Annotated in this window: 51 protein-coding genes (1 of these 51 running past the window's edge); 25 read left to right on the forward strand and 26 right to left on the reverse strand. The window is 44.6% G+C overall.

The window, feature by feature from the left end:
* Positions 1-180 precede the first annotated feature (180 nt).
* The gene (locus WG943_RS16530) at positions 181-1,425 is read right to left on the reverse strand and encodes an NAD(P)-dependent oxidoreductase (RefSeq protein WP_340410695.1); all 1,245 of its coding nucleotides are present in this window, start codon (positions 1,423-1,425) and stop codon (positions 181-183) included.
* 264 nt (positions 1,426-1,689) lie between these two features.
* Here WG943_RS16530 and gcvP point away from each other — a divergent pair, with 264 nt between their 5' ends.
* The 3 genes from gcvP (at position 1,690) to WG943_RS16545 (ending at position 6,082) form a co-directional block, all read left to right on the forward strand.
* The gene (gene gcvP / locus WG943_RS16535; RefSeq protein ID WP_340410696.1) at positions 1,690-4,608 is read left to right on the forward strand and encodes an aminomethyl-transferring glycine dehydrogenase; all 2,919 of its coding nucleotides are present in this window, start codon (positions 1,690-1,692) and stop codon (positions 4,606-4,608) included.
* Between the two features lie 382 nt (positions 4,609-4,990).
* Positions 4,991-5,365 carry a hypothetical protein gene (locus WG943_RS16540; protein ID WP_340410697.1) on the forward strand — a complete coding sequence of 125 codons (375 nt, stop codon included), beginning with the start codon at positions 4,991-4,993 and terminating at the stop codon, positions 5,363-5,365.
* A 147-nt stretch (positions 5,366-5,512) separates the two neighbouring features.
* The gene (locus WG943_RS16545; RefSeq protein ID WP_340410699.1) at positions 5,513-6,082 is read left to right on the forward strand and encodes a DUF4136 domain-containing protein; all 570 of its coding nucleotides are present in this window, start codon (positions 5,513-5,515) and stop codon (positions 6,080-6,082) included.
* A 14-nt stretch (positions 6,083-6,096) separates the two neighbouring features.
* Here WG943_RS16545 and WG943_RS16550 read toward each other — a convergent pair whose 3' ends face one another.
* Positions 6,097-8,367, reverse strand: coding sequence for a TonB-dependent receptor domain-containing protein (locus tag WG943_RS16550; protein ID WP_340410701.1), 2,271 nt, complete (start codon positions 8,365-8,367; stop codon positions 6,097-6,099).
* A gap of 169 nt (positions 8,368-8,536) precedes the next feature.
* Here WG943_RS16550 and WG943_RS16555 point away from each other — a divergent pair, with 169 nt between their 5' ends.
* A complete protein-coding gene (locus tag WG943_RS16555; protein ID WP_340410702.1) occupies positions 8,537-9,727 on the forward strand; it encodes a PQQ-dependent sugar dehydrogenase in 1,191 nt (396 codons plus the stop codon).
* 135 nt (positions 9,728-9,862) lie between these two features.
* On the opposite strand, the gene WG943_RS16560 is transcribed toward WG943_RS16555, so the two are convergent.
* The 5 genes from WG943_RS16560 to WG943_RS16580 all read right to left on the reverse strand — a co-directional run bounded on the left by WG943_RS16560 (position 9,863) and on the right by WG943_RS16580 (position 18,231).
* Positions 9,863-11,839 carry an OmpA family protein gene (locus tag WG943_RS16560; RefSeq protein ID WP_340410704.1) on the reverse strand — a complete coding sequence of 659 codons (1,977 nt, stop codon included), beginning with the start codon at positions 11,837-11,839 and terminating at the stop codon, positions 9,863-9,865.
* A gap of 18 nt (positions 11,840-11,857) precedes the next feature.
* Positions 11,858-12,793: a PorP/SprF family type IX secretion system membrane protein gene (locus tag WG943_RS16565; protein WP_340410705.1), complete on the reverse strand. Its 936-nt coding sequence runs from the start codon at positions 12,791-12,793 to the stop codon at positions 11,858-11,860.
* A gap of 34 nt (positions 12,794-12,827) precedes the next feature.
* Positions 12,828-16,046 carry an ice-binding family protein gene (locus WG943_RS16570; protein WP_340410707.1) on the reverse strand — a complete coding sequence of 1,073 codons (3,219 nt, stop codon included), beginning with the start codon at positions 16,044-16,046 and terminating at the stop codon, positions 12,828-12,830.
* A 418-nt stretch (positions 16,047-16,464) separates the two neighbouring features.
* Positions 16,465-17,367, reverse strand: a complete 903-nt coding sequence (gene lipA / locus WG943_RS16575) for a lipoyl synthase (RefSeq protein ID WP_445323642.1) — start codon at positions 17,365-17,367, stop codon at positions 16,465-16,467.
* Between the two features lie 132 nt (positions 17,368-17,499).
* Positions 17,500-18,231: a hypothetical protein gene (locus WG943_RS16580; protein WP_340410711.1), complete on the reverse strand. Its 732-nt coding sequence runs from the start codon at positions 18,229-18,231 to the stop codon at positions 17,500-17,502.
* Between the two features lie 70 nt (positions 18,232-18,301).
* On the opposite strand from WG943_RS16580, the gene WG943_RS16585 reads away from it, so the two are divergent.
* The gene (locus tag WG943_RS16585) at positions 18,302-18,706 is read left to right on the forward strand and encodes an OsmC family protein (protein WP_340410712.1); all 405 of its coding nucleotides are present in this window, start codon (positions 18,302-18,304) and stop codon (positions 18,704-18,706) included.
* 29 nt (positions 18,707-18,735) lie between these two features.
* Here WG943_RS16585 and ytxJ read toward each other — a convergent pair whose 3' ends face one another.
* The 4 genes from ytxJ to WG943_RS16605 form a co-directional block, all read right to left on the reverse strand.
* A complete protein-coding gene (gene ytxJ, locus WG943_RS16590; protein ID WP_340410714.1) occupies positions 18,736-19,077 on the reverse strand; it encodes a bacillithiol system redox-active protein YtxJ in 342 nt (113 codons plus the stop codon).
* A gap of 25 nt (positions 19,078-19,102) precedes the next feature.
* Positions 19,103-19,330, reverse strand: coding sequence for a hypothetical protein (locus WG943_RS16595; RefSeq protein ID WP_340410716.1), 228 nt, complete (start codon positions 19,328-19,330; stop codon positions 19,103-19,105).
* 161 nt (positions 19,331-19,491) lie between these two features.
* Positions 19,492-19,719 (reverse strand): hypothetical protein, encoded by a 228-nt coding sequence (locus WG943_RS16600; protein ID WP_340410718.1) that lies wholly within the window; start codon positions 19,717-19,719, stop codon positions 19,492-19,494.
* Between the two features lie 17 nt (positions 19,720-19,736).
* The gene (locus tag WG943_RS16605; protein ID WP_340410719.1) at positions 19,737-21,716 is read right to left on the reverse strand and encodes an alpha-ketoacid dehydrogenase subunit alpha/beta; all 1,980 of its coding nucleotides are present in this window, start codon (positions 21,714-21,716) and stop codon (positions 19,737-19,739) included.
* Between the two features lie 212 nt (positions 21,717-21,928).
* Between WG943_RS16605 and WG943_RS16610 the strand changes: the two genes are divergently transcribed.
* The 4 genes from WG943_RS16610 to WG943_RS16625 all read left to right on the forward strand — a co-directional run bounded on the left by WG943_RS16610 (position 21,929) and on the right by WG943_RS16625 (position 26,025).
* Positions 21,929-23,188: a M16 family metallopeptidase gene (locus WG943_RS16610; protein WP_340410721.1), complete on the forward strand. Its 1,260-nt coding sequence runs from the start codon at positions 21,929-21,931 to the stop codon at positions 23,186-23,188.
* A gap of 282 nt (positions 23,189-23,470) precedes the next feature.
* The gene (locus WG943_RS16615; protein WP_340410722.1) at positions 23,471-23,920 is read left to right on the forward strand and encodes a MarR family winged helix-turn-helix transcriptional regulator; all 450 of its coding nucleotides are present in this window, start codon (positions 23,471-23,473) and stop codon (positions 23,918-23,920) included.
* Between the two features lie 53 nt (positions 23,921-23,973).
* On the forward strand, positions 23,974-24,792 hold the full coding sequence (locus WG943_RS16620) for an aldo/keto reductase (protein ID WP_340410724.1): 819 nt from the start codon (positions 23,974-23,976) through the stop codon (positions 24,790-24,792).
* Positions 24,793-24,918: 126 nt separating this feature from the next.
* A complete protein-coding gene (locus WG943_RS16625; protein WP_340410726.1) occupies positions 24,919-26,025 on the forward strand; it encodes an alkene reductase in 1,107 nt (368 codons plus the stop codon).
* 75 nt (positions 26,026-26,100) lie between these two features.
* Here WG943_RS16625 and WG943_RS16630 read toward each other — a convergent pair whose 3' ends face one another.
* Positions 26,101-27,486 carry a T9SS type A sorting domain-containing protein gene (locus WG943_RS16630; protein ID WP_340410728.1) on the reverse strand — a complete coding sequence of 462 codons (1,386 nt, stop codon included), beginning with the start codon at positions 27,484-27,486 and terminating at the stop codon, positions 26,101-26,103.
* 281 nt (positions 27,487-27,767) lie between these two features.
* Between WG943_RS16630 and ispF the strand changes: the two genes are divergently transcribed.
* The 3 genes from ispF (at position 27,768) to WG943_RS16645 (ending at position 31,420) form a co-directional block, all read left to right on the forward strand.
* Positions 27,768-28,253 (forward strand): 2-C-methyl-D-erythritol 2,4-cyclodiphosphate synthase, encoded by a 486-nt coding sequence (gene ispF / locus WG943_RS16635; protein WP_340410729.1) that lies wholly within the window; start codon positions 27,768-27,770, stop codon positions 28,251-28,253.
* 86 nt (positions 28,254-28,339) lie between these two features.
* Positions 28,340-29,890, forward strand: a complete 1,551-nt coding sequence (locus tag WG943_RS16640) for a M28 family peptidase (RefSeq protein WP_340410731.1) — start codon at positions 28,340-28,342, stop codon at positions 29,888-29,890.
* Between the two features lie 156 nt (positions 29,891-30,046).
* Positions 30,047-31,420 carry a LutB/LldF family L-lactate oxidation iron-sulfur protein gene (locus WG943_RS16645; protein ID WP_340410732.1) on the forward strand — a complete coding sequence of 458 codons (1,374 nt, stop codon included), beginning with the start codon at positions 30,047-30,049 and terminating at the stop codon, positions 31,418-31,420.
* A 114-nt stretch (positions 31,421-31,534) separates the two neighbouring features.
* On the opposite strand, the gene WG943_RS16650 is transcribed toward WG943_RS16645, so the two are convergent.
* Positions 31,535-32,488 (reverse strand): asparagine synthetase A, encoded by a 954-nt coding sequence (locus WG943_RS16650; protein ID WP_340410733.1) that lies wholly within the window; start codon positions 32,486-32,488, stop codon positions 31,535-31,537.
* 163 nt (positions 32,489-32,651) lie between these two features.
* Here WG943_RS16650 and WG943_RS16655 point away from each other — a divergent pair, with 163 nt between their 5' ends.
* A complete protein-coding gene (locus WG943_RS16655; protein WP_340410734.1) occupies positions 32,652-33,110 on the forward strand; it encodes an Lrp/AsnC ligand binding domain-containing protein in 459 nt (152 codons plus the stop codon).
* A gap of 283 nt (positions 33,111-33,393) precedes the next feature.
* Here the strand turns inward: WG943_RS16655 and WG943_RS16660 are convergent, their stop codons facing one another.
* Positions 33,394-34,650, reverse strand: a complete 1,257-nt coding sequence (locus WG943_RS16660; RefSeq protein WP_340410735.1) for a pyridoxal phosphate-dependent aminotransferase — start codon at positions 34,648-34,650, stop codon at positions 33,394-33,396.
* Between the two features lie 181 nt (positions 34,651-34,831).
* On the opposite strand from WG943_RS16660, the gene WG943_RS16665 reads away from it, so the two are divergent.
* Complete coding sequence (locus WG943_RS16665; protein WP_340410737.1) at positions 34,832-36,247, forward strand: thioredoxin-like domain-containing protein; 1,416 nt, start codon at positions 34,832-34,834, stop codon at positions 36,245-36,247.
* Between the two features lie 33 nt (positions 36,248-36,280).
* On the opposite strand, the gene WG943_RS16670 is transcribed toward WG943_RS16665, so the two are convergent.
* On the reverse strand, positions 36,281-36,844 hold the full coding sequence (locus tag WG943_RS16670; RefSeq protein ID WP_340410738.1) for a DinB family protein: 564 nt from the start codon (positions 36,842-36,844) through the stop codon (positions 36,281-36,283).
* A gap of 169 nt (positions 36,845-37,013) precedes the next feature.
* On the opposite strand from WG943_RS16670, the gene WG943_RS16675 reads away from it, so the two are divergent.
* The gene (locus WG943_RS16675; RefSeq protein ID WP_340410740.1) at positions 37,014-37,688 is read left to right on the forward strand and encodes a hypothetical protein; all 675 of its coding nucleotides are present in this window, start codon (positions 37,014-37,016) and stop codon (positions 37,686-37,688) included.
* A 9-nt stretch (positions 37,689-37,697) separates the two neighbouring features.
* On the opposite strand, the gene WG943_RS16680 is transcribed toward WG943_RS16675, so the two are convergent.
* The 3 genes from WG943_RS16680 to WG943_RS16690 all read right to left on the reverse strand — a co-directional run bounded on the left by WG943_RS16680 (position 37,698) and on the right by WG943_RS16690 (position 39,379).
* Positions 37,698-38,255 carry a Crp/Fnr family transcriptional regulator gene (locus WG943_RS16680; RefSeq protein WP_340410742.1) on the reverse strand — a complete coding sequence of 186 codons (558 nt, stop codon included), beginning with the start codon at positions 38,253-38,255 and terminating at the stop codon, positions 37,698-37,700.
* 6 nt (positions 38,256-38,261) lie between these two features.
* On the reverse strand, positions 38,262-39,032 hold the full coding sequence (locus WG943_RS16685; protein ID WP_340410743.1) for a hypothetical protein: 771 nt from the start codon (positions 39,030-39,032) through the stop codon (positions 38,262-38,264).
* Between the two features lie 62 nt (positions 39,033-39,094).
* Positions 39,095-39,379: an acylphosphatase gene (locus WG943_RS16690; RefSeq protein WP_340410745.1), complete on the reverse strand. Its 285-nt coding sequence runs from the start codon at positions 39,377-39,379 to the stop codon at positions 39,095-39,097.
* Between the two features lie 201 nt (positions 39,380-39,580).
* On the opposite strand from WG943_RS16690, the gene sdaAA reads away from it, so the two are divergent.
* The 6 genes from sdaAA to WG943_RS16720 all read left to right on the forward strand — a co-directional run bounded on the left by sdaAA (position 39,581) and on the right by WG943_RS16720 (position 44,616).
* Complete coding sequence (gene sdaAA, locus WG943_RS16695) at positions 39,581-40,486, forward strand: L-serine ammonia-lyase, iron-sulfur-dependent, subunit alpha (protein ID WP_340410747.1); 906 nt, start codon at positions 39,581-39,583, stop codon at positions 40,484-40,486.
* A gap of 164 nt (positions 40,487-40,650) precedes the next feature.
* Positions 40,651-41,376, forward strand: coding sequence for a hypothetical protein (locus WG943_RS16700; protein WP_340410748.1), 726 nt, complete (start codon positions 40,651-40,653; stop codon positions 41,374-41,376).
* Between the two features lie 167 nt (positions 41,377-41,543).
* A complete protein-coding gene (locus WG943_RS16705) occupies positions 41,544-42,719 on the forward strand; it encodes a DUF4407 domain-containing protein (RefSeq protein WP_340410750.1) in 1,176 nt (391 codons plus the stop codon).
* Between the two features lie 208 nt (positions 42,720-42,927).
* A complete protein-coding gene (locus WG943_RS16710; RefSeq protein ID WP_340410752.1) occupies positions 42,928-43,419 on the forward strand; it encodes an NADH-quinone oxidoreductase subunit A in 492 nt (163 codons plus the stop codon).
* A gap of 28 nt (positions 43,420-43,447) precedes the next feature.
* A complete protein-coding gene (gene nuoB, locus WG943_RS16715; protein WP_445323643.1) occupies positions 43,448-43,999 on the forward strand; it encodes an NADH-quinone oxidoreductase subunit NuoB in 552 nt (183 codons plus the stop codon).
* A gap of 17 nt (positions 44,000-44,016) precedes the next feature.
* Positions 44,017-44,616, forward strand: a complete 600-nt coding sequence (locus tag WG943_RS16720; RefSeq protein WP_340410753.1) for an NADH-quinone oxidoreductase subunit C — start codon at positions 44,017-44,019, stop codon at positions 44,614-44,616.
* A 293-nt stretch (positions 44,617-44,909) separates the two neighbouring features.
* On the opposite strand, the gene WG943_RS16725 is transcribed toward WG943_RS16720, so the two are convergent.
* From WG943_RS16725 to WG943_RS16750, 6 genes are all read right to left on the reverse strand, one after another.
* Complete coding sequence (locus tag WG943_RS16725) at positions 44,910-45,710, reverse strand: SPFH domain-containing protein (RefSeq protein ID WP_340410754.1); 801 nt, start codon at positions 45,708-45,710, stop codon at positions 44,910-44,912.
* 2 nt (positions 45,711-45,712) lie between these two features.
* A complete protein-coding gene (locus tag WG943_RS16730) occupies positions 45,713-45,901 on the reverse strand; it encodes a hypothetical protein (RefSeq protein ID WP_340410755.1) in 189 nt (62 codons plus the stop codon).
* A 143-nt stretch (positions 45,902-46,044) separates the two neighbouring features.
* On the reverse strand, positions 46,045-47,325 hold the full coding sequence (locus tag WG943_RS16735; protein ID WP_340410756.1) for a metallophosphoesterase: 1,281 nt from the start codon (positions 47,323-47,325) through the stop codon (positions 46,045-46,047).
* Positions 47,326-47,710: 385 nt separating this feature from the next.
* Positions 47,711-48,364, reverse strand: coding sequence for a class I SAM-dependent methyltransferase (locus WG943_RS16740; protein ID WP_340410757.1), 654 nt, complete (start codon positions 48,362-48,364; stop codon positions 47,711-47,713).
* Between the two features lie 132 nt (positions 48,365-48,496).
* Positions 48,497-49,030, reverse strand: coding sequence for a hypothetical protein (locus WG943_RS16745; protein ID WP_340410758.1), 534 nt, complete (start codon positions 49,028-49,030; stop codon positions 48,497-48,499).
* Positions 49,031-49,118: 88 nt separating this feature from the next.
* A complete protein-coding gene (locus tag WG943_RS16750) occupies positions 49,119-49,583 on the reverse strand; it encodes a hypothetical protein (protein ID WP_340410759.1) in 465 nt (154 codons plus the stop codon).
* A 382-nt stretch (positions 49,584-49,965) separates the two neighbouring features.
* On the opposite strand from WG943_RS16750, the gene WG943_RS16755 reads away from it, so the two are divergent.
* The 4 genes from WG943_RS16755 to WG943_RS16770 all read left to right on the forward strand — a co-directional run bounded on the left by WG943_RS16755 (position 49,966) and on the right by WG943_RS16770 (position 56,284).
* Entirely contained in the window at positions 49,966-51,093 is a 1,128-nt protein-coding gene (locus tag WG943_RS16755; protein ID WP_340410858.1) for an NADH-quinone oxidoreductase subunit D, read from the forward strand.
* Positions 51,094-51,290: 197 nt separating this feature from the next.
* The gene (locus WG943_RS16760) at positions 51,291-52,217 is read left to right on the forward strand and encodes a phosphatase PAP2 family protein (protein WP_340410760.1); all 927 of its coding nucleotides are present in this window, start codon (positions 51,291-51,293) and stop codon (positions 52,215-52,217) included.
* A 76-nt stretch (positions 52,218-52,293) separates the two neighbouring features.
* Positions 52,294-54,705: a DUF5686 and carboxypeptidase-like regulatory domain-containing protein gene (locus WG943_RS16765; RefSeq protein ID WP_340410762.1), complete on the forward strand. Its 2,412-nt coding sequence runs from the start codon at positions 52,294-52,296 to the stop codon at positions 54,703-54,705.
* Between the two features lie 64 nt (positions 54,706-54,769).
* Complete coding sequence (locus tag WG943_RS16770) at positions 54,770-56,284, forward strand: NAD(P)H-hydrate dehydratase (RefSeq protein WP_340410763.1); 1,515 nt, start codon at positions 54,770-54,772, stop codon at positions 56,282-56,284.
* On the opposite strand, the gene WG943_RS16775 is transcribed toward WG943_RS16770, so the two are convergent.
* Complete coding sequence (locus WG943_RS16775; protein ID WP_340410765.1) at positions 56,277-57,179, reverse strand: hypothetical protein; 903 nt, start codon at positions 57,177-57,179, stop codon at positions 56,277-56,279. The genes WG943_RS16770 and WG943_RS16775 overlap by 8 nt on opposite strands.
* Positions 57,180-57,286: 107 nt before the next feature.
* Positions 57,287-57,671, reverse strand: partial view of an inorganic diphosphatase gene (locus WG943_RS16780; RefSeq protein WP_340410859.1) — the 3' portion only. Its footprint extends 176 nt past the window's final position; 385 of the gene's 561 nt are visible here — the last part of the coding sequence; its start codon lies beyond the right edge, outside the window — the gene reads right to left on this strand; it ends in the stop codon at positions 57,287-57,289.

Consider the following 57,671-nt stretch of genomic DNA (forward strand, 5'->3'; position numbering starts at 1 on the left):
TCCCTCCGAAGCTCCTAATGCCCTGTGAGTGAGGGGGAAAATTTCTCAAGGTTTAATTACCCCTATCCTCTTCAATAATTTCCTATCGATAGATACAGTGTATTTGTTCTTCAGCACTGGTCTCAGCCCACTATACTATACTATACTATACTATACTATACTATACTATACTATACTATACTATATTGCCCTTTCCTTCTCTTTACCCGCTACTGCACTATCTGCATAATCTTTTAGGTAACTATACTTCTCAGTTAACTTCCCTGCCTTAGCTATAGTACCTCTTTCTAGAACACCTTCTTTATCTCTATTAAACAAGTGAGGGAATACATTATCTATAAGGTGCCTTCCAAAGTCACGTGAGGCGTTCCTTGGTAGTTCACATGGAAGATTATCTACAGCCATTATAGTTATGTTGCTTTTATTACTATAGGCTGGTTCTAACTCTCCTGTTTCAGGATTGTAGTCGTAGGCTGGTTCTGAAATAGTAGTGGCCCGCTTTGTAGTCGGAATAGATCCATCTACATCGCAGGTAATATCAGCAATGGTGTCTATCTTAAAATCAGGTTGGCGTGTATCTTCTTCTTTGAACAGCTTCGGTGCTTTTGGATCCCAGTAAGCGCAAGCCATCAGTAGATCGGTTACCTTCGTGAACTTCCCAAATGTGCTTTCATATAATTCAGGATGCGCATAAAAGTCAGGGGAGTCCCATACTTCTACATCTGGTCTTCGGTTATAGTCGCCTGAGTGCAGCTGGGCATATACTGGCTCCGTGAATTGCTTATAGAGATAATCGAATACGCTAACCCTCCTTATACCCATTTTATCAAGTACCTCCATGGCTCCGCCCGCTACTCGGCCTCCACCTGTTACGGCTATTTTTATTGGAGGCAGCTTCACTTTAAAGTATTCCTCCTGCATATCTTCCATCTCGTGGCACAGATAAGCTGGTTTCAAATCAAACAGCCTATGCTTTTTGCCATAGGTTAGCATGCCATTATAGGCTCCTACTATTCCGGCATATCTTCCAAAAGCGACTAAACGTTGTCCTTCAGATGTAGTTAACGTTTCATAATCTATAAGGGTGATGTTCTTGTCGAGTATAGCACGGAGCAGCTTTGCATTGTGTGGCTGCTTCTTTATAGTATGGGAGAAGAAGAAGTATGTCTTGTTTGGGATCAGCTGTTCTATAGGAACCTCTTTAACTCCCATTAAGATATCGCAGTCACTAAGATCGTCTTGAAGCGGGATGTTTAGCTCTTTATACTCTGCATCTTTAAAGCAGCGAATGTCGCTTGGCTGTACTACTATCTCCATGCCCGGAAACTCCTGCAATGCTTCTACACATTTTTTAGGGGTAAGGGGTACACGTTTATCTACAGGTACTTTTCCTTCTTTTATGATTCCTACTTTAAGCTTGCTCATGATTGGGATAATCTTGAATTGTTACGCAATAAGATTTGTTAAGCTGAAGTATAAATAAAGGCAGCATTTAAACTTAAAGTGTCTAAACAAAACCGACTACTTTATATTATATATAGTGTATAGCCGGTTAAGCTCTAACTATTTGGCCTTGATGCTTCAATATAATAAACATTTACTATTACTTTGCAGAAAATAAGAGACCAGCATAGATTGTTGTTCTGTTTGAGTGCTAAACCCATTATTCCCAGTCCATAAATCATTGTTATGATATTTAAAACCAAACCTGCAGACGTGTTTAAGGAACGCCACAATGGCCCTGACAAAGAGCAGATGCAGGATATGCTTAAAACCATCGGGGTAGACTCGTTGGATCAACTGATTGACGAAACAGTACCATCTGCCATTCGCCTTAAAAGACCATTGAATCTGCCAGCAGCCCTGACAGAAACTGAGTTCCTGAACCAGTTCTCGCAGATCGCGAAGCAGAACAAAGTATATAAGTCATACATTGGCCTTGGCTACAACGACACTATCATGCCTCCGGTTATACTTCGTAATATTATGGAGAACCCGGGTTGGTATACTGCTTACACTCCTTACCAGGCTGAAATTGCACAGGGCCGTTTAGAAGCGCTGATCAATTACCAGACAATGGTGATGGACCTGACAGGTATGGAGATTGCCAACGCATCGTTGCTAGACGAAGGTACTGCCGCTGCTGAGGCAATGGGCATGTTCTATGCAAACCGCAAAGGCGCTCGCAAAACTGCTAACCGCTTCTTTGTATCGGAGCTGGTGTTGCCACAAACGATAGATATACTTGCTTCGCGCGCCACACCTATCGGTATTGAGCTAGTAGTTGGTGATCACCGTGAGGTTGATTTCTCTGACGAAACCTTATTTGGTGCCCTGGTACAGTACCCTGCTGCCGACGGTGCCATTTTTGATTATACTGATTTCATTTCTAAAGCACACGGGCAGGAAATGTTTGTAGCTGTTGCTGCCGACATTCTTTCGCTTACCTTATTAACGCCTCCGGGCGAGATGGGCGCTGATGCTGTAGTAGGTACGACTCAGCGTTTTGGTGTACCTATGGGCTTTGGTGGCCCGCATGCAGGTTACTTTGCTACAAAGGATTCCTTTAAGCGTGTTATCCCAGGTCGTATTATTGGTATTTCTGTAGATGCAGCTGGTAACAAGGCGTACCGCATGGCCCTGCAGACACGCGAGCAGCATATCCGCCGCGAGAAAGCTACTTCTAACATCTGTACCGCACAGGTATTATTGGCTGTTATCGCTGGTATGTATACAGTTTATCATGGCCCACGCCGCCTGAAGTATATTGGTTTAAATACACATGCGCTGGCACAGCAACTGGAGAATGGCTTAAAAGCATTAGGCTTTGAGCAGCAGAACGAGCAGTATTTCGATACGCTGAAAATTGCTGTGGAGAGCGCTGAGTTAGTAAACGCTATCCGCACAGAAGCTGAGGCAGCTGGTATCAACTTCCGTTACTTTGGTGAGAACAACATCGGTATCTCACTTCATCAGAATACAAACCTGGCAGATGTAAAAGCTATACTTGCTGTGTTTGCTAAGGTGGCTGGTAAGTCTGTTGATGTGTTAGGTATAGATGCACTACCGGAAGAAACAGAAATCACTTGGTCAGATAAACTGATCCGTACAAGTGATTACCTGACTCATGAAGTGTTTAATAAACACCACTCTGAGCACGAGATCCTACGTTATATGAAGCACTTGGAGAACAAAGATATTTCTTTAGTTCACTCGATGATCTCTTTGGGTTCTTGCACCATGAAGCTAAACGCTACTGCAGAGATGATTCCGGTTACATGGCCTGAGATTGGGCAGCTGCACCCATTTGCTCCTGCTGATCAGACATTAGGTTACAAGCAGATATTCAAAGACCTGGAAGCATGGCTATGCGAGATTACTCGTTTTGATGCGGTTTCTTTACAGCCAAACTCTGGTGCACAGGGCGAGTATGCTGGTTTGATGGTTATCCGTGCTTACCACGAGTCACGTGGCGATCATCACCGTAACATTTCGCTTATCCCATCTTCTGCACATGGCACCAACCCGGCTTCGGCAGTAATGGCCGGCATGAAAGTGGTGATTGTGAAGTGCGACGAGAAAGGTAACATTGATGTTGCTGACCTGCGTGCGAAAGCTGAGCAGTATAAAAATGAGCTGTCCTGCTTAATGGTGACATATCCATCTACACACGGTGTATATGAGGAGTCTATCATCGAGATCTGCCAGATCATACACGATAACGGTGGCCGTGTTTACATGGACGGAGCCAACATGAACGCGCAGGTGGGCTTAACATCTCCGGCACACATTGGTGCTGACGTTTGCCACCTGAACCTGCACAAGACCTTCTGTATTCCTCACGGTGGTGGTGGTCCTGGCATGGGCCCTATCGGTGTGGTAAAAGATCTTGCTCCATTCCTGCCTGGTCATGCTATAGTTGACTTAGGTCGTAAAGATGCTATTAATGCAATATCTGCTGCGCCTTGGGGTTCTGCTTCTATCCTGCCTATCTCTTATGCTTATATTGCTATGATGGGCGGCGAAGGCTTAACTGAGGCTACGAAGGTGGCTATCCTTAACGCGAACTACATGAAGGCGCGTTTAGAGAAGCACTACCCTGTACTTTATGTAGGCGCTAATGGCCGTTGCGCACACGAGATGATCCTGGATTGTCGTGAGTTCAAGAAGTATGGCGTAGAGGTAGAGGATATCGCGAAGCGCTTAATGGATTACGGGTTTCATGCGCCAACGGTATCGTTCCCGGTAGCGGGTACGTTGATGGTAGAGCCAACTGAGTCTGAAGCACAGGAAGAACTGGACAGATTCTGCGAGGTGATGATCTCGATCCGTGAGGAGATACGCGAGATTGAAGCCGGCAAAGCTGACCAGAAGAACAACGTACTGAAGAATGCACCGCATACTTTAAAAGTAGTGATGGTAGAGAACTGGGAGAGACCTTACTCTCGTGAGAAGGCTGTATTCCCGATGCCGTTCTTGCGCGACAATAAAATGTGGCCAACAGTTAGCCGCATCGACAGCGCTTACGGCGACCGTAACCTGGTTTGCTCTTGCGCTCCTATCGAAGCCTATAACGAAAATGAAAATGAGATGGTAGCCGTTGGCTAATCCACTCCCAATCTATACTTTAAAAGCCTGCCCTTTATGGTCAGGCTTTTTTTATTATTAACTGATAATAAGCAGAGCATCATAACATCATCTTTGCTTTTTTACAACAATAATTATCTCCCGCTGCTTTATTTATTCTAGTTATGAATAAAAATATTTAAAAAATATTTCTGCTAAACTTTTAGACTATAACACAATTACAACTACGCCTAAATCACATATCAACAAATAGCAATAGATATAATACAATAATCGCAGTATACAATATAACTATGCTAAGTATACTTTTAATAAAATATATAAGGATGCCTATGTAATTACATTTGAGTTTTATACCTTTGCATCGTCAAAATAAGAAACCTGAACAAAACCAATATTAGTTATGAAGAAAATGCTAACTGCGACTCTTACCTTAGTAGCTTTACTTTTAGTCGGTTCGCAGGCATCAGCACAGGTTGCTACATTTAATAGCTTATCACTTCATTTCTCTAATACGATATTAACTACTGCCCAATACCAGCAAGTGCTGGAAGGACCTAAAGCAAACGTTCTTGAGCAGGATAGCGATTATGGCCAGAAGCAACATTTAAGTGCGCTGCCAACTACAGGTTATCTTTTTGGTGACAACAAAGAACCAAAGTCACTTGATATTTTGGCTGCACCAGCCGCAGAAGCAGAGCCAATGGCAGCTGCACTTGACAAGTGGATAAACAAAGAACTTGCCACGCAGCAGCCAAAACGACGCGGCAGACAATAACCCGAAGCTTTTCTGAGCTATACTAAACAAACACTTCCACTTGTTATTTAGCTGTTAGTTTCCTTATAGCGTATAGCTACCCAAGGAGCAACTACAGCTAAATTGATGGTATCACTTCTACGATTACTTAAAGCAACTACTATACTATTGTGCACACTTCTCTGTTCTGGCTGTGCACCACGGCTAAGTGTACAGTCAACTTACGACCCCGAGGCAAACTTCAGATTTTATCAAACATTTAGCTGGTATACAGCAGAGATACCGGCACCCAGACAAGGCAGTGGCAGCACACTCTACAGCACCCTCCTGGACCAGCGTATAAAAGAAGCTATTGCCAGCGAAATGGTTAAAAAGGGAATTAAACCGACCACTGATAATCCAGGTTTACTTGTGGCTTATGATATTGCCATTGAGGCGCCTCAGGAAGTTGCCTCGGCTATAACTGATTTGGCTCCAGGCTTTGGATACGGCTATGGCTATTGGTATGGCTACAGGTACCGGTACAATGGGGCGGGCATACAAAACTTCAATAGTATTAACGCTTATACTTCCGGATCGCTTTTGATTGACTTGATTGATCAGAACACAAACCAGGTAGTATGGCGAGGCACATTAAGTGCAGAAATAGATCCTGTTACCATAGACGTTGAAAAGATAAACAGAGCAGTTGCAACTATTATGGCTCAGTTTCCGCCGGTGCCGCGCAACGTTCGCTAAAGCCTTAGGGCAACCTATAATTTATAGCTTAGATTTATACCACCATAATAGTTGCGGTCAGGGGCTGGTTGGTAGAAGCGTCCTCCGAAGGCATTTAAATCATTTCCTAAGCTATACTTTTGGTCTGTTAGGTTATCTACTCCGCCAAAAATTTCTAACCCGAAGCTACGGCCTAAGTCGCGCTTTACTCCTGCTCTTGCACCAAGTATAAAATAACTTTCGGCAAAAACGGTATTTTCATCGTTTAGCGGCAGCTCATTTACATAATTAGAAGTCAGATTGAAATACAAACCTGCTTTTGTAGCAACATCTAAACCTGCCGCAGCTACATGAGGCGCTACGCCAGTTAACTTATTACCTGACAAGTCTTCTTCGTCTTTCTGATAATTTTTGAACCGGAAGTGGCTGTCTGTATAGCTACTCCATACTTTAACTGAGTTAAGTTGCTGCTCCGGTTGCTCCAGTAAAGTATAAGTAGCATTAAACTCAAGGCCTTTTTGGCTGGTAGAGCCTACATTTCTAAACACCGCCACACTCGACTCATCTTGCCTGCTTACAATCGTTTCGTTTAGCCTAAAGTAAAACCCAACCACATCAAAGCTAAGTTTACCGGCAAAGCCACGGATACCTGCTTCATAATTTGTGCCTTTCTCAGCCTCCAAATCTTCGTTTAAGGTTCCGTTTGATGTTAGAATCTCTTCCTCAGTCGGCGGTGAAAAACCGGAGCTTACACTGGCATGCGCTGATATTTTATCTGTTAACCGCTTTAGTAGCGCCACCCTCGGAGAAAGTACCGCTTCAAAGTCCCGGTTATACTTATAGGTGCCACTGCCAATCTGGTGCAGGCGAGTGATTTCATACTTGGTGTCGTTTAGGCTAAGGGCAGCTGTTGCAATTATACCGGCTGGTAATTCAAATTCTGTTTGTGCAAATAGAAAACCGGTTTTAGCAAGTACTTCATCATCGGTGCGCAATTCGCCAAAGGTGCCGCCATTATTATCATAAGTTCTGGCTACCTCAAACCCTCGCTGATACTCACCTCCTAGGGTTAAAGTAGTATTTATACTTCCGAGAGTTGTATTGTAGGCAAAGCTGCTGCGGGCACCAATTTCCTGGTTCGTATTACGTTCATAGTCGGTGTTAAATGGATTATCTTTAAACTTGTGCAGACCATAGATGGCAGTGATATTGTGTAAGTTCTCGTTAAACCGATACTCCTGCTTTAAGCCTACATTTATACCTTCCAGATCAATAGAAGCATTTTGCACTACACTCCCAAACTGACCACCGCGTGCTTGCCTTGGGTTATCTCTGTACTGCTCCTCTGTAAGCCCACCGGGTAACTCATAGTATAAATCTGAGTAAATAATGTTGGCGCTGATAGTTCTTTTATCAGACGGCCTAAATTCAGAGGAGATAAGCAGCACATCCCGATCTACAGCTGACTGTTCACGGTAGCCATCATACTTTTGCTTGGTGTACTGCACCAGTATACTGCTGTTTTCTGAGCCTATACTTGCTGCAGCCGTATACTTCCGGAAGCCATACGAGCCGGTGGTGGCACCAGTTTGTAAAGATGTTTCATGGGGAGCAGCTTTGCGAGGCTCCAGCAAAATAGTACCACCTGTACCTGCCCCGTAAATACTGGCCGTTGGTCCTTTCAGTATTTCTATACTTCCAATGTTGGCTGCATCTATTAAATTAAGCGCCGTGGTACCGTTAGCCTCTGTAAACGGAATACCATTGTAGTATACTTTCACGTTTCGGATGCCGTATGGCGATCGCAACGAACTGCCTCTGATGGATATTCTGTAACTGGCTGGTGCCCGCTCCTCCATGCGTATACCCGGCACGGTGTTCACTGCCCTTACCACCGAACTCTCGTCAAACCGCTCTATACTTGCTCTGTCTAGTATACTTATGGCACCGGCTGTTTCCAATAAAGGTCGGTTGCTTTCGTAGCCAGTTATCACTACTTCCTGCAATTTAGCCGCATCTGGCTGTAAAGAAATAAGTAACTCTGCTCCGGAGTATGGCAGATTTATGCGTTGGGTGTTGTATCCGATCAGGCTAAAAATTAGTTGTTGTGTGTTTTCTGACACGGATAAGGAAAACTGGCCATTTGCTGTGCTTGTAGTTTGCTCTCCTGTATTAGCTGTAACAGTTGCTCCCTCTAAAGCAATACCGGAGGTGGCATCCTGTACGGAGCCTTTGATAACCTGCTGCGCCATCAGCAGCTGCGGAAACAGCAAAAAGAAAGTATAAATAAGAAATCTTAATTTCATAATCAGGGTGATAATGCTCTGCAAACGCAGCTAGCCTGCTAAGGTTTGCACAAAAACTAAACCTGCTGAATTACATTGCATGTAAAAACAAAATACGCCATGCACTGGTAAAATAGTATCATGTAGTATACCTACACTTTACAAATAAACAGGAAATACATCTTATACTATGAAAACAAGTGCTACAATTGTGGGCGTCGGTTTGCTTTTTGCTTCATTTACCGCCTTCGCCCAAAACCAAAATAAGCCCATAGCTGCCAGCATGGAGGGTCATATTTTTAAACCAGCCAAAGTACCTGCCACCGATGAGCGTGTACGGCAGCTTAAAGTACCTAGTGACTTTACCATCACCAAATTTGCCGAAAACCTGAACAAGCCCCGTATGCTGGCTGTGCACACCGACGGCACCGTTTATGTTACAGATCGGGATAAAGGCACAGTTACCATGCTGCGCGATACCAACAAAGATGGCAAAGCCGACCAGCAAAAAGTAGTTGCCACCAAAGACAAGATGCATGGCATTGCCTTACGCGATAATAAAGCTTATCTAGTAACTGTAAACGAAATTTATACCGCCGACATCAACAAAGATGGTACACTAAGCCAGCTTAAAATGATTGCAGATAAATTACCGGATGGTGGCCAGCACCCAAATCGTACAATTGAGTTTGGGCCCGATGGCATGATGTATGTATCGGTGGGCAGCACCTGCAACGCCTGCGAAGAAACCAGTAAAGAAAGTGCCGCTATGCTACAGATGAAGCCCGATGGATCAGGTAGACGTGTTTATGCAAAAGGCCTGCGCAACACCATTGGCTTTGACTGGCATCCACAAACAAAAGAGTTTTGGGGCTTTGACCACGGCATAGATTGGTTGGGTGATAACGAACACGGAGAGGAACTTAATAAACTGGAAGATGGAGGCGACTACGGCTGGCCTTATGTTTATGAAGACGGTAAGCCTAACCTGGCTGATGAACCTCCGATGGGCATGACGTGGGAAGAGTATGCTAAAAAAACTAAATTCCCGGCCTTAACCTATACGCCGCACAGTGCCCCGCTTGATATGATATTCTACAAAGGAAATCAGCTCCCGAAAGAGTACCAGGGAGATGCCATTGTAACATTTCGGGGCTCTTGGAACCGTAAAGAACCTTCTGGCTATAAAGTAGTGCGCGTACGCTTCGAGAATGGCAAACCGACAAAAGTAGAAGATCTGGTTACTGGCTTTTTAGTAGATGGCAATCAACAGCAGTTTGCCCGTTTAGTAGGTCTTGCGCAGCATCAAGATGGCTCTATTCTTTTCTCAGACGATGACAACGGTGTGATTTACCGCCTGGCTTATACAGGTAAAAAGTAAATAGCACTTATAAACAAAAGTATAGCCGGCACTAACGCCGGCTATACTTTTATACCTGCATAAAAGTAAAAAAGCTCCGGCAGAAGCTGCGGAGCCTTTCCAAACTATGAAAGCTAATGAGAATCTTTATATCAATTATTTGATAATCTTAAATTCAGTGCGTCGGTTAAGCTGGTGATCTGCCTCAGAACACACCACGCCATCGGCGCAGCCGTTAACCAACCTCGATTTACCGTAGCCTTTGGCTCTTAGCCTGCTTCTGTCTATCCCCTGTGATACAAGATAGTCTACAGCTGCCTGTGCTCTGCGCTCCGAAAGCGTTAAGTTATACTTTACACTTTCGCGGCTATCGGTATGCGAGCTCATTTCTATTTTAACCTCAGGGTTATTCTTCAGCATAGCTACCAGCTTATCCAGCTCTTTTGTAGCATCTGCTCTAATCTCCCACATATCCAGGTCGTAGTAAATATTTTCAAGCACTACAGCCTTCTCAAGTTCGTTTTTATCAAACAGCATTGCTATTTGCACTGTATCGCCGGCAGTGGCAGGTATCTCAGCCTGCTTCTCCTGCGTCAGGTAGCCATCTTTGGTGCCCAGCAGCGAGTAAACATCGCCGATGCGGCCGTCCATAAAATGCTGCCCTCTCTTATCTGTGATAACCACCGCCGATTGGTTTAGGTTCTTCTGAGCTACTACAATTTTAGTGCTTGGCAGTGGCACCTCTATGTTACGTTTTTCATTATTTTGCTTGCGCTCTAAGGTAATTAGCTCAATAACCACAGGGCGTTGTAACATTACAAAGGAATAAATATCTTCGGTACCGTTTTGCGAATCGCGGTTAGAGGATAAAAGCCCTTCTTTTCCTGCGTTAGTGAACATAATACCGTAGTCGTTTTTAGAGGAATTGATAGGTGCCCCTAAATTTTTGACTTTGGTCCAGGCAGCATGTGCGCCTTCTGCTTTAAACACATCCAACCCACCTAAACCTGCGTGTCCGTTCGAAGCAAAGTATAATCTACCTTCGCCGTCTACGTATGGGAAACTTTCTCGTGCAGCAGTGTTAACAGTTGGGCCGGCGTTTACAGGTTTACCCCAATTGCCATCCGTCTGCTTTACACTATAAAAAATATCCGTGTCGCCTAAAGCACCTTCCATATCGGAGGCAAAGTATAGTATCTGTCCATCCGGAGAGATAGCTGGGTGGCCTACAGAATAGGATTCTATATTATTATAGGCAAAAGGCTTTATGTTACCCCAAGCGTTGCCTTGCTTTTCTGCAGTAAAAATCTCCAGGCGGTTAACGAATTCTTTCACTTCAGGCTCTTTTGCCCAGCTGGTAGGGTCGGTATTTACGCGGTTGCTCTTGGGCACCATATGCGTTCGGGTAAAGTATAATGTTTTACCATCTTCCGAAGCCGAAGCAGTAGCATTATGATATTCTGAGTTGATTACCTCTTCCAGTGCCTTTGGTGCCTCCCAGTTGCCAGTAGCATCCTGCTGCGCTGTAAACAACTGTAGGTAAGGTCGGCCAGTCCAGCCGTAAACTCCGCCTTTTTTATCACCGGTTAGTCCTCTGTCTGAAGTAAAAATGATCTGATTGCCATACTGCACCGGACTAAAGTCTGAAAAGCCCCGCATATTTATACTTTCTACGGGTGCTACCACTGCCGTTGCAGGTTTGCTTACCGAAATCATGGCCATATCGCAGGCCGCAATCAGTTGCTGTGCCTTGTTATCATTTCCGGGGGCCTCTTCAGACCACATCATGTAATATGTTTTGGCCTCTTCGTACTTTCCATTGCTACGCAGTGCCTCTGCATAATGGAACAGGTTTATTGGCTCATGGCCTCCTTTGTTTACCACTTTAGCATACCACTCTTCGGCTTTAAGGCTTTGGCGGGTCAGGCGGTAAGCATCAGCTATACGCTGCGTTGTAGCCAGGTCCGGCTCTTTTTTCTGCACGGCAACCTGGTAATTCTCTAGGGCCAGGGCAAACTCATAGTTCTCGTACTGCTTGTTTGCTTTTCTTAACTCTGTCTGCGCCTGGGCTGTGGTACCCAAACCCATCATGGCCGCTAATACAAAGTATAAAGGTGTAAATCTATAGTTCATCGTATATAGGGCTTATGATTAAAAATATTGCGGTGTGATAATTCTGGTGTCTTTCTTTTTAAAGAAATAGTAACCCACCGATACTTCATGTGTATTCAGGCCTTTCATGTCGTTCAGCATTTTATCGTAGGAGTATCCTACGCGTAAAGCCTTGCTTATTTGCAGTTCTGCAATTAAAGCTAGGGCCGTGCGATTCTGGGTGTACTTCAAGTCTGTATTATCGTTAAGGATATTCATACTTGTGCGGTAAGAGCCTCCCAGCCATAGCCTATCACCCAACAATACAAAGGCATTCATATCCACATTAGCCGGCGCTTTAAAGTCTTCTTTTATCAGCACGCTAGGTTTTACTTTTATAAAGCTGCCAAGATCAAACACATAACCAGCCGTGAAGTAGTAGTGGCGCTCCGGCTCTATGTACTGCATATCTTTAAACTGCAGCAGGTCTGAGGCCGACAAGCCTGCATAAAAACGCTGTGTGTGAAAGTATGCGCCAACTTTAACATCAGGCTTTATACTTGTCTCTTTACCGGATGGGATGGTCGGATCGTCTTCTATACCAAGCTCTGTGCCATCCAGTGTGTGCTGTACTAAGCCAGGGGCAAGTCCTAAGCTAAAAACACCGTTTTCGCTAACCTGCAGCTTAACCGCCAGGTTAGCATAAGCCGACAGCATAGACTGTGCACCAACTTTATCTCTGGTAATGCCCAAGCCTACTCCCAACCTGTTGTTAGCGGCAATGCCATCAACGGCAAGCGACTGTGTGGCCGGCGCCCCATCCACTCCTGTCCATTGGGAGCGGTGGAAGGCATTTATGTTTAGCACGCCCTTGCTTCCTGTATAAGCCGGGTTAATGTTCATGCTGTTAAAGATGTACTGCGAGTACTGAGGGTTTTGCTGGGCACTAGCTCCAAAAGCAAGCAGTAGGGCCAGCAGGGTATAAAATAATCTCATTGTCTTTTCTTTATCTATTTGATAAGAATGTTACTTAGCGAAAGATGGTCACGTACCCGGTAAACACTTTATCTGCTCCGTCGCACATGGTCACGCTTACTCTATAGAAGTAGGTGCCTGTCTCCAGATTGTTACCGTTCCAGTCGTTGTTGTAGTTATCCTTTCGGTATACTTCAGATCCCCAGCGGTTAAAGATTACTACCTGGTTTTTAGGATACTTCAGAAGGTTCTCTATCTCCCATGTATCGTTTTTACCGTCGCCGTTCGGGCTGAATGCTTTAGGCAGATTAAGATCACCGGCTATCAGCGCTTTATTAATCTGCAGGGTGGTTTCAGGGCCGGCACAGGTGCCATTATTTGCCACCACACTTACATTGCCAAAAGCACTTACGTTCTCGGCCTTCACTGAAATGGTGGTTGTACCCTGTCCACTCACAATGGTAAAGCCTGTCGGTACTGCCCAAGTATAGCTGGTAGCTCCTGGCACGGCATCTATTGTATACTTAAGGCCATCACAAAGTGTGCTGATATCTTTAATAGCTGCTGGTGCAGTTGGCGGTGCTGGTACAGTTACTTGTAGTGTGCTGGCTTGGCTTGTGCCGCAGCTGCCTGTTGCAGTTACACTTACTTCGCCACCTGTAGTACCAGCGTTTACAGTAATACTTAGCGTACCTTGTCCATCTACAATAGTCCAACCTGCCGGCACAGTCCAGTTATACTTTTCGGCGCCTGCCATCACGGCTATACTATAGGTAAGGATTTGGGTATTTATGCAGGTTGTAGTTGGCCCATCTATCGCACCTGGTGTGGCAGGAGCTGATGTTGGTGCTACATCAAGTGATGCCGTTGCTCCGGTTCCACATCCGTTTGTTCCGGCTACTGTTACCTGACCTGATGTATTTCCGACCTCAACCTCTATTCTTTTGCTGCCTTGACCGTTCTTAATTATCCAGCCTTGCGGCACTGTCCATACATAGCCTGTAGCATTGTTTACATCAGTTATACTATAGGTAAGTACAGACCCAGGGCAGGAGCCATGACCACCGTTAATGGTTAGTGGCGCAGGAGGTACGTTATTTACAGCTACTGCGTACACAGCAGCTGAACTGGAACCGCATTCTCCGTTTGCCGTCACAGTTATCTCGCCTGAGTTAGTGCCAGCTTTTACTTTTATGCTATTTGTGTTTTCGCCACTTTCAAAGGTCCAGCCGGCAGGCAAGTTCCATGTGTAACTTGTTGCACCATCAACAGGATTGACAGAGTAAGTTAAGTCGCCGGTATTGCCGCAAATAGCCGATGGACCTGAGATGGCGCCTGGTACAGCTGGCGGTGTTTTAGTAGAGATATTAATTGTTGTAGCCTCACTAGTGAAGCATTCGTTCCTAACTTTCACAGATAGTGTACCACCGTTGGCTCCCACCTTAACAGTTACTGTTTTGCTATCCTGTCCGGCTGTAATTTCTACATCACCATTGGCAACCCATTCATAAGCTGCATTGTCAGGGCCATCAGCAGTGTATGTCACGTTTTCGCTGTTCATACATACGGTAGCACTTCCTGCTATACCTGGTGCCGATGGAGCTGTAGTAATGGACACTTCTTTTTCTGCAGTATAAGTTTTACCGCACATATCAGTTACCTTCGCTATCACTTTGCCAGAGGCATTGCCAATATTTACAACGATAGTGTTTCCTGCGCTGGATACTTCTGTTAGGCCTCCTGATAGCTCAAAGCTGTAAGTAGCACCTAGCACCTCGGTTACGGTATAAGTTAAGTTGTTTGTACCGGCACACTGTATATCCTCTCCCGTTATAGCCAGCGTAGGTGTTGGGCAACCCACCTCAATAATTTCTGTATCAGAATTATCGCCCGGGTTCTTTTCTGGTGTGGCAGCTGTTGCACTTGCAGTATTTACAATCTGCCCTGCTCCAACAATTTTAGCAACTATTGTAAGGGTTGCAGTTTCTCCTTTTGCCAGTGTACCTATGTTGTAAATGCCTGTAGCAGAGTCAAAGCTCCCTTTTGAAACAGTAGCGCTTTGCAGCTCCAGGGTATTTGGCAGCACCTCGTTAACTACTACATTCTCTGCAGTATAAGGCCCTTTGTTTGTAGTCTCTATTTTGTAAGTTACAGTGCCTCCTACCATATATGGTGCGCCGCTTGCTGTTTTTACAACTACAAGGTCAGCAGATACCTCAGGTACAGTGATAGGATCTTTGTCGTCGTTATTACCTGGGTTAGGGTCCGGGTTGTTACTTCCAACAATCACTTTATTTTCAATTTTACCAGCGGCTAGAATCTTGAACACTAACTTTAGCTCTGCCGCCTGGTTAACATCAAGTTCGTTAATTACCCACTCTTGTCTTGCCGGATCGTAAGCACCCATACTTGCACTTTCTACTCGCACAAACTCCAGCTCAGACGGTATTACTTCACTAACTACCACACGGGTAGCAATACCAGGCCCGGCATTACGCACCGAAATAGTATAGGCAACTTCATCTCCTATCTTATACTCACCTTCTGCAGCCGTTTTGGTTACTGCCAAGTCGGCTATGATAATATTAGGGAGAAAGACATTGTTAGAATTTAGGCTAACACCTCCGTTTAACGAGATAGCTCTACCAATTAAATTTACGCTGGTTTCTAAGGTTATATCACCCTCAGAAATGATTGTGCCCTGGAAACTCGTGGAGCTACCAAGTTTAACGCTGCCTTTTACGATCCAGAAGATATTTTTTGGTTGAGCTCCGTTTTGCAGCAGAAGCCCGGTGCCAGGTGCCGGCGGATTGGGTGAGGGAGTGTTAAGGTCACCGTCTATAATAAATATAAACTTAGAGTTTACGTCTCCGTTACCGTCTAACACCACAATACCATCTAAGTTTACATTGCCATTGCTGCGGTAAACCCCCGGAAATGTACCGTTAGTTTTTAAGCCTGCATCAGTAAAAGGAGTGGTATTTGCGTTTCTCCAGTAGTCATAAACAGTTCTGGCGCTTTGTAAGGCTTCTGTAGCCAAAGGCTGGCCTAGAGCTCGTGTGCCCTTCACCATCAAGGCGCCATCATCTGTGAAAACCCCTGTTGGCGAAAGACCCACGTCTCCCGTCACACCGGTGATTCCCGTGTTGCTTAAGTAGCCTGAACCTAACACAGCAAAGGTGCTAGAGTTTCCGAGGCTAGGTGGTGATTGCGCTTGGCTAAGGGTGGTGCTGGCAATCAGAAAAAGAGTTAGTAGCAGTAAAATTCTATTCATATGGAATATGTAAAAAAATATAGCTATTATCTAATATACATAGATTTGACTATAGATATTGAACATTTCCATTTACTTAAATCATATCATTAAGTTATGCCAAATTCAAAAATTCATATTAATTGATATTAAAAACATAAAATATATACTAATTATTATATTTAGAGCATTTAGCTATGAAAAAGCTGATTTTTAGCTACAATTTTAAAACAGCACAATTTATTATATTTTAGTTTATACATATTACCTAAAAAAGGCTATGATAACAGCAAAATCAACACATTAGAGAGTATTTAAACGTTAGCTGTAGACGATAAAATTTTTAGCTGCTCATATAAAGTCTAGAAAATAGTACAATTACAAAAAAGAAGCCCCGCCACAACTACTGTGGCGGGGCTTCTTTTTTGTAATTGTACTATTAAACGTGCACGTGTCTTTCGGCGTGGTAAGATGAGCGAACCAAAGGCCCGGATTCTACATACTTAATACCTCGCTTCAGACCCTCTTCCCTATAATGATCAAACAGATCAGGGTGTATAAATTCTGCCACCTCAATATGTAGCTTGGTTGGCTGAAGGTACTGGCCTAGTGTTAAGATATCGCAACCATTAGCAGCCAAATCATCCATTGCCTGGTAAACCTGTTCGCGCGTTTCGCCTAAGCCAAGCATAATACCTGTCTTAGTACGCTTACCATACTCTTTCGTGCGCTTTATCTGCTCTAGGCTTCTGTCATACTTTGCCTGTGGGCGCACCTGGCGGTAAAGCTCTTTTACCGTTTCCATGTTATGCGATACCACTTCCTGCCCCGGCGAAATCATTGTGATCAGTGCATCCCAATTTGCCTTTACATCAGGTATAAGGGTTTCGATTGTGGTAGCCGGAGAAAGTTCTTTTACAAGCCTTACTGTTTCATGCCAGATAGCTGCGCCACGATCTTTTAATTCGTCGCGGTTAACAGAGGTGATAACGGCGTGCTTTACACCCATCAGCTGAATGGCTTCTGCTACTCTACGCGGCTCATCCTCGTCATACTCATTAGGGCGCCCAGTAGCCACTGCACAAAACGAACAGCTGCGCGTGCACACATTACCTAATATCATAAACGTGGCAGTACCAGCTCCCCAGCACTCACCCATGTTAGGGCAGTTACCGCTCTCACAGATAGTATGCAGTTTATATTCGTCTACTATGCTTCTTACTTTAGTGTACTCCTTCCCAACCGGCAGCTTTACACGCAGCCAATTAGGCTTTCGTGGCTTGCCTAAAGCGTTCAGCCCCTCGGGCTTCGCGTTGGGCTGTATAACCGGAAGTGTTATCAAATCGTCCATGGTTGCAAAGATAGGAAGTTATGCTTTAAGAGTTTAGCCAATAGCTAAGATTTATGCAGCCATATAACACAGCAGCATTCTTCCATAACAGGACTTATACTTTAAATGTTCGGGAGGAGATTTTTATTTACGGCGGCCGTAATACAAATTAAGATATACAGAGGTAAAAAGCTGCTCGTTACTCGCTTGCGGGATAATAACCATCTCTTTTGGAAAGACCTCAAGTAAAAAGCCAACCTCTATGCCAGCGATACTTTCGCGGTAACGGCCATACTCAAAGCTAAGGCCGCCTTTAATATGAGCCCCAATGTTCACGTTTGTTTCTCCCAAACCTTGAAACACTGTAGCATTACCTAAAATGTTTTCTAAGAAGCGGTGTCTTTGCGGATCATACTGCTCTGTGCGCACATCCTGGCCTCCTGGCCCGCCATAGTTATACTGAATATAATAAGGCACCAGCATCCCTAAAGAAGGACCTGCAGCAGCAATGGCATTTACCTGCACCCCAGACTCGGGTGCTTTTCTGAAAAGAACAAACTCACGCCCGTAATGCGGACGCACCGAGAAAAAGTAGTTTTGCTTACCGGCAATAAATTGATCACCTGTTTCGCTATAAAGGCGGTTTTCTTTAGGGTGCTTTATTTCTACTATCTCGAGTCCTCCAAACTGATACATGCGTTCGTTCATAAAGAAGACTGACCTGGCAAAAACGCCCCCGATTAAACCTCCGTTAGAGTTGAAGTTAACACCGTAGCTCAGCTCATTTGTAAAGCTTTCGTCTTCGCTAGATTGCGCAGTTGCCGGCAGGGCTAATCCGAGAGCAAATAGTAGAATAAGTGCAAGATATCTTACCACCTAATTATAGATTAATAGTTAGATAAAAGTAACTAAATTTACGCGGTATTCAAAACTATTGTAACAGCTCATGACAACCATTAAAAGCTCATATAAAGGCAACCTACGTACTTCTGCCACGCACGTTGCCTCTACTAACACCATCATAACCGATGCTCCCGTAGATAACAACGGTAAAGGCGAGGCCTTCTCTCCAACCGATCTGGTTTGCGCTGCACTAGGCAGTTGCATGATGACTATTATGGGCATTGTAGCCAACCGTTGCGAAATAAACGTTGAAGGTATGGAGATAGAGACCAAAAAGATAATGGCCGCAGAACCACGCCGTATTTCAGAGGTTGTACTAACTTTTAAAATGCCTGCAAATGGCTACTCTGATAAAGATAAAGCCATGCTGGAAAATGCAGCCCGCACATGCCCTGTTGCTTTAAGCTTACACCCGGACATTAAACAAACAATTACTTTCTTATATTAATATAACGGCATAGCAGCGAGCACAAGCTGCTATGCCGTTAATTTTTTCTTCAGCGCATCTACACTTATACTTAAGTGCGATACATCATATGTACACATTCCATCCTGCACCAACAGCAACTGCGGTGACTGATGCGTTACATTCAGCACGTCCGCTACCTCGTTAGAAACAGGTCTGTAGCTTAACAGATCCAGGTAGTAAGGTTTTACGTGGTCCAGTCCGGCGCCCTGCCACTGGCGCTCCAGGCGGCTTTTAGCCGTAGAACTGATAGAGCAGGCGGTACTGTGTTTAAAAATCACGATAGGGGTATCTTTAGATTCCTGTAATACCTCATCTAATTGTTCTGTACTTGTCAGCGGATGCCAATTCATAGTATATTCGGTACGCTTGTTCTGGTTAATTTTTCTTTTTCTTTTTTCGGCTAAAAAGGCGTTTTTTCTTTACAGGTTCACCGGCATCATTAAACTGATACCTTGCTCGTTCATCCTTCTTTGCGCGCTTTCGCCCAGCCTTACCTTCTTTAAAAGTATAAGTATCTACATTTAGATGAGTGTCTTTATAATCTGTTTCTGCTGCCTTCGCCTGCTTTAAAAACCGTTTGCGCTCTTGCTTATGCTCTCCCACTGACTGTGAAGTTATTTGTGCAAGAGCAGTTACTGTTGTTAGTATAAATAATGCAAGCAAGCTACAAAGCCGCTTACAGGCTCGGTTACAAACAGGGTTCACATCACACATCATCTTCAGGCTGTTTAAGGTGTTATACTGTTTTTCGGGTAGCTGGTTATTTACCTGTTAAATAAACCTCGTTTCTTCTTCACGCGGCCATCCTTACCCATAGGCACTTTTACACCTTGCAGGCTTTGGCTGTTAGGCCCTTTTACATTGATCTTACTACTTTTGCCAGGTGGCTTTGGGCATTTAAGAATGCCTTTATGTTGGCAGCTGCCAAGCACAAGCACCAGGCTTAGCAGTGGCAGCAATAAGTAACGTGTTAATCTCGAAGTATAGGGCATAGCAGCAAGTTTGGTTCTTAATAAGAAAGCATAGTTTCTACTTTTTCACGAAGTCGCTGTTTTGGCAAAAACTCCTGTTCCAGTGGCGGTGCAAACGGAACGGCAGTATCTAAGCTGGCAACACGCGCCACAGGTGCATCTAACAGTTCAAAGCAGTTCTCCCCGATCCAGGCAGCAATTTCTCCGCCTATGCCTCCTGTTAATGTATCTTCGTGCAGAATAAGTACTCTTCCGGTTTTGGCCACAGCCTCACGAACAGCTTCTTTATCCCAGGGCAACAGCGAGCGCAGGTCTAAAATATACAGGCTTGCATCTGTTAGCTCCTGCTGTAGCTGTTTGGCCCAGTGCACTCCCATTCCGTACGTAATTATGGTTAGGTCTGTTCCTTCGGCCACAGTTCTGGCCTTGCCAATCTCTATCGTATAATAATCGTCCGGTATCTCCTGGGAAATAGAACGGTACAGCATTTTGTGCTCGAAATACATGACAGGGTTCGGGTCTTCCAGAGCTGCGTTCAGCAAACCTTTGGCATCGTATGGCGAGGATGGGTATACTATTTTCAAACCTGGTGTATGAAAGAACCAGGCCTCGTTGCTTTGCGAGTGGAACGGACCAGCTGCTGAACCGGCACCTGTTGGCATGCGCACCACTACATCTGCATTTTGGCCCCATCGGTAGTGGCTCTTAGCCAGGTTATTTACGATCTGGCTGAAACCTGCACTCACAAAATCTGCGAACTGCATCTCTACCATACTTTTCTGCCCGCGCACCGACATACCCAAACCAATGCCAAGTATAGCCGACTCACACAAAGGAGTATTACGTACCCGGTCTTTACCGAACTTCTCTACAAAGCCTTCTGTGATCTTAAATACACCGCCATACTCTGCAATGTCCTGCCCCATCAGCACCAGTTCCGGGTAACGCTCCATACTTTGGCGAAGCGCATCCGAAATGGCATCTACAAAACGGCGCTCTGTTTTTGCATCCGATGCAGGCTGTATTATTTCCTGGTCGAATGGCTTGTACATGTCATCGATTTCTTCCTGCCGATCAGCCACAGGCATTGGTGTAGCAAAAGCAGTCTGTAAACCGTCTTCAATTTCGGCTTTCAACTCCTCTTTTATGCTTTCCATGGTCTTCTGCGTCAGAACAAGCCCCTCCAGCAGGTATTTTTCGAAGTTCTCTACAGGATCTTTCTTGGCCCATTTCTCAAACAACTCCTGCGGCACATACTTGGTACCGCTGGCTTCTTCGTGCCCACGCATTCTAAACGTCATAGCTTCTATCAGCATAGGCCGCGGGTTCTTACGGATGCTGGCTGCTGCCTGTCGTACGGTGTCGTATACTTCCAGCAAGTTATTGCCGTCTACCTGAAGGGCATCTATACCATAGGCAGGGCCTTTATCTATAAACTGGTTAAACTTAAACTGCTCGTTGCTTGGCGTGGACAAACCGTAGCCGTTGTTCTCGATCATGAAAATAACCGGCAGGCCCCACACAGCCGCCACGTTCAGCGCCTCATGAAAATCTCCTTCGCTTGCTCCGCCGTCGCCGCTGAACACCAGCGTAACTTTTTCTTTATTCTCCAACAAATCAGCTAGCGCGATACCATCTGCCACAGCCAACTGCGGACCCAGATGCGAGATCATGCCTACAATATGGTGCTCGTTTGTGCCGAAGTGGAAAGAGCGGTCGCGGCCTTTGGTAAAACCTGTTGTTTTGCCCTGGAACTGCGCAAACAATCTATCTAATGGGATATCGCGGCTTGTAAAAACACCCAGGTTACGGTGCAGCGGCAAAATATACTCGTCCTGCTCCAGCGCCAGCGCCGACCCTACCGAGATCGCTTCTTGCCCTATACCCGAAAACCACTTGCTTATTTTACCCTGGCGCAGTAGCACGAGCATACGCTCTTCTATCATGCGGGGCTTAAGTATAGCTTTATATAATGCTAACAGTTCGTCGTCGGTGTAATCTTTACGGTTGTAGTTCATCTTAAAAAAAAGGAAAACCTCGTTATGGTTGGGCAAGTTACTATATTAGGCCTAGCAACAAAAGTTGTTGCTAATTTATACTTTTGTCTTATACTTTGACAAAGGACCAGATGACAAAAGACAAAGGACTGCTATAACCCCTATTACCAGGCATTAGTATACCTTACAGTCTTTTTGTCCTTTGTCTATTAATCTTATGTCTCGAATAAAATATGATACAATTTAAAGAATTTACGCTAGATAACGGGTTGCGCGTAATTGTGCACGAGGACCATACTTCACCAATGGCAGTACTAAATGTACTGTACGATGTAGGCTCCCGCGACGAAGACGAAGCGCACACAGGCTTTGCCCATTTGTTTGAACACCTGATGTTCAGCGGCTCCATTAACATACACAGCTACGACGAGCCACTGCAGCGCGTAGGCGGCGAGAACAACGCTTTTACCAGCCCTGACATTACCAACTACTATTTATCGGTGCCTGCCCAAAACGTGGAAACTGGTTTCTGGCTGGAGTCGGACCGCATGATGGAACTGCTGTTTAGCGAGCATGGCTTGGAGGTGCAACGCAAAGTAGTAGTGGAGGAGTTTAAGCAGAACTACCTGAACCAGCCTTACGGTGATGTGTGGCTGAAATTGCGCCCGCTGGCTTACAAAGAGCACCCGTACAAATGGGCTACCATTGGCAAGGAGATATCGCACATAGAAGATGCTACTATGGAAATTGTGCGATCCTTCTTTAAAAAGCATTACTCACCAAGCAATGCCATACTAGTAGTGGCAGGCAACATTACTTTTGACAAAGCCAAGGAGCTTACCGAGAAATGGTTCGGACCGATACCCACCGGCGAAAAGTATGAACGCAACATTAAACCAGAACCGAAGCAAACAGAGCCGCGCGTGCTGGAAGTATCTGCCGATGTACCGTTGAGCGCCATCTACAAAGCTTACCACATGCCTAACCGCACGCACCAGGATTATTATGCCGTTGACCTCATTAGCGATATATTAGGCCGAGGCAAATCGAGCAGGCTGTACGATAAGCTTGTAAAGGAACAAAAGCTGTTTAATTCTATTTCGGCATCTGTTACTGGCTCTATTGAAGAAGGTTTGCTGATCATTCAAGGTAAGCTGAACGAAGGCGTAAGCCTGGAAGAAGCAAACGCCGCTATCGAAGCCATTAACCAGGAACTGATGGACCAGCTAGTGGATGAGCACGAACTGAACAAGGTGAAGAACCAGGCCGAGACCAGTTTAGTATTCTCAGAGATTGAACTGCTGCACCGAGCCATGAACCTAGCCTATGGCAAACTGCTAGGCGATGCGAACTTTGTAAATACTGAAGGCGAAAAAATACAAGCCGTAACGCCAGCAGACATACAACGCTGCGCTAAACAAGTATTAGACCCGAATAACTGCTCCACTTTGCTATATAAGGCAGAGAAGAAACAGGAGGCGGTGGAAGCGTAGGATTTGACTCTTTGACAAAGGACTGTATAACAAAAGACAAAGGACTTTAATAATAGCTGCCACTAAAATTTACTCCCATCCCAATCAAGTAAAACGTTTGCTTGACACTATAATATTCCCCTCCTCGGAGGGGCTAGGGGTGGTTTATACTAACTGAGATTAAACATCTTTTATCCTTTGTCAAATAGTCCTTTGTCATCTACTACTCCGAACCTTTCCCGCTCAACATTTGTATACACAACTAACAGTGATATATTTGCATCGCAACCGCGAAAAAGCATTATGCGCATAGAAGACGAAATTCACCAGAAAGACTTTAAGGACGACTACCGCCGTTTGCTGGTAAACCTGTTGTTTACCAACAACTGGGTTAACCAACAGGTAATGCCGTTTTTCAAGGAGTTGGGGCTTACATTGCAGCAACATAATGTATTGGGTATAATTCGGGGCCAGCACCCTGAGCCGGTTTGCTTTGGCGACATCCAAAACAGAATGGTAGACCGTAACTCCAATGTTACTCGCCTGATTGATAAATTGATTGAGAAAGGCTACGTTACCCGAGATATCTGCGCTGCCAATCGCCGTATGATCGAAGTGCGCCTCACTGAGAAGGGACTGAAGAAGCTGGAGCAGGTAGACGAGAGGTTTCCAGAGCTTTTTACCAAATTTCATAACCTTTCTAAGGATGAAGCTGTTGTGGTAAGCAACTTACTGGATAAGCTTAGAGGATAGGCTATTTTTTTGATTTAATACTTGTATAGACAAGTAATGTATAAACCTTTATTATGAAACAAATAAGTATAAAAGGAGCAACAATACCAGCCTTAGGGCTAGGCACTTTCCAACTAGAAGACACCAAAGCATTTGAAATAACACAGGCAGCCATTTCTGAAGGTTATCGCCACATCGATACGGCTCAAATTTATAGAAACGAAGAAGGTGTAGGCCGTGCCATAGCTGCATCAGGCGTAGCCAGAAAAGACATCTTCCTGACCACCAAAGTATGGCGTGAGAGTTTAGCAAAAAAAGACTTCCTGCCGTCGGTAGAGCAGAGCCTTAAGAAGCTTAGAACAGACTATGTAGACCTGCTGCTTATACACTGGCCAAACGCTAATGTGCCGATAGCAGAGTATATGGAAGAACTAATGAAAGCACAGGAAAAAGGCTACACCAAGTATATCGGCGTAAGTAATCATCCTACCAAATTACTGGACGAGGTGCTAGCAACCGGTGCCGATATCATTACTAACCAGGCGGAATATCACCCGCTCATCAACCAGGAAAAACTTTACACTTACCTGCAGCAGCACAACCTTACGCTAACCGCTTACAGCCCTATCGCACAAGGCAAAGTTATCGGTAACCCTGTGCTAAAAAGTATAGCTGAGAAGTATGGCAAAAGTGAAGTGCAGGTATCGCTGCGCTGGCTGATGCAGCAGGACAACGTTTTGGCTATTCCAAGAACATCAAAAACCAGTCACCTCAAATCTAACATAGATGTGTTCGACTTTGAGCTGACACAGGAGGAGGTAAGCCAGATAGACCAACTCAAGAAAGACAATACACGGGTAGTCAATCCATCTTTCGCCCCAGATTGGGACTAAATTAATTTTAAATGAGTGTGAGAGATGAGCGAATTGTTTCTCTCACTTACCTAGACAACATAATAATCAACAATAGACTACTATCAGTAGCAAGTTGATATTTATTTAATAATCAGTAACTGAAATATGAAAAAAGCACTTTTAGAACCTATAAAACTACACGACCTGGAACTAAGAAACCGGGTGATTATGGCGCCGATGACGCGTAGCCGTGCCGATAACGAAGGCAATGTACCCAACGACCTAATGGTTACTTACTACACGCAACGTGCCGGTGCCGGATTAATCATTACAGAAGGATCACAGATTTCGAAGCAAGCTGTTGGCTATATTAATACACCAGGTATTTACTCTGAGGAGCAGGTACAGGGCTGGAAGAAAATAACCGATGCAGTACACGAAGAAGGGGGCAAGATATTTATCCAGCTTTGGCACGTGGGCCGCATGTCGCACCCTGATTTCCACAACGGAGACTTGCCTGTTGCACCGTCGGCTATTAACCCAGAATCCAAGGCATTTACCCCGGAGGGTTTTAAGGATACGGTTGCACCGCGTGCTTTAACCATAGAAGAGATAAAGCAGATAGTGCAGGACTATAAGGCTGCCGCACAGAATGCGACGGAAGCCGGCTTCGACGGTGTGGAGATACATGCCTCAAATGGTTACCTGCTGCACCAGTTCTTTGCCTCTACTTCTAACATCCGTACCGATGAATATGGCGGCTCAAAAGAAAACCGTGCCCGTATACTTTTTGAGGTGATAGAAGCCATTAAAGAGGTAATGCCTGTGGAGCGTATTGGTGTAAGACTAAACCCAAGTCTGCACAACACTTTTGGCATGACGCTGAACGAGGACACTATTCCGACCTTCGATTACATTATCGAGAACCTGAACAAGTATAACCTGGCTTACCTGCACTTAACTGAGGCATCTCCGGCAAATAAAGATGTGCCGCACATAGAACCTGAAATTGCCAAACGTTATCGCCCACTTTACAAAGGCAACCTGATCATTAACGGCGGCTTTACCCAGAAAAGCGGCAACAAAGTGATTGAAGAGGGCAATGCCGACATGGTAGCCTATGGAGTACCGTTTATCTCCAATCCTGACTTGCCAGAGCGTTTTGCACAGGGTGCAGAGCTGCAGGAAGCCGACAACAAAACATTCTACGTTCCTGGTGCCAAAGGCTATATCGACTATCCTTCGCTTGCGGAGGTAGATGCCCAAGCTTAACATACTTTAGCTTAAACTGTAAAGGGGGCTGCCATACTTTGGCAGCCCCCTTTACAGTTTAAGCTAATTTCCACTTTACTTTATCAAAAGTTTTGTGGTTTGCACCTCAGTTTTGCTTTGCCATACTATTTGGTAGATACCTTTTGGTAAACTACTTACTCTTAAACCTGTTACTGCACTTCCTTGCTCTGGTTCGGTCTCAAGAAGTTTTCTGCCGTTTAAGCTGTATATAAAAATCTTTTCATTGCCGATTGCCATTGCATGTTGCAATTGCACTAGGGCACCTGTAGCGGGGTTAGGATACAGGGAAAGTATAGGTGCATAAGCAGTCGCGGCAACGTTTATCGTCTTGCTGCGCTCAAAGGTTCCGTCTATATCTACCTGTTTTAAACGTATATAGTATAAACTGTTTTTCTGAGGTATAAAGTTAAAGCTATAACGCTGTTCCACATTTGAATAGCCTGCTGCAGCTACTTCCCCTAACTTTTCAAAGGTCTTGCCATCCAAGCTTGCTTCAACTTCAAAGTGGCTGCTGTTTTCTTCCGACGCAGTTTCCCAGGTCACTGCAATTTCACCTTGCGTTTGTTTCGCATTTAAACTTTTAAGCGTAACAGGCATCGGGTTTATAGGGCTACGATTGAAAAAGGAATTTGCATTATAAGCAACAAATGCCACATCGCTACTGCCTTTTAAGGCAATTTTAAAGGTTCTTATTCTGGCGACATCGGTGCTTGTTAAACCAAAATCGCTAAAATCACCGGCCCATAGGCGAATGTGTCGATCAGTTTTAATATATCCCGTAGTTAGAGTCATTGGATTCGTGCTGGCTTCATAAAAGTCAGCCACCCACTGACCTACAGAGGGTATATCAGAAAATGTGATACGAACTAAGTTGCCTAAGCGCGCGCCATTTTGGTCTTGAAACTCATACTCATCTGTTGAGCCTGAAGGATCTGCAATCTGAGTGATAATAAAATCTGGAACTCCGTCGCCTACTGCACTTGGCAGTATGTTTGTCATATCGAACAACATAGAGCCAACAGGCAGGTTTGCCACACCAGTACCCAGATCAAGGCCTTTTATACCATCTTGCAAGTATTTGTTAATGTTACGCTCAGGCGATGGCGTGCTTTTACCATTGTCAACGCCGTCATACATTTGACCTAATCCTACTTTCGTATTACTTGAGATTGCACCTGTAACAATAAACTGGGGAAGTGATCTGAAATCGCCTGCTGTAAAAGTAATATTATTAGCTATTAGCTTGGCATCATCAACTCCGGTAGAATAGCGTTTACCCTGATATACAAAACCTAAAACATTGTGGCTATTATTAGGCTTTACAGCACTCGTGGCAATAGAGCCAAGAGCGCCATTGCCACTTCTCCAAAAACCTCCAAAATCTGTAATAACTTCTGTAACTGCTCTTTCAGAGGTTTGAGCTACAACGTTATTAGGCAAAACTGCTAGGAAAGTGATAACAAAAAATACTGCCAGTAAATTATATGCGTAATTGCAAAGTGTATTCAAAATATTATAATTGTTACATAATTAACACTATAAATTTCTTAAGAGCAGCAAAATTACATTAATAAATTTAAATATGAATGGTTAAACATAATTATCTCTTTAGCTTGTGTTAAAAAATTTCTAAGTAAAGTTTTAATAACCTTTTTATCCCAAAGCTTTATGCAGATAATTTGATACTTTATATTAGCTTTATATTTTATTTGCTAGGCAATATGAAACTTAAAATAAGAACCGGCTTTGGCTACGACGTGCACCAGCTGCAGGAGGGATTAGACTTCTGGCTAGGTGGCATTAAAATACCACACACGCATGGGGCGCTTGGCCACTCGGATGCGGATGTGCTGATACACGTGATCTGTGATGCCTTGCTGGGTGCCGCCAACATGCGCGATATCGGCTACCATTTCTCCGACAGAGACCCAAAATATAAAGGCATCGACAGTAAAATATTATTGAAAGAAGTGATGCACCTGCTCTCCCGCGAGGGCTACGAAATCGGCAATATAGATTCTACTATTTGCTTGCAGGAGCCGAAAGTCAACCCGCACATCCCAGCCATGAAAAAGTGCCTGGCAGAGGTAATGGGCATTCCGGAGCACGATATCTCTATTAAAGCTACTACCACAGAGCACCTAGGATTTGTGGGCAAAAAAGAGGGAGTTGCTGCCTTTGCAACGGTTTTAATTGTAAAGCAGTAAATGTACTGCCCCTGAAGCTAATTAAACCTATAGCACCTGAGCCAGTCTAAACTGAACTAAACTATATTAATTACCTAAACTAAACCATGAAGAGACACAATCTCTACGCCGCCCTTATGCTAGCCGCCATTGGTTATGGCTGCGCCAAGGGTCCGAGCGCTAGTAACCCAACAACCGATGTGGCTAAGCTTAGCGAAGCTGCCCCTAAATATGCTCAAACTATTACGGCGGCAGATCTGTCTAAGCACCTGTACATTATCGCTTCTGATGAGTATGAAGGCCGCAACACCGGTGAGAAAGGCCAGAAAATGGCTGCCGAGTACATTGCCCGCGAGTTTCGCGAAGATGGCCTGGCAGGACCAGTAAAAGGCGGTGCCAACCCATACTACCAGACGTTCGACCTACAGAAGAGCAGCTGGGGCGACGGACACATCACCATTGGTAAAGAAAAATACCTGATGATGCAGGATTTCTTCCCGTTCGGGGTCTCTCCATTCAGTACAGAGCAAACCTTAGGTGCCGTGTATGCTACAGATGCCTCTCAGATTGCTGATAATGCATCTGGTAAACTTGTAGTAACTATGCTGGCTAACCCAGCTGAGATGCAGACTAAAATGCGTTCGTTTGGTGCAGCTGCCGAGAAGGCAGGTGCAAAAGGCGTAGTATATGTATTAGGCGCAGAAGAATACCGCACTACAGCAGAGCGTTTCTCTCACCGTTTATCACAGCCATCGCTTTCACAGATGAGCAACGGCAACACGGCTTCTACTCGTCCGGCTACTATTATTACCTCACCAACGGTAGGTGCAGCCATACTTGGTACTACACCAGAGAAAATGCAGCAAGCAGTAGCTTCAGCATCTTTAAAGCCGTCGTCGGACATCAGAATCCTTATGAGCAGAAAGGCTGAGCCTTTGGCAACTGAAAACGTACTGGGTTTTGTAGAGGGTACTGACAAGAAAGATGAAGTAATTATTGTAACATCGCACTATGACCATGTAGGGGTTGATGAGTCGCTGGAAGGTGACAAAATCTACAATGGTGCAAATGACGATGGCTCTGGTACTGTAGCTGTAATTGAGTTGGCCGAGGCTTTTGCGCAGGCAAAGAAAGATGGTTACGGCCCACGCCGCAGCGTACTTTTTATGACTGTGACTGCTGAAGAGAAAGGCTTACTGGGCTCAGAGTACTATGCTAACAACCCAATATTCCCGTTAGCTAACACGGTGGCAAACGTGAACATTGACATGATTGGCCGCATGGATTATACTCATGAGAAGACCAACGACAGTAACTACATCTACGTGATTGGTGCCGACAAACTTTCTTCGGAACTGCACCAGATAAACGAAGAGATGAACCAAAAGCACGTGAACCTGAAGCTGGATTATACTTTCAACGACGAGAACGATCCTAACCGCTTCTACTATCGTTCAGACCACTACAACTTCGCTAAGAATGGTATTCCGATTGTGTTCTACTTTAACGGCGTGCACGATGATTACCACAAACCAGGTGACGAGGCCGATAAGATAATTTATGAAAGTGCTGAGAAAGTTTCCCGTTTGGCGTTCCACGTGACATGGGAGCTGGCCAACCGTGAAAACCGCATTGTAGTAGACAGCAATAAAAAATAGTATACTATAGCAGCTCATATCCCGTTAACAGTATATAAAACACGGGGCTTTATTAGCTTTCAGAAAAACACCCTAACTTTAAGGGTGTTTTTCTTTTTAAAGAAAGCCTGTAATTGGTGTAGCCTTTGCACCCAAAAACCGTAGGGTAGATACAGTATGAGTAAACTGAAACAGTTTCTGCTGGACGCAGAGACAAAAGCATTCGACCAAGGCCACCGCGCAACCATTAAGTTCAATATCGGCAAGTATAATGCCGCTGTGCAGCGTGGCCTCACCCAATACAGCGACCACGAACTAGCCCGCGAGCGCGGCTCTTTTATAAAAACAAACACCATCAATAACCTAGACAAGTACCTGATGGAGTTTGAGGCTAACTTTACTGCCCGTGGCGGCAAGGTAATCTGGGCCCGCGACGCCCAGGAGGCTCTGAAAGAGATAGGTGAAATAATGAAGCGCAAGCGTGCCCGCTCTGTCGTGAAGTCCAAATCCATGATCACCGAAGAGATTCACCTGAACGAATACTTGGAGAAAAATGGCATTGAGACGGTAGAGACAGACCTTGGTGAGTACATTGTGCAGTTGGCAGAGCAGCGCCCTTACCACATTGTAACACCAGCCATGCACATGTCTAAAAAAGACATTGCAGAGCTTTTTGTGCGCAAACTAGGTATACCACCAACCGATAACGCCGAGGAACTTGTAGGCGTAGCCCGTAAACTGCTGCGCGAAAAGTATACTTCTGCAGAGGTAGGTATAACAGGAGGTAACTTCTTGATTGCAGATATTGGAGGCATAGCCGTAACAGAGAACGAAGGAAATGCCCGTCTTTCCACCACCTTCCCGAAAACACATATTGCCATTGTAGGTATCGAGAAGATGATTCCGTCTGTAATGGACCTGGATCTTTTCTGGCCACTACTAAGCACCAGCGGCACCGGACAGAATGTGACCATCTACAATACCATTATGACAGGTCCGCGCCAGCCAAAAGAAATGGACGGACCAGAAGAGATGTATGTTGTACTGTTGGATAACGGCCGTACAGAACTGCTGGCTTTACCAGAGAAACGCGAGGCACTGAATTGCATCCGTTGCGGTGCCTGCCTTAACATTTGCCCGGTATACAAGAACATTGGCGGCCATACATACGAAACCACTTATAGTGGGCCAATAGGATCGGTTATTACCCCGCACCTGAGTGGCATGGCCGATAACAAGCATCTAAGCTTTGCCAGTTCGCTTTGCGGAGCTTGTACTTCCGTTTGCCCGGTTAAGATTAATATACACAACCTGCTACTGTTAAACCGCAAGCAAAGCGTGGACCAGGGCTTAGCCGAGAGCCAGGAGAAAACGGCTTTTAAGTTCTGGTTAAAAGCTATGAAAAACCGCAAGCTGATGAACTTGGCTCCAGCCGGCGTTAAGAATCTTATGTTACGCTACGTGCAGAAAGACACCTGGAGCAAGCGCCGCGAACCGCTGCAAGTTCCTAAAAAATCTTTTAACCAACTTTGGAAAGAAAGAAGAGGTTAGAAAAAAGTATATATAAACGGCCTGCATCTTAATTGGTGCAGGCCGTTTATGTTACCTTATTATTTGCAGGATTATCTGCATTATCGCTATTGTCATCCATACTTCTTTCTTCATTTAAAATACTGCTGGCGTAAATGGTTTACGTGAGAAAACAGTAGCTTCGTCTATGTCTTTCAGGCGGCAGATAAAGCGTGTCATGCGCTCTACGCCAAAGCCGCCACCGGCAGTTTTAGGTATGCCTGTTTCTTTTGCCACTTCCAGGTAAAACTTAAAAGCCTCTTTGTCGGTGCCTGTCTCGTCCATGCGTTTTAGTATTTGTTTATACTCATGCTCACGTTCTGCACCCGATAAACCCTCTCCAAAGCCCTCTGGCCAGATGATATCGTAATTAAGGTATGTTCCTAGTTTTGCTGGGTCCTCTTTGTCGTAGAACTCGCGCTTGTGGTTTAGCAGCCAGAATGGAGCGGTTGCTTCTTCAGATTTGATACGCTCGTAATCCGGGCCAAGTGCGGCTTCTAACTTCTCGGTGCGGTACACAGGCCACTTCTCGTAAAGTGGCAGCAGTTCGCCGCGCAGGTCCAGCAGAATCTCTGGTATTTCGGCGTTCAGCTTTGTAAAAATGTAATTTACCAGTTCCTCTACAAACTCCATCACAAAAAATCTGTCCTTGCCTTTAAACTCAAAGTCTACCTGGGTAAACTCAAACAGATGGCGACCGGTATCGGCACGGTCAGAGAACTCCAGGCGCACGTTCGGAGACACAATGTACAGACTGCTTAGTTCCGAGTTTAGCAAGGCCAATTGCTTATGGAAGATCATTGATTTGGTAAGACTCCAGCGGCGGTCTGCATAACTTATGCTAGCATCTACTACACCATGGTTCAGCGGGTCGGTAATCGGAGAGAGCATGAGTGGCATCAGTTGCGTCAGGCCTTTTTTAAACATAAACTCATGCGTAGCGCGGATAATCCCCTGCTGCACTTGTAGCACTTTCGAAAGGTTAGGACGGCTTAAGTGTTTTAGCGTTGCATCCAGCAAGCTAGGTTTGGCAAGTGTTTCTAATTCCATTTTTTAAGAATTTGTTAAATTTTTAAAGTTTTATACTTAACAAATCTAAAAAACGATTCATATAATTGTAAATTTTATAATAATTATTTTTTAAGTTTGCGAATTATTAAATATAATCACCCATATATTGTAACATTGTAAAAAAGACAAAGTATAGAGGCGTATGAATTATGAAATTGATAATCTGGATAGGCAGATTTTAAACCTGCTGATGCACAATGTCACCCGCGCTTATACCGATATAGCTAAAGAACTAAATGTTTCAGGTGGAACAATTCATGTGCGGATGAAGAAGTTAACCGAAATGGGTGTGGTAAAAGGATCTCAGCTGATTATTAACCCTGCTGCCATCGGTTTTGACATCTGTGCCTTTATAGGAGTGTTTCTTGAAAAAGGCTCTGAGTATAAAGATGCTGTACAACAAATGCGGCAGGTACCGGAAATAGTAGAACTGCACTATACTACAGGCTCTTATAGCATGTTTGTTAAAATAATCTGCCGCGACACTAACCACCTGCGCGAAGTGCTAAATGAGAAAATACAACCGATAGGCGGTGTGCAGCGCACCGAAACCTTCATCTCCCTCGAAGAAAGTATAAACCGCCAGATATCAATTATCTAGATCAGGATAGGTAGAATTTGAAAATATAAACAGGGTTATTAACCACAGATGAGATTATGACTTGTATCTACACATCAAAACTCACGCTTTATATTGTTTAAGATTGCTAGGTATCCAAAACTCAATGCTATGGTTGGAGTAGGATACCAAGCCAGAGGCGAAAGTATACAAGACTGAGGGAACAGCAGCTAGTAAATTTAGCAGAACTAAAAATCTACAATAAGTATAAAAGAACAGCAGCATACTCCGTTGTTAAAGTATGCTGCCGCATTTAAAGTATAAGTTACTTCAATTTTTCCAAGGCACTTCTCAATCTTCCCAAAGAAGCCGTAATATCTTCAATAGAAGCACCGCCTACTGATAGCCTAAACCAGTTAAGATCGCGGCTGGAGCCAAAGGCAGAGAACGGCACAACAGCTAGTTTTGCTTCTTGCAGCACATAAAATGTTATGTCTTGGCTTGTCTCCAGCACTTTACCATCAGGAGTAGTTTTACCAGCAAGATCTAACTTAGCCGATAAATAAATAGCACCCATTGGCGCAATAGCGTCTACCGGAAATCCATCTGCTTTTAACTCCTGAAATGCGTTATAAAGCACATCTAAGCTCTCCTGTATCTTTGGTTTAAACTCATCCATAAAGCCATCTACGGCCTGCGGCTGCTGCAGAAACTCAGCTGTTGCCATTTGCTCTGCCTTAGGTGCCCAGGCTCCCACATGCCCAAGTATGGATTTCATCTTGTCCATTACTTCTGCTGGCCCGAAAGCATAACCTACACGCACACCGGTTGCGGCAAAGCACTTGGAAGTACCATCAATATAAATTACATAATCCCTGATTTCGGGGCGCAGGCTTACCGGGTCGTAGTGCTCGGTGTTACCAAAGGTAAGCATCCAGTAAATTTGGTCGTAGAGGATGTATAGCGGCTTTTCTCCTTCTGCTCTGCTATGGTTCTCCTCCAGTACTAAATCACAGATTTCCTCCAAATCTTTTTTAGAGAACATGGTGCCAGTTGGATTAAGAGGAGAGCAAAGTGCCAGCATGGTAGCCCCTTTCAGGTGCGGCTTTACATCTTCGGCAGTAGGCATAAAGTTATTCTCTGGCCTTGTTTTTACCTCTACGGGTGTGGCACCGGATAAATGGCAATAGTGGTTGTTGTTCCACGAGGGTGTAGGGTATACTACGCTGTCTCCGGGATCAATAAGCGCTAAGTACGTAGCATAGATTAATGGCCTGGATCCACCTGCAACTAATATATCATTCTCCGGGTACTCAAGCCCCAGTTTTTCTTTCGTAAAAGCTACGACAGCTTTGCGCAGTACTGCCACGCCATTAGCCGGAGGATAATTTGTATGCCCTTGCTCGTAAGCTTTGGTTATGCCCTGTTGTAATGCTGCGGGTATCGGGTATATGCTTGGGTTAAAGTCGCCGATAGTAAGGTTGCAGATAGGCTCACCTTTTGCGATCATTGCGTTTACCTCGCCAGCCACCCGAATAATTTCGGAGCCGATCAGGTTTTGCGCCATTTTAGAAACTGTCATGAGGGGAAGTGGTTATGTGCTCTACAAGTTAAAATTTTAGACCAACTATAGGAACAACAATTCAGAAAAACTTATCCGTAGCCTTACTTTATACTTTCGTGACAGACTTTTAAAGAAAACATTTACTATGATTAAACTGTAGGATTAAAAGCGAAGCTACAACTAAAGACAAACTTATACTATGCTGACAGGCCGCGTAAATGCACCGGAAATCTCCACGAAATATGGCTGGCTTAACACCGACAGAGACTGGTCAATAAAAGACTTTAGGGGCAAAATTGTGCTGCTGGATTTCTGGACTTTTGGCTGTATTAATTGCCAGCACATTGTACCTGACCTGAAGCGCCTGGAAAAAGAGTATGCCGATATATTAGTTGTGATTGGCATACACTCCGCTAAGTTTGATGCAGAAAAACAAAACGAAACTATAGAGCAGGCCATCAAGAAGTTTGTTGTAGAGCACCCCGTTGTGAATGATGCCGACTACAAAGTATGGAACTACTACGGCGTGCGTGCCTGGCCTACCATTGTATTGATAGACCCAAATGGAAAAGTTATCGGCCAGCATGCCGGCGAAGGTGTTTATGATACGGTGCACCCTTACATCCAGAAGCTGAAAGAGGAGTTTAAAGACCAGCTAAATTATGAGCCATTTAGATTTAAGGCACCTGCAAAAGATGCGACAGGCTTATACTTTCCCTCAAAACTTATCAGCGACCACGAACATAACATCTACCTCTCCGACAGCGGAAATAACCGCATTTTAAAGTTAGACCAGGCAGGGCAAGTGCTGGAGGTAATTGGCAGCGGCGAACAAGGCTTTAACAACGGTGGCTATGCAGACTCAACTTTTTACGAGCCGCACGGCATGGCCTTGCACGGCGATACCTTATACATTGCCGACGCCAAGAACAACGCCATCCGGAAGGTAGACCTGAAACACAAAATGGTAAGCACAGCTGCCGGTACCGGAGACCTGGAGTATTACTTTTTGGATGATAGGCTGAACGAGCCTGTAAACCCCAACAGCCCCTGGGACCTGCTCATTTACGGCGACAGTATGTTTATAGCAAATGCCGGCAACCACCAGATTCTGCGCATGGATCTAAACACAGAAAAAGTATACCGTTTTGCCGGCACCGGCCGCGAAGCTTTAACCGATGGCCCCTTACGCGAAGCAGCTTTTAACCAACCAAGTGGCCTTGCTCACAACGAGCATGTACTGTATGTAGCCGATGCCGAGGCAAGCGCCATACGTACAGTGAACCTGAAAACTGGCATGGTGCTTACCCCGCTTGGAAGAGGATTGTTTGATTTTGGCGATACCGACGGTCACGTAGACGAAGCTTTGCTACAACACTGCGTTGGCCTGGAGATTATTGACAGCGACGTTTATATCGCAGACACCTACAATGGCAAGATCAAGAAGTTTGATGTATCCAGAAACAAAATCTATACCCTTGCCAGTGGCCTCAGCGAGCCCAACGACATCATCTTTCTGAATGGTAAACTCTGGGCAACCAGCACCAACAGCCATCAGCTTTACGAAATAGACCTTACCACCGGCGAGAAACAGGAAATAGCAGTACAGCTGTAGTTGCCTAGCAAGGCACCAGCACTAGCTGTATACTTAAGCTGCCATCTGCTTCGCCAGTAGCTGCTTTACCCGCAGTGCCTGTTGCACGTGTCGCTCCTGGTGTGTTACTACAAACTCTAGCGTTTCGCCGATTCGTAGCTTCAACAGTTTAAAGAACTCCACCGGAACAGCTTTTTTGTTTAGGTTAGTGCCTTTTGCATTTTGTAGTAGCTGCTGCAATTCCTGCTGGTGCTTCAGGAATTCATCTAGGGTAGCGCGGCCCAGCTGGCTGTTGTTTGGATTCATGTGCTTTACAGTTTTGTGCTTCTTCATGTTCTGCGGCCGCACCATCTCCAACGATTTTTTACCTAACCAGCTGTGGTTTATACTTTCTAGAAAAGTGCCATCTCCATTTTGGGCAATAGCTTTGGCCAAAGCAGGGTTATAGTAGCGGCTGTAGCGGTTTAGGTGCTCCAGGCATTCCAATATGCTCCAACTTTCCGGGCTTGGCTTATGATTCAAGGCTGCCATATCCAGTTTTGAAAACTCTGTAGCTACTGTTTCTGTAAGCCTTCTGTTTGATTGGGCAATTTGCTCTAACGTGTTCATGGTTTTCATAGTTTTATGTTGTACGCTACAAAAGTAGCACAGCCTTCACCCCTAAACCTTGATGCAAATCAAGATTTATACTTTACAATTTGTTGATCATATATAATTTTAAAACTCATACTTTGCCTATACATTTCATAGAAAATATTTAAATTAGATGAATATTAAGCTTTCAGCTATGAACAAAGTTATTTCCCGATTGACATTTTCAGTTGCCCTGGCTTTTGCTGCTATTACAAGTGCGTCTGCGCAGTTTGCTATCGTAGACCAAATGGGCCAGCCCTTTTTAGAAAAAGCCTACACCGATGTTAGGGGCTCTGCCTATCTTTACGAAACTTGGATGAAAGGTAGTGTTACTACCGACAAAGGGGTTACTTATGAAGGAGTAGAACTGATGTATGATCAGGTTGCCGACGAACTAATCTTTAAGAGCGGTAACGGCGAGCCTAACAAATTTGTGCAGCAAATCATGGAGTTTACTATCAACGGTGCAAATTCCAAAAAACATCTATTCCGAAAAGGGTTTATTCCTGTTGACGCAGCCAACCCGCATACTTATTACCAAGTGCTTGCTGATGGGCAGGTGCAGCTTTTAAAAAGAACCTCAAAAAACATATTTGAGGAGCTTCCTTATGGCTCTTCCACCAAGGTAAAGACTTTTCATTCGGATACACATTACTATATTGCCAAAAACGATAAGCTTACCAAAATAAAAAAAGACAAAAAATCTATACTTAAGGCTTTGAGTGACAACGAAAAAGAGATTGAGGCATATATTAAAACCAACCGCTTAGACCTAAAGAATGATGAAGCCCTGGCAGGTTTGGTAAATTATTACAATTCTCTGCTGTAAGGCTATTAATTAAATATACTTTAAGCGGCTGAGCGTTTCCGGAGACATACGCAGATAGGAAGCAATATACTTTTTGGGGATGTGTTGGAACAGGTGCGGACTGCGCTGCATCACGCGCTGCAAACGTTGTTCTGGTTCTGGCAGCAATAAATCTACCTCACGCTCTATCTTGCCCACAAGCGCCTGCTCCAGTTGTTCATACCAGAAGCGTTTGATATTTGGCCGTTGCTCCATGAGTTGCACAAAATCCTGTTTGGTAATACCTATCAATTCACTCTTTTTTAAGGCTTGGATGTAATAAGCAGAAGGCTTGCTATTTACAAAAGACGGAAACGAAACCAATAAGGTGCCGGGATAGCCAAAGCCAACACATATCTCTTCATCGGGGAGAGGATAATAAATGCGTAGCGCACCAGCTGTTACGAAGTATAACCCCTGCTCAACCTGCCCCTGTTGTATTAAAAAATCATACCTATTCAGTTGCACGTGTTTCTTCCAGAGCGGCAAAAAGGCATCTATGTCTTCTGGGGTGAAGTATGGGACTTGCTGTAGGAGGGTGCGGAGCATGGGGCGTTATAATGACATTAATATTTGCTCTTCTCTTTCAATGTCTTCTTGATCAAAAGGCAAGGCTGTGGTAATTCTATCTTCTGTAGCCAATTTGAGTAAGGTCTTCTTTTCAGAAATTACCTGCGTATAAATTTTTTTATGATGTTGCAGCTGCCTATTACTATACCAATTATGTAGCTCTTTTACTGACAAAAAATATTGATCAACTAGCTCTTCAACATTAATGTAATTAGGCTGAAGACTTAAAAACTCTTTTGCCTTAGATTTCCAATCATCGTTTTCTACTTCTAGTGATGACTTGACTATGCTGAAGGACGTACTAGTAGTCCCACTATCATGTTTTCTTACAGAAATTACAGCAGGTAATTTATCGTGACTTATGAAATTTCTAAGGCCAATTACAAAATGATGTAAAGAGTTATTCCTAAAACTTTTATCTAGTTTTTTTTCATATTCAACGTAAATTTGGTCAGTCTGCATGTATAGCCTATCCTTGTGGTTCCTTGTGTGAGGGACTAGTGCTGCTGCAGCGGAACAAAAATTGAACAGTAATCTGATTAACTTGTCTTGAAGATCCCAATGAACCTCTTTGATCTCCCATAAAGTATTATCAACACTTCTAATATTGTGCTCCCAAAGAGCAGCCTTTAAATCATTATAGTTCCCATTGAAAATTTTAAAGGAGCGTCTAATGCTTTCGATATCTTTGATAAGAAGGTAATTTTCTGACTTCTTGAATTCTTCAATTAGATGCAGTGACTGAGGGAACTTCATTATCATTAGCTAAAAATTATACTAAGATAATAACTTCTAATCTATTTCAGCATAATCCATAATCACCGCCTCTGCTCAAACCCATCAAACCCTTTCAGATCCTTAATACTTTTAATATCAACCCGGCTTACTTTTGCGTTCTTTGGCCCCTCGTGCACCCATTGCTGCAGTTTACAAAGTGCCTCTTCGTCTCCTTCGGCCTCTAAGTATACGGTACCATTGTCTTCGTTCTGCACGAAGCCGGTAAGGCCTAATGCTTCGGCTTTCTCTTGTGTGCTGGCTCTAAAAAATACTCCTTGTACTTTGCCATGCACACGCATGGCAATGTGTTTCTTATGTTCTCCCATTTGATCCAAAATTTAAACAAACTACTGCTTTTGAACGTGTTGCAGCTAAAGGGGTTAAGGCGAAGTATACTTTAACACTACCGAACATTTTATACTGCTGGTTTTGTTATTTAGAGTAGCGTTAGCTGCATTGCAAATTTGTGACTATATTGGCCGCCCCCGTAGCAGCGGGCGTTGGCTTATACTTAAGAAATAAACAGGATGTCGTTATTATTCAATGATTTTAAGAGCTGGGAAAAGCATTGCGCCGAAACCGGAGAGCCGCTTTACCAGCCTGTGCTGGAGTACGAAATTGAGCAGAAGGGCCGCACAGAAGAATTTATCTGGGAAAACATTGCCAAAGCGTATGAAGTGATGAAAGATGCCGTACAAACCGGCCTTACCGAAAACATGACTTCGCGCTCCGGCATGGTGAATAATAGTGCTAAAAAAGTAGCCAACTCACCGGTAACAGTGCTATCTCCGGAGTTTCAGATGCTGGTGTCGCGTGCGTTGGGCGCCAAAGAGGTAAACTCGTGTATGGGCCGCGTGGTAGCCGCCCCAACAGCTGGTGCCTCTGGTATACTTCCGGGTACGCTTACCACGCTTCAGGAGCTACACCACCTCGACGACCGAAAAATACACGAAGGCTTACTGGTTGCTGCCGGCATTGCCCTGATCATAGAGCAGAATGCATCACTGGCTGGTGCCGTAGGTGGTTGCCAGGCCGAAACGGGTAGCGCCGCCGCCATGGCAGCCGGTGCTATTGTGTACTGCCTGGGCGGAGATGTGCAGCAGGTGTTTAATGCCGTAGCCATTACCATTCAGTGCATGCTTGGCCTTGTGTGCGACCCTGTGGCTGGCCTGGTAGAGGTGCCCTGCATTGTGCGCAACGCCAGTGCAGCGGCCATTGCCTACTCCTCGTCGCAGTTGGCTATTGCCGGCGTAGATCCTGTTATACCTGTAGACCAGTGTGTGGCAGCCCTTGGCGAGGTTGGCGAAAGTATGGAACGAAAGTATAAAGAGACTGCTGAAGGCGGATTAGCCAACACACCAAGAGCCCGCGAGATAGAGAATTTTGTGCTGGTGCAGGATGTAGAGATCTTACCTGACGAAGACGCGGAATAGGTAAAAAAGTATAAAGTTAAAGAGTTAGAAAGGTGGAAGGCTGTAGTAGCTTTCCACCTTTTTTGTTTCAGCCTTTAGCTATAGCAGCTTCTGGCACTATATATGCTAAGGCTATACTTACATTAACTATATTACACAACTAATTCAGCTACATCTACAAAACTATGAAAAAGTACCTTTCAACGGCTGCAGTAGCAGCTGTGCTATTGTTGTCAGCGTGCTCTGTGCCGCAAATGGCCGTAGAGTCAAACTTCAAATCTCAGGCCCAGGAATTACCTATCGAGGGCCGCAAAGTTTTAAAGCCTAACGGCGATTTTCGTATTGGTGATTATACTGTAGCCAATGTGCACAGGGGCTGGAAGAGAGGCAGCGGCTTTAATATCCTGGGTTACGACAATGTAAAGTCTGCTCAAAAGTATGAGTTCAGCCTGCAGGACACACAGAATGGCGGAGAGTGGTACGTGTTCGGTGCTAGCAAACTGCACGAGAAAAACCTGAAATCAAATAACGGTCTCACCATTCAATTAGCTGCCAACAAAGAGTATTACGCCAGTTACTTTACCTCTCCGGAAAGTGGCCAGTGGCAGCTCGTAACAGTTGACCCCGGCCATTACCTGGCTCGCAATAAGTTTGAGGGCCAGGTTATAAATGGAGTTAAAATGTATAAAGTAGCACCAGTTTATAAATTCGAAGGCCAAAAGATTCCGACAGGCGACATTGTGGGTTACGAGTTTAAAGATGACGAAGAAGTGATCGCAGCCGTTCAGGTGGTGAATAACGGTAAAGTATGGATGAGGTCTGACCTCTCTAATGATACCCGCATGGTTTTGGCCAGTGCGGCAGCGTCGTTGTTGCTATACGACAAGTTAAAGGACTCTGGCATAGATTGAACTTAAGTATCTGCCGCTTCTGTTGCCGGATTAACCGCAAGTTCGTCACATTTTATAGCTCATTCGTCACATTTACAGAATCAAAAATACGCAAGTGGGTAAATTGTGCGTTATACTGTAACTAACTGCAGTTGAGCCAGTTTTAATCTGTACAGATAATTATTTACATGAAGAAATTCTTTTGGTGGTGCGCCGGCGCCGACGATACCATTCTTGAAAAATGCTCTAAGTCTGAGCATGTGAAGTATGCGGGCATAGGCGCCACCGTATTTTTCACGGGCTTGCTCGCGGGAATTTCTGGAGCTTATGCACTCTATACTGTTTTCGACACGGTTTACCTGGCCTTGATTTTTGGCTTGCTTTGGGGTGCTGTTATTTTCAACCTCGATCGTTTTATTGTTTCCACGCTTCGAAAAGAGGGTAAATTCTGGAAAGAACTGCTGCAGGTAACACCGCGTATCTTACTGGCGCTGGTGCTGGCTGTAGTAATCTCAAAGCCACTGGAGCTTAAGATATTCGACAAGGAGATACAGGCTATACTTAAGGAAAAGCAGGCAGAGCTGGCCATACAGCACAAGACATTGGTAGGCAAACAATTTGCTGAGGTAGATTCTGTAAAGTCTGAGATTGCCGGCATCAGGCAGGAAGTAGAGGCCAAAGTACAGGAACGTAACAAGCTTTATGAGCTGGTAGCAGCCGAAGCCGACGGAACAGGTGGTACCGGTAAAGTAGGCAAAGGCCCAATTTACGAAGAGAAAAAACGCCAGTACGACAAAGTAGACGAAGAACTGAAACTATTACAGGCCAGCGCCGCCGATAGGATACTGCTAAAAGAACAGCGCATTGCAAACCTGATGGCAAAGTATGACGAGACAGTTGCCGAGGGGCAGGAAAGCTTTTCGAACTACGATGGTTTGATGGCCCGAATCAATGCCCTAGACGAATTGCCCTGGTTGCCGGTCTTCTTTATCACCTTACTCTTTATTTGCTTGGAAACAGCACCGATCTTTACCAAACTGATCTCCAGCAAAGGCCCTTATGATGATATTCTGAAAGGAGTGGAGCATGAGCGAACCACCCAGGAAATGCAGCGAGTAGCAGAACGCCAGAAGCAGTACGACACCCGACATGCCGTTGCCGAGGCCAAGTTCTTTGCCCGTACAGAGTATGAAGTAGAGGCCAAACGCGAAGAAGAACGCATTAAGTCTGATGCGCACCTGGAGGTAGTACGAGAGTCTGCCGCTGTCTGGAAAGAGCGTAAACTAAACGACATTAGCCGTAGCCCGAATACCGCCGCCGAAATACTAAATGATGGCGAAGAGAACGGGTATTATAAATGGTAAACTGCCATTAGCATTAAAGTATAAAACCGCCTGGGTCATTTAATGGCCCAGGCGGTTTTGCTTTGTGCAGGTTATACTTTTTAGCTAATATGTTTACACAAGTGAGACAACAAGAAGAGGGATTAACAAAACTCCCTCCCCTGTTTTTAGGGTAGGGCTGGGGAGGGGTAATTAATTTATCGTAAATTTGTGTAAACAGCTGCAAGCAATGGCAGAAAACTATACTTCAGACTTCGGTACCATACTGCTCTACCTGATTGGTGGCGCTATCTTCGTGGTAATTGGTTTGCTTACAAGTAGGCTTATCCGCCCAAACCGCCCGAACCAGGAAAAACTAACGACATACGAGTCGGGTGAGGAGCCTGTTGGTAACGCCTGGATACAGTTTAACCCGCGCTTTTATGTGGTGGCACTTATTTTCATCATTTTTGATGTGGAGCTGGCGTTTCTGTTTCCGTGGGCAACGGTATTTGGCCGAAAAGATTTAATAGAAGCTACAGACGGTGCCTGGGGTTGGTTTTCGCTGATCGAGATGTTCATTTTTATCGGAGTACTGGTTTTAGGTCTTGCCTATGCCTGGGCAAAAGGCCACTTAGATTGGATAAAGCCCAAACCTATACTTCCGCAAAGCCGCTCTAAAATACCCATGGAAGTATATCAGCAGTTTAACGCCCGGCAGGACGCAAACCGTAAAGTATAAAATAGCATATCATAATTTATAACTCATAATCACCTTGGATAAAACCGGAGAAGGAGGCATTGTAATCACCAAGCTGGACGATCTGCTTAACTGGGCGCGGTTAACTTCGCTGTTCCCGATGGGTTTTGGCCTTGCTTGCTGCGCGATAGAGATGATGGGAGCTTATGCCTCAGGTTACGATTTGGATCGTTTTGGCATAATACCCAGGGCCTCACCAAGGCAATCTGATGTTATGATTGTAGCAGGTACGGTTACCTTTAAAATGGCTGACCGTGTGCGCCGCCTTTACGAGCAAATGCCGGAGCCGCGCTATGTGATCTCGATGGGTAGCTGCTCTAACTGCGGCGGCCCTTATTGGGAGCACGGCTACCATGTGGTAAAAGGCGTTGATAGAGTTATACCTGTGGATGTATATGTGCCGGGTTGCCCGCCAAGACCAGAGGCTTTGATCGGTGGCTTTCTAAAACTGCAGGAGATCATCCGCAAGGAAAGTATACGTGCTCCAAGAGCCGTGCAGCAAATAATGGCGAAACGAGCACAGCAAAGCCAGTCTGTATCTGATGCAGAACTGCACTCTTAATTCAGTTATTTAGAATTATGGTATTCGAGGAGTTAAAAGATTTTATAGTTGGTACGTTTGGCCCTGAGGTTATACTTGATGCTAAGAGTGACCACTTACAACCTTACCTGGTGCTGCAGACAGAGCGCCTGCCAGAGATTTGCCTGGAGCTGCACGATAACGAACTTACTTTTTTTGATTTCCTTTCCTGCATTACAGGTATAGATAATGGCCCCGAAGCCGGCACAATGGAGGTAGCCTATAACCTATACTCTATACCTTACAACCATCACCTGATGCTGAAAGTGCAGGTGCCGCGCAACAATACACCAGAGCAAAGTATACCTGCCGTACCAACTGTAAGCCACATCTGGCGCACCGCCGATTGGCACGAACGGGAGGTTTTTGACTTGCTGGGCATCTACTTTACAAACCACCCCGATATGCGCCGCATCCTCTGCGCCGCCGACTGGGAAGGACATCCGCTCCGCAAAGACTACAAGCTGCAGGATTACTACCACGGCATTAAAGTACCTTACGACCAGCACAACGAAAACAGCGGCTTCCGTGGCGAACCAATTAAACTCACCATTAAACCTGACAACCAATTCGGGGATGAACGCGAGAAGCCGGAGTAATACCGTTTCCAGCCACTCCTAACCCTTGCCTTGTCCAAGGCAGGGAAATCAAGAATTACTACAGTTAAAGTATAATTTCTGCATTGTCTGCTTAATCTACCTTCCCACAAATCTTTCAAAGATGATAATGAGGAATTGATTGAAATATAGCGATGGCAGTAGAAGCAGGAAGTATAAATTCCTCGCCTTGGACAAGGCAAGGTTAAGAATTGTTGGATACAGCCGCCGCGCAACAAAAAAGCCGCCGGTTATACTTCCGGCGGCCTCTTCGCTTACACAATTACAGCTATACTTTACTGCACATTCTTAAAGAAGGTAGGCGAGTTACCATACAGCGGTGTACGACCATCCCACTTCTCGATAAACTGCTGCTGGATAAGCAATGGCGTGAGGGTGCGTTGGCGCAGTTCGTTTGCACGGGCTTCGGCCTCGGCTTCTACAATTTTCTTGCGGGCCTGGGCCTCGGCTACTTTTAATTCGTTTTCTACCTGCATAGCCTGCTGCACCGCTTTGTTTTTTAAGTTTACCGCCTGCACAATTACCTCCGGGTACTGCAGGCCGCTGGTCATCTGCTCCAACTCAAAGCCCTCTTTGCGCAGCGCTTTGTCTAAAGCAATCTGTACTTTGTCCTCAAAGCTCTGGCGGTTAGAGATGATGCTGTCTGTAGAATATTGGTTAAACTGGATACGGAAGGCGTCGCGGGTATAGTTGTAGAGGGTAGTTTGTGTGATCTGGTCTATATCTTTGCGGTACTTTGCGAAAATGCGTGGGCTCTCACCTCCTATAACTCTAAAAGATATGGTAGGGTCTACTGTAAATACAGAACCATCTTTTGCGTTCACGGTAAAGGCGCTGTAGTCTACGGTCTGTACAAACGTTGGAAACTCAAATACCTCTTCCGTAAAAGGGTTGTACCATACGCGCCCTGTTACAAGGCTAACATCCTGAACACCTTTTTCGGAACCGTAAAGCTTAACCAGAACACCTTCGTGGCCTGCATCTATTCGGGTGCAGGATTTCATGGCGCTAATAGAGAAAACAAGTATAAATATAAAGCTGATGATCCAGGTAAATACCTGACGGGTGTTGTTCATGGTTATGATCTAAGTTTGTTAATGGAAAAACGAATCACAAAAAAGTTGGTTACTACGAGCACAATAAATAGCCCCAGACCAATGGCGACTTTCAGGTCGGATGGCTCCCGCACCAGCGAGGCTACTTCGGTAAAGGTTAAAATATCGACCAGGAGCAGCAGGCCGAGCAAAAGTATGTATGCGAATTTCATGGGCTAACGTTACACCGGTTGTACAAGCAATATATAGAAAATTATCAATTTTCTCTTACCTACAAATTGGTTGATCTGCAGAAGCAAGTTGATCGGCCTTGTAAGAGTGGCTTTTTTGGTTGAGCCTTTTGCTAGCCTAGAGACTATAACTTAGTTTTATTTCCTAAATCATCTACTTTGTATTCAATGCCATTTTCGATGAGCAGGCCCTTGGTTTTACCACTGTATTTTTCATGACTGTGCTTTACATCTATCTTGATGACTTTACCATCATAATCTGAGGTAATATCGCTAACAACATTGTGTCCTACAACCATCTTAGACGCATTATAGAATTTTAAAATTTCCTCAGTTTCATCCTGTGTAGTTTTGTGATAAGAAGCTCCAAAAGGATCATTAAAGGCAAAAACCCCTGCAATCAGCAAGTTCATGGCATAGCTTCTATCCCAGTAAGGGCTGTCATATGAATTCAATATGAGTTGTTCTTTCTCATTCAATACAAGTTTTTTAGTCCGAAGCCCATAATACTTCCTGGCTATACTATTTATTTCCGGAATGGTCAGATTCTCTTTTATAAGCTTTGATTTAATACCAGCATGCACAAAAATATAATCGCCGACCTTTTCAACTATATTTTTACTTCTCAGCCACTTGCCTAATTCCGAGTCCGCTGAGAACAAGTACCTGCCTGCCTCATCCCAATCTTGCTTTCCACTTATTTGTTTGGCAACTGCAATGTATTTAGTGTCTTTATCAGAGTGATCGCCATAAAGATTCATTACTTCGTGGTTACCAATGATGTAATGAACTTTCCCGCCTTCTTTTTCAGCTTTTTCTTCCAGCATATAGATCAGCCAAAGCACCTGCGTTACATCGCCTCCCCGATCTACAAAATCACCGTTAAGCACTAAGTGCCCTTTTCCGAATGTCCAGTTATACTCTTTATCTATAACCTCATTCTTTAGGAGGAAACTATAGAAGGCGTTAAAATTGCCTTCTATATCTGAGATGGCTATAAGTTTATTTGGCAACTCATAAATATGTGGCTCAACATAGTGCGCTTCCTTGGTGCTTACCTCAAATGAGTCACTTTCGTTATTCTTTACCTGTACCAGTATAGGTTGCTGTTTATCGAAGGGCTCCTTTAAAAGTGTATTTTGAATATCTACAGTGTATTTATAATTGCCATAGATGTAGGGACCATCTATACCTTCTAATTTTACTTCAACAGGTTTATTCAGGGCAAATTCGATTTCTTCATTATTAAAATAAGCATCTACTCCTGACCAGTAAATGGGGTACTCATATTTTGTTTCGTCTATATAAGCATGGCCAAATATTAAAGTAGTTAAAATCCAATAGCCGCATAGCCCTATAAGGCACCACTTAACAAGTGTTTTAATAGCTTTTTTAAAATTTTTCATGTTTTATGGGAGTAGTCAATCTGCTGGGCATTATCGACAGGTGGGGTTTAATAGCTACCAATAGCCTTATCAATTTACAATATTATTTTAATAATATATATAAAATACTGCGTACTTTTAATAAAATCCCATGGCAGCAAATCACTGCTTAATTCCCCCTATTTTTCATGCTTTGCTTAATGTTCTAACTCCCTTGTCTACTATCTACAAAGAATACCTGCTGCAGTCGGGCCACGCAAAAATATGAAAGCGAAATTCATACTTTGCAGAGAAGAGCCAGAACTGCATTTACTATACATCTGCCTGATGTGTAGCTTATGTCAAATACAGGTTACTGTAGATCTCTAATAATAGATGAGTTGTAAAGCCAGAGAAGTCTCTTATTTTACACTTGTGATAGTGTTGTGTAGGTAATCATCCAGTAATGCTTAAAGGTCGTGAGCTTTATATCGTTAGCCAGTCCCTTTAGCAGCTTATAAAGTTGCTCCTCTTCAGGGAAGTTTTTGAGTACCCGGTGCTCCGTGCTGTTGCGAAGGGTGCGGGTCTGGTAGGTGTTGCCCTGCTCGTCCTGATGTGTAATGGGTAAGCTGCTGCCTTCTACGTAGTTGTTGTCTATTAACACCACTGTACCACCAGGGTTTACACAGCTATTAATAATGCATAGGAATTTAGGCAGCTCCTGCAGCTTAACATGCGACCAGATAAACCCACCAAACAAGCTTTCATACTTTGCCAGCTGGCTAAGCTTAAACAGGTCTGCCTGCTTATAGCTTACGTTTTCGTTTGGGTATACTTTAGCTCGAGCAACCTCCAGTACGGCCTCGTTCACATCAGTGGCAAGTATATAATGGGCCGTTTCGGCGATCCGTTCAGTCCAATAGCCGGTGCCACAAGCTATCTCAAATACCGTTTTATCTTTAAATGTATTTTGTAGCAGTTTTGTGAGCTGCTGCAACTCCTCCTGCCGTTCAGGTTTCTGGTATACCTGCTCGTACTCTTGGGCTCTTTCTTTATAGTATAAAACGAGGTCGGTATTCATTGGTATGAGGTTTCATATAACGTTACTCGTGCAGCCGAAGCCCGAAGCGTAGCAAGGGTTAAAGCTGCACTTTGTTAGCCAGAGATTTATTTAAGTTACTCTTTTTTATTAGATGAATTCTATGTTCAAAACCTACTGGCACAATGGATAAACCATTTTGTGATATGTTGTTTTGGGGTTCTTTACAGGAATATTAAAATAGACTTCAGAATTATGCTTTACATGATAGTAATTCGTGTTTATCAAGCCCATTACAAACCTTGGTTGGCTGACGAATTCATAAATCTCTAACCCATCAACTTTAGTTTCTGACTCTCTCACTTCACATCCACCACGGTCAGGATAGTTGTAACGTCTAAAATCTTCCGTGCTCAAATCCCTATATAAATCCTGTCCCAAGATGAAGACATCAGGCGATAGAAAGAAGTCTGCTTCATTTCGGTACTCTTTGAGTTTATCACTTGAAAGAATAAACATTCCACCATGCTTTTGAGAAAAGACACGCACAGGATTCTTTATGCTTATAGTGTCAACTACATAAAATGATTTGAAATTTTCTTCTCCTTTATAATTAATGTCATAGAGTGCTTGTCTGCAAGATGATATTAACAGAACGGAAATCAGAATAAGCCCCAAGTTCTTCATTGTTCCTGTTCTTCTCTTCATTTCTATGATTCCAATTTTTGGCTAACGTGCTTGTGCAGCCGAAGCCCGAAGCGTAGCAAGGGTTAAGGCTGAACCTTGTTAGCAGCTTTTATTCTTTTGTTAATGTAGTTTCTTTGATGATGTTATACCCAAAGAGCCCTTCTTGAGTGATAAGAACCACGTAGTTTGCAGCTTCAACTTGTTGTTTTTCACGACTGTCAAAACTGATGTCCTTTGAATAGTTTCCCATGTTGATTTCAGCATATACGGACCCGCTTCTGCTTACATGACTTACACCCACGATTGGCTTTTTCAATGTCTCTGTTTGCTCCTTTCCAAAGACGCTGTTAATCAAAAAGAGAAGTCCAGTAATAAAACCGCCGAAGGTTAGGATTGACCAGAACAGATGTCCATAGTACCTAAACTTTTTGCCACTATACTCTTTCAAGTATTTGCTTGTAAGCAAGCTGAAAAGAACGCCAAATATAATTGCAACGAGTATGGGTAACTTGAAGTCGATAAGCGTCTTGTTGTATTGGCTACCTGCATATAAAGCTGAAATACCACCAATCAAATAGCCAAGCAGAACAGCCCAAGAAGTTCTTTTCTTGATGTTTTCCCTTTTTTGTTTTTTTAAGCTTATTCTGCAAGAGCTTATTCATTCATTAAAAATTGCTGCTAACTAAAGTATAAACATAATAAACATACGCTTTTTTGTCGAAATCAACAGATAACCGTAATCGGACTAACGAATATACTATATATTGTGAAAGATATATAAACGCTTGGCTGTAAACTACCTTTCATTTACCTGCTGCACAAGTCCTCCTTTTTTCCGAACTTTGCTTAACTCTTAACTTTTAACTTTTAACTCCTTGTCGTCTACGATCTATAAAAACTACCTGCTGCAATCAGAGCCGAACAAGTTTAGCCTTGATAACCTGAAGGCCGGGGAGATGATTGTGAACATGGGTCCGCAGCACCCGAGTACGCACGGCGTGTTGCGCCTGGAGGTAGTAACCGACGGGGAGATCATTCAGGATGTGGTGCCGCATGTTGGTTACCTGCACCGTTGTTTCGAGAAGCACGCCGAAAGTATGGCCTATAACCAAACCATACCCTACGTAGACCGCATGGACTACCTGGCAGCCATGAACTCAGAACATGTATGGTGTATGGGTGTAGAAAAGCTGCTGGGCATCACCGACCAGATTCCGAAGCGGGTAGAGTATATCAGAGTACTGGTGGCGGAGCTAAACCGCATTGCCTCGCACTTTGTAGCCATTGGCACTTATGCTATTGATATAGGTGCTTTTACGCCGTTCCTATGGATGCTCCGCGACCGGGAGCACATACAGCGCCTGCTGGAGTGGACCAGCGGAGCACGAATGCTCTACAACTATATCTGGGTAGGTGGTTTATACTACGACCTGCCAATTGGCTTTGAGGAGCGTTGCCGCGAGTTTATAGATTACCTGCTACCAAAGCTAGACGAATTGGATACGATTCTTCTGGAGAACAAGATATTCATAGACCGTACCGCCCATGTGGGTGTGCTGCCTTTGGATGTAGCGATTAACTACGGATGTTCCGGCCCTATGCTGCGTGGCTCCGGCTTAAAATATGACCTGCGCCGCATAGAGGGCTACAGCGTTTACCCGGAGTTAGAGTTTGACATACCTATCGGGCAAGGTTTAGCTGGCACCACCGGCGACTGCTGGGACCGCAACTACGTACGGGCCTTGGAGTGCCGCGAGTCTGTAAAAATTATCCGCCAATGCCTCGACAAACTTACCAGCGATTACAAACGCTCCCCAGATTTTGACCCACAAGCAGCATGTCCTAAGAAATTGCGCATGACAGGCAGCCAGGAATTATACTTTAGAGCCGAGACACCACGCGGCGAACTGGGTTATTTCTTCCGAACCACTGATAAAAGCGATGTGCCGTTCCGTTGCCATGGCCGCTCTCCATGCTTCTCTAACCTATCGGTGCTGCACGAAATATCTAAAGGCTGTATGGTTGCCGACTTAATTGCTATTGTAGGCTCCGTAGATATTGTTCTTGGCGAATTGGATAGGTAATTCTAATTAATGGCTGTTCTTTATCAGCTCTCAAATAAAGCGTGTTTCTATAAATGGTAGTTCATTCCTTTTAAACGCAGGCAGACTAGAATTTACAAGTAACGAACGTTTAGATACAAAATCGGCAGCAGCTGTGGCACGATTTTTACGATTAGTGGGTTTATATACAGATTATTAACTCAAAACTAACTTATACTTTGAGATTAGCTAAGAATCTAACAGCACACCTGCTTTGGGTATCGCTGCTTGCAAGCCCATTTGTAAGTCAGGCACAGTCGCAGCGCAACTTCACAGACACATTACCGGAAAGTATAAATCTTGCCGCAACGGCACCACCTGCTGCTGCATTAGCAGCAACAGATACCCTTCATACTTTATCGGATAGCCTGAAGAAGGAGCTAAGTATAATTCAGCTGCCTGCCGATACGGTTTATCCGGGCCAGAAAAAGCCGTTTACTAGGTCTCAGCTGCAAGAAGGTAGCAATAAGCGTTTTTTAACGAGGGCTGTAGTACCAGCGGCTGCACTAATAGGGCTGGGTATTTATACGATGCAGGATAATGGTTTTTACAGCAGCCACGATTTGCGGGATGTACGCCATAAGCATGCCCCTAACTTCAGAACGAAGGTAGATGATTACCTGCTTTTCATTCCGGCAGCCTATATGTATGGGTTTAATGCATTCTCATCGCAAAACCGCCACGACATCGGCCGCCAGACTGGTTTACTACTAGCTTCCGGAGCGCTTACCTCAGCCCTGGTTTGGCCAACTAAAAAGCTAACGAACATAGACCGGCCAAATGGAGAAAACCATGCATTCCCATCAGGGCACACGGCCTATGCATTCACCATAGCCACGGTTGTAGATAAAGAATTCCGCCACAAGAGCCCCTGGATTAGCGTAGGCAGTTATACCATTGCAGGAGCCACAGGCGCCTTTCGGGTACTAAACAACAAACATTGGATGGCTGATGTGTTGGCTGGTGCTGGTGTAGGCATCCTTTCAGTAAACACAGTATACTGGCTGCACGACAAGCTTTTCCAGAACAAAGGCCTTAATACGACAGTGTTACCAACTGTGCTTCCTAATGGATCGCCAGGTTTGGGCCTGTCTGTTACTTTCTAAATCAGGAAGCATTATAAAGCTAAATAGCGCTTATTCCGTAGCAGGAGTAAGCGCTATTTATTTTTATATTTACCAGATGCCTAAGTTCCTAACTGCTGTTTTATACTTTATACTGTATGCCGCTACTGGCGCAGCCCAAGTGCAAAGCGTACAGGGCGTAGTACGTGATGCTAAAACCAACGAAAAGCTGGCTTTTGTGAGTATTGCGGCCAACAACGGCGAAACGGGCACTACCACTAACCTGGAGGGGCAGTACCAGCTGCGCCACAACAGGCCTATTTATACGTTGCGCTTTAGTTATGTAGGCTATGAGCCACAGGTTATCTACCTCGATTCGCTAGAAACGGTTAATGTATACTTGCAACCGTCAGCAGCGCAGCTGCAGGAGGTAATTGTGCGAGGCACCGGAGAGAATCCTGCACATCGTATTATCCGACTTGCCAGGCAGAACCGTAACCAGAACAGCATCGAAAACATCCCCGCCTATACTTACCGTACTTACAACAAGTTTATACTTACCGCAGTAGACGATCGCCAGATAGATTTAAGTGATACGTTACGCCTTTCAGAACAAGACTCTGCTTACCTGAACATGCGCAGCCTACTAGCGAAACAGCACCTGTTCCTGATGGAAAGTATAACCGATTACGCTTACTTAAAGCCCGATAAGACAAAAGAAACGATATTGGCCACGCGAGTTTCAGGGTTGCAGCAGCCTAGCTTTGGCGTGGTAGCTGCCGAGAGCAGAGATTTCTCTGTGTATGAAGATATGCCTGTATTCTTCGGCAAGCGTTATCTTAGTCCTTTGAGCCCCGGCAGTACCCGCAAGTATAACTTTGTGCTTCAGGAAACAAATATTATTGGCAGCGACACTGTTTTTATCATTTCTTATAAGCCAGAGCAGGGCAGGAATTTTGAGGGATTAGAGGGTTTGCTCTACATCAACAGCAACGGCTGGGCAGTACAGAATGTGCTGGCTCAATCTGCGGCCAACGACGACAAGCGAGGAATAAAACTACAGCAGCGATTTGAGCCAATTGGACTACAAAACCGTTGGTTCCTGACAGAACTAGATGTGGAGATCACCATTCCGCAGCTTTCTTTCAAAGGCCATCAACCTTATGGCCGCCTGCGCACTTACATTACCAACATTAATCTAAACCCTAACCTACGCAAATCAGACTTTGGTGTGGTGGCACTACAACAGACACCTAATGCGCACAGGCAGCCGGAGAGCCTCTACCAACAGCACCGCCCAGATTCACTTAACCTTAAAGAGCAGCTAACCTACACTAAAATGGATAGCGTGGGCAAAGCCGATAAACTGGACCGCACGATCAGGTTGATGGAGTACCTGGTGGCAAAGCAGATCCCGCTAGGCCCAATTAGCCTTGACATAAACCGCCTGTTTAAAGCAAATGCTTTTGAGGGCCCACGGTTGGGTGTGGGTGCCCATACCAACGATCGGTTTTCTGAACGGTTTATACTTGGTGGCTACTGGGGCTATGGTTTTAGAGATGAGGAGGCAAAGTATGGTGCAGATGCCACTGTTATACTTCATAAACCATCGGAGCTCCAGGTAGAAGCGCAGTTTTTCGAAGATGTGCTGGAACCGGGTGGTAGGCGCTTGCCTTTCCAGTCTCGAAAACTCCTCACCGACCTGCGACCTGCTGTACTTACCAGCCTCAACTATACCACCCATAAAAGTATAAGCGTATCGGGTAGGCTGGCTCGTTACCTGCAGGTGCAAACCCAACTGCGCCAGGAGCAGCACAGGCCAACCTTGTTTACTCCCGAAAATGCTCCTTTACCGACTTATAATTTATCTGAAGCAGTAGTAAGTCTGCGTTATGCCTATGGCGAAAAATACATGCAGCAGTTTAACCAGTTGATGCCTGTGGCTAATGACCATCCGGTGCTGTGGCTGCAGTATACACGAGGCCTTGATGATTTGCTAAACGGGGATTACAGGTACGATAAGTATGAGGCAAGATTGGAGGCTAACTTACGGCATCGCACCTTTGGCCTTAGCAGCTTTAAGCTGGCAGGTGGTTTAGTTGATGGGGATGCCCCTTTCTTCTCGATCTTTAACGGCTACGGCAGCTACAACCCTAATTACAAAGTATACTCCGGCGATGGTTTCGAAACTATGCGCCCCTACGAGTTCTTCGCTGATCGGTTTGCTGCCCTCTTCTTTTCGCAGAACTTTGGTAAACGCTTTTTGCGTACCAGCTTTTTTAAGCCAGACGTGGTGGTAGTGACCAATGTTGGTTTCGGAGAGCTTGAGCAAACTATAGCAGAGGTTCCCTCTGAAGAAATCACAAGTATGCGCAAGGGTTTTTATGAGTCTGGACTAATGCTTAACAACGTGATCAGTTCTACTTTTTCCGGCATTGGTGTTGGTGCGTTTTATCGGTATGGCCCTTACTCTTTTGATGAGGCAAAGGATAACCTGCGTATAAAGCTGACACTAACGTTGGCGTTTTAAGCGCATCTGCACACAAAACCCATTCTGTCATTCCAAGTATATCTTCTAAACCATCAGTTAAACTATGAAACTTCTTTCCGCAGCACAAACCAGAGAAGCAGATGCCTATACAATAAAAGAAGAAGGAATAACTTCTGCTGACCTGATGGAACGTGCAGCAAAAGCTTTTACTAGCTGGTTTGAGAACAAATTTCTGCCATCAGAAGAAGTTTACATATTCTGCGGGCCTGGTAACAATGGCGGCGATGGATTAGTAGTGGCAAGGTTATTATACTTGCGCGGCTATACGGTGCAAGTTTTTCTGGTAGGAGATACAATAAAAGCTTCCCCGGATTTTAAAGTTAATTTAGAGCGCCTTTCTGACGAGCTTGCCCCAAAGCACATCACGAATACAGATGATATTCCTGCGCTTTCTTCAAGTATAAATGTTATCGATGCACTATTCGGTACCGGTCTTAATCGCCCTGTAACAGGTGTTTTTGCTGAGGTAATAGATAAACTTAACGACAGTGATGCCTTCGTTACTGCTATTGATATGCCCTCTGGCCTTTACGCCGACAGCCAAACGCCAGCCGAAGGGGCCATAATCAAAGCAAAGTATACGGTTAGTTTTCAGTTGCCTAAGCTGGCTTTCTTTTTGCCGCAGCACGAGGAGTTTGTTGGTGAGTGGCACGTGGTACCAATTGGGTTAAGCGAGGCATTTATCTCAGAGGTAAAGACAGATTTATACTTTACCACACACCAGGATGCTCAGCCTATAATTAAGCCACGAAAGAAGTTCTCCCACAAAGGCACCTATGGGCATGCACTTCTGCTATGCGGTGGTTTTGGTAAAATGGGTGCTGCTGTTCTAGCTGCCCGTGCTTGCCTACGTAGCGGGGTGGGTTTATTAACTTTACAAGTGCCATCTGCCGGTTATACTGTACTGCAAACCGCCGTACCGGAAGCCATGGCACTTGCAGATAAAAACCGCAAGCTTCTTTCAGAACTACCAGATGATTTGGAGAAATTCAGTGCTATTGGTATAGGCCCTGGATTAGGTACAGAGCGTGCTACCAAAACAACTTTAGGTCAGCTGCTTGCTACCTCTGCGCAACCTATGGTGATAGATGCCGATGCTATTAATATCATAGCGAGCAGCGAAAAGCTTAAAGCACAATTACCTGCAAACAAAGTTATTTTCACGCCGCACCCTAAGGAGTTTGAACGGCTGGTTGGTAAAAGCAATAATGAGTACGACCGCCTACGCGATATGCTGGAGTTCTGCCAAGAATATATATGCTATATCGTGCTTAAAGGTAACAATACAGCCATAGGCACTCCGGATGGCAAGCTCTACTTTAACACAACAGGTAACTCTGGTATGGCTACTGGCGGTACTGGTGATGTTCTCACCGGCATTATCACGGCACTAGTTGCTCAGGATTATACTTTAGAAGAGGCCTGCCTGCTAGGGGTATACATTCATGGTTTGGCAGGAGATCTGGCATTAAAAGATGTAGGAGACATTTCCATGATAGCCTCTGATGTGATTGATCATCTGCCCCAGGCTTTCCTGCACCTGCAGCAGCTTAACTAAAAGCTAGATACACCATACCAGCATGCAGCAGCATGGCACCATCAGCGAGTAAAGCATAATAAATGCGTGGCTTATGCTCGTTTGAAAATATTACTACCAGTGCCGCCATTGCTGCACTGGCTACCAATGCCCACTGCACCTCATTTACCTCAGTTTGTAGCGCCAATAAAACATAAACTGCTAAAAGCGCCAACGACAGCAATTTTGTGTTTTTTACACCAATTAAACCCGGAATGGTTAATGTTTTCATACTTCTGTCATAAGCATAATCTCTTATGTCAAAAAGTAACGCCAGAGCAAGTATAAACAGGAAGCGGCGCAGCAGCAGCATTACTGCCTGTGCATCCCAGGCTGCTATACCGGCATCCAGCAACGGAAACCATGCCGTTACCACGGCCCATACATAAGCTATCAGAAACACCTTTAGCAGAGGTATACTTCTTAGAGGTTTTACTTTGTTTGATTTATAGATAATAGGAACCGTATATCCCACAGAAATAACAGCCAGGTGTAGCAGAACCCATATACTTACCTCCAGGCCGTAATAAAAGTAAACTCCTGCCGCCGCCGCTATACTTAGTGCGCCTACAATGGCAAGTAACTTTTTATTTCGCTCCCACCACGCTGCTCCATGTTTATACTGCTTTTGGTGCGGCCTCCGAATAAAACTATATACACTGCTGAGGTTGTAGGTAAACAAAGTAGCTAGAAAAACAAAAACAGCCATAGGCAAGGAAATTGGAAGGTTTGCCAATTTGTATGTTTCTATCGTCAGGCTAAAGGCACAGCAGGAGATAAATACGCTGCTATACAACACGGCTCCCAGTATCTGTTGTGCCAGTTGGTGCTGTGGTTTATATTTCCCTTCTATACTTATATGTTGGTCCTGGGCCATTACCTGCAATTACGCAACTATTCCTGCGTGTGTCAAACTGCAATAAAAACAAAAAGCCTGACGCAGAGATTGTCTCCATGCCAGGCTTAACAGGAAAAGTAAAATTGTTACAGTGTCCGCACTTTCTTTGGCTCACCAAATGTCGCATTGTAAAGTTCAATGCTATCATTTATGATTTTGTAAGCGTGCTCACGACCTAAGAACTGCTCAACTATTACCTCTTTGTGCTCCAGTTTTTTATAGTCTTCAAAAAATCTGCGCATCTCCAGAAGCGTGTGTGGCGGTAACTCAGAAATATCATTAATGTGGCGCACAGACATATCGTTGTAGGCTACCGCAATGATTTTATCATCTTCTTCATTGTTATCGATCATCTGCATTACGCCTATTACTTTTGCGTCTATCAGGCACATTGGTTGTACGTCAATCGAGCATATTACCAAAATATCCAGTGGGTCTTTATCGTCGCAGTAGGTCTGTGGGATAAAGCCA

The organism is Pontibacter sp. H249 (genome assembly GCF_037892465.1).
In the GTDB taxonomy this organism is placed as follows: Bacteria; Bacteroidota; Bacteroidia; order Cytophagales; family Hymenobacteraceae; genus Pontibacter.

Bases quoted from the DNA above. Each gene is read 5' to 3' on its own strand.
- WG943_RS16530 (WP_340410695.1), bottom strand. From the start codon at position 1,425: ATGAGCAAGCTTAAAGTAGGAATCATAAAAGAAGGAAAAGTACCTGTA.
- gcvP (WP_340410696.1), top strand. From the start codon at position 1,690: ATGATATTTAAAACCAAACCTGCAGACGTGTTTAAGGAACGCCACAAT.
- WG943_RS16540 (WP_340410697.1), top strand. From the start codon at position 4,991: ATGAAGAAAATGCTAACTGCGACTCTTACCTTAGTAGCTTTACTTTTA.
- WG943_RS16550 (WP_340410701.1), bottom strand. From the start codon at position 8,367: ATGAAATTAAGATTTCTTATTTATACTTTCTTTTTGCTGTTTCCGCAG.
- WG943_RS16555 (WP_340410702.1), top strand. From the start codon at position 8,537: ATGAAAACAAGTGCTACAATTGTGGGCGTCGGTTTGCTTTTTGCTTCA.
- WG943_RS16560 (WP_340410704.1), bottom strand. From the start codon at position 11,839: ATGAACTATAGATTTACACCTTTATACTTTGTATTAGCGGCCATGATG.
- WG943_RS16565 (WP_340410705.1), bottom strand. From the start codon at position 12,793: ATGAGATTATTTTATACCCTGCTGGCCCTACTGCTTGCTTTTGGAGCT.
- WG943_RS16570 (WP_340410707.1), bottom strand. From the start codon at position 16,046: ATGAATAGAATTTTACTGCTACTAACTCTTTTTCTGATTGCCAGCACC.
- WG943_RS16585 (WP_340410712.1), top strand. From the start codon at position 18,302: ATGACAACCATTAAAAGCTCATATAAAGGCAACCTACGTACTTCTGCC.
- ytxJ (WP_340410714.1), bottom strand. From the start codon at position 19,077: ATGAATTGGCATCCGCTGACAAGTACAGAACAATTAGATGAGGTATTA.
- WG943_RS16600 (WP_340410718.1), bottom strand. From the start codon at position 19,719: ATGCCCTATACTTCGAGATTAACACGTTACTTATTGCTGCCACTGCTA.
- WG943_RS16605 (WP_340410719.1), bottom strand. From the start codon at position 21,716: ATGAACTACAACCGTAAAGATTACACCGACGACGAACTGTTAGCATTA.
- WG943_RS16610 (WP_340410721.1), top strand. From the start codon at position 21,929: ATGATACAATTTAAAGAATTTACGCTAGATAACGGGTTGCGCGTAATT.
- WG943_RS16615 (WP_340410722.1), top strand. From the start codon at position 23,471: ATGCGCATAGAAGACGAAATTCACCAGAAAGACTTTAAGGACGACTAC.
- WG943_RS16620 (WP_340410724.1), top strand. From the start codon at position 23,974: ATGAAACAAATAAGTATAAAAGGAGCAACAATACCAGCCTTAGGGCTA.
- WG943_RS16625 (WP_340410726.1), top strand. From the start codon at position 24,919: ATGAAAAAAGCACTTTTAGAACCTATAAAACTACACGACCTGGAACTA.
- ispF (WP_340410729.1), top strand. From the start codon at position 27,768: ATGAAACTTAAAATAAGAACCGGCTTTGGCTACGACGTGCACCAGCTG.
- WG943_RS16640 (WP_340410731.1), top strand. From the start codon at position 28,340: ATGAAGAGACACAATCTCTACGCCGCCCTTATGCTAGCCGCCATTGGT.
- WG943_RS16645 (WP_340410732.1), top strand. From the start codon at position 30,047: ATGAGTAAACTGAAACAGTTTCTGCTGGACGCAGAGACAAAAGCATTC.
- WG943_RS16650 (WP_340410733.1), bottom strand. From the start codon at position 32,488: ATGGAATTAGAAACACTTGCCAAACCTAGCTTGCTGGATGCAACGCTA.
- WG943_RS16655 (WP_340410734.1), top strand. From the start codon at position 32,652: ATGAATTATGAAATTGATAATCTGGATAGGCAGATTTTAAACCTGCTG.
- WG943_RS16660 (WP_340410735.1), bottom strand. From the start codon at position 34,650: ATGACAGTTTCTAAAATGGCGCAAAACCTGATCGGCTCCGAAATTATT.
- WG943_RS16665 (WP_340410737.1), top strand. From the start codon at position 34,832: ATGCTGACAGGCCGCGTAAATGCACCGGAAATCTCCACGAAATATGGC.
- WG943_RS16670 (WP_340410738.1), bottom strand. From the start codon at position 36,844: ATGAAAACCATGAACACGTTAGAGCAAATTGCCCAATCAAACAGAAGG.
- WG943_RS16675 (WP_340410740.1), top strand. From the start codon at position 37,014: ATGAACAAAGTTATTTCCCGATTGACATTTTCAGTTGCCCTGGCTTTT.
- WG943_RS16680 (WP_340410742.1), bottom strand. From the start codon at position 38,255: ATGCTCCGCACCCTCCTACAGCAAGTCCCATACTTCACCCCAGAAGAC.
- WG943_RS16685 (WP_340410743.1), bottom strand. From the start codon at position 39,032: ATGAAGTTCCCTCAGTCACTGCATCTAATTGAAGAATTCAAGAAGTCA.
- WG943_RS16690 (WP_340410745.1), bottom strand. From the start codon at position 39,379: ATGGGAGAACATAAGAAACACATTGCCATGCGTGTGCATGGCAAAGTA.
- sdaAA (WP_340410747.1), top strand. From the start codon at position 39,581: ATGTCGTTATTATTCAATGATTTTAAGAGCTGGGAAAAGCATTGCGCC.
- WG943_RS16700 (WP_340410748.1), top strand. From the start codon at position 40,651: ATGAAAAAGTACCTTTCAACGGCTGCAGTAGCAGCTGTGCTATTGTTG.
- WG943_RS16705 (WP_340410750.1), top strand. From the start codon at position 41,544: ATGAAGAAATTCTTTTGGTGGTGCGCCGGCGCCGACGATACCATTCTT.
- WG943_RS16710 (WP_340410752.1), top strand. From the start codon at position 42,928: ATGGCAGAAAACTATACTTCAGACTTCGGTACCATACTGCTCTACCTG.
- WG943_RS16720 (WP_340410753.1), top strand. From the start codon at position 44,017: ATGGTATTCGAGGAGTTAAAAGATTTTATAGTTGGTACGTTTGGCCCT.
- WG943_RS16725 (WP_340410754.1), bottom strand. From the start codon at position 45,710: ATGAACAACACCCGTCAGGTATTTACCTGGATCATCAGCTTTATATTT.
- WG943_RS16730 (WP_340410755.1), bottom strand. From the start codon at position 45,901: ATGAAATTCGCATACATACTTTTGCTCGGCCTGCTGCTCCTGGTCGAT.
- WG943_RS16735 (WP_340410756.1), bottom strand. From the start codon at position 47,325: ATGAAAAATTTTAAAAAAGCTATTAAAACACTTGTTAAGTGGTGCCTT.
- WG943_RS16740 (WP_340410757.1), bottom strand. From the start codon at position 48,364: ATGAATACCGACCTCGTTTTATACTATAAAGAAAGAGCCCAAGAGTAC.
- WG943_RS16745 (WP_340410758.1), bottom strand. From the start codon at position 49,030: ATGAAGAGAAGAACAGGAACAATGAAGAACTTGGGGCTTATTCTGATT.
- WG943_RS16755 (WP_340410858.1), top strand. From the start codon at position 49,966: ATGATTGTGAACATGGGTCCGCAGCACCCGAGTACGCACGGCGTGTTG.
- WG943_RS16765 (WP_340410762.1), top strand. From the start codon at position 52,294: ATGCCTAAGTTCCTAACTGCTGTTTTATACTTTATACTGTATGCCGCT.
- WG943_RS16770 (WP_340410763.1), top strand. From the start codon at position 54,770: ATGAAACTTCTTTCCGCAGCACAAACCAGAGAAGCAGATGCCTATACA.
- WG943_RS16775 (WP_340410765.1), bottom strand. From the start codon at position 57,179: ATGGCCCAGGACCAACATATAAGTATAGAAGGGAAATATAAACCACAG.